This is a genomic window from Arthrobacter sp. Leaf141, from assembly GCF_001424565.1.
Lineage (GTDB): Bacteria > Actinomycetota > Actinomycetes > Actinomycetales > Micrococcaceae > Arthrobacter.
In genome coordinates this window covers 791,843-847,234 of the sequence record NZ_LMOL01000005.1, presented here as the reverse complement: position 1 = coordinate 847,234, position 55,392 = coordinate 791,843, and the positions used below count along the sequence as shown (strand labels likewise).

Genomic DNA, 55,392 nt, shown 5'->3' with positions numbered 1-55,392 from the left:
CCCGGCGGCAGGCCGGCCGCACTCGCCGTGGTTTACATCCGGTCCGCGCACGGCCCTGCAGTTGTAGGCGAAGCGCTCGCGGCCAGTGCGGCCCGGATCGAGGCCCTGCTGGCGTGACCGGGTAGAGCCGGTCCAGGCTGCACCCGGTCAGGATGCCAACCGCTGCGGCGCGCCGCGGCCGTCGAGTTGGGCGGTGCCACCGGCGGGTGGATTGATCCCGGCCCAAACCTCGTCCAGCGAAAGGCCCAGCACGTCAGCGATCGCGGCGATGGTGGGAAAAGCAGGCGTGGCAACCCGGCCGGTCTCGATTTTGCGGAGCGTTTCCGGTGAAACCCGTGCTGCGAGGGCCGTTTCCAACATGGAACGCTGTCCGCGGGCTCGGCGGAGGAGGGCGCCGAGGCGTTCTCCGCGCTCGACTTCTTCGGGTGTGAGGGGCAACCTGACCATGGCACCAACTATAGTACCGGGATAATATGGCCGGTATAGTTATTGGAAAATGATGCCTGGAGGCGCTGCATGATCGAAATCCTGAACCCCGCCGAGCTGACCCGTGCAAAGGTCACCGGGACCCTGGTGGCAGACATCCTGCACACCCTCAAGGCCCGCAGCACGGTGGGCACCAACCTGCTGGACATCGACAGGTGGGCCAAGGCCATGATCCTCGAGGCCGGGGCCACGTCCTGTTACGTGGACTATGCTCCCTCGTTTGGCCGCGGGCCCTTTGGGCACTACATCTGCACTGCCGTGAACGACGCCGTGCTGCACGGGTTGCCTCACAATTACACCCTTGCCGACGGCGATCTGCTGACCCTTGACCTGGCTGTCATCAAGGATGGGGTCGCGGCTGATTCCGCCATCACCTTCCTGGTGGGCGCGGCCCGCCCGGCAGCCAGCGTTGCCATGATCAACGCCACGGAGCGCGCCCTGGCAGCCGGGATCGCCGTTGCCCGTCCGGGGGCCCGGATCGGCGATTTGTCCCACGCCATCGGCACGGTCCTCACCAACGCCGGCTACCCGGTCAACACGGAGTTCGGCGGCCACGGCATCGGCTCCACGATGCACCAGGACCCCCATATCGCCAACACCGGCCGGCCCGGACGCGGCTACAAACTGCGTCCGGGCCTGCTGCTGGCGCTTGAGCCCTGGGTCATGGCTGACACTGCCCAACTGGTCACGGACCCGGACGGGTGGACCCTGCGCAGCGCCACCGGCTGCCGGACCGCCCACAGTGAGCACACCATTGCCATCACGGCCGACGGAGCCGAGATCCTTACGCTGCCTTCCGCGGCGCGTCAGTAGCGCCCGGGTCTTTCGGGCGGAGTCCGACGGCGGCTGCCGCACCCAGGAGGGCCAGCGCCAAAGCAGCCGCCACGGGGACAATGAACGCCGCTGCATACCCGCTGGTCTGCGCCAGCTGGCCGCCGATGGAGGAGCCCAGGGCCGTGCCGGCCACGATGCCGCTGGCCAGGGCCGTCATAACGGTGCCCAGTCGCCGGGCCGGGGCCACCATGCCGCCCACGGAGAAGACGGTGACCATCACCGGTCCCACGGGAAGGCCCAGGACCAGCAGGACGGCTACCATGGCGCCGAGTGACGTGGGCAGCAGCAGCAGGACGGCGAGCGCGGCCATGGCGAAGGCGGACACCATCCACCGCAGCGGAAGGCTGAACCGGCGCGGCCAGTAGGCCACCGAGAGTGCGGCGGCGGCGGAGCTCAGGCCCATGGCGGCGTACAGCAGGCCGGCCAGCTCCGAGCCGCCGAACCCTGCCGAGAAGGCGCTGAGTGCGGCCTGGGTGGAGCCGAAGAAGGTGCCCATGCAGACCATTGCCACCACCGGCAGGATCACGGCCGGCGGCAGTTTTTTGGCTGCAGGTTCCTGCGCTGCGGAGCCTGATCCTGCGCTGCGGCGGCTGACCGGCACCGAGCGGTGCGTCGGGTGCGAGGCGAACGCCGGGACCAGCGTGATGGTCATGGCCGCGGCGAGGGCAAGCGGCAGCCACGGCGCCAGCAGGCTGGCGAGGATGCCCACCAGGGCAGGCCCCAGGACGAAGGTCACTTCGTCTGCCGTGCTTTCGTACGAGAGTGCCGTGTCAAGGTCGCGGTTGTTATCCGCCGGCACTCCGCGGGAGGCCAGGGCCATCCAGCGGACCCGGGCCAGCGGCCCCACCTGCGGGCAGCTGGCGCCGGCCAGGAACGCCGTCGCCAGGACAAATACGGGGAACCCACCAGCCTGGCCCATGGTGGTGGCGGCGACGATCAGCGACACAACGGCGAGGGTATTGAGGACAGCGGCCACCAGCAGGACAGGGCGTTGGCCGCGCCGGTCTGCCAGCGCACCGAGTATCGGCGCGCCAAGGGCCGAACCGATGCCTACGGCCCCGGCAGCGGTTCCGCCAATGGCGTAGGAGCTGCTGACGGAGGTGACCAGGGTCAGTGTGCCAACCGTGAGCATGGCCAGCGGCAGCCGGGCGAAGAGGCCCAGAGGCAGGAAACTGCGGCCGGCCAGCTGTGGAAGGCGGGCGAAGCGGCCCACCGGGGCAGCGGTGGCGGGGCCGGCCTCAAGGGTGTTGTTGGTTGCAGCGGGAGAAGGTTGTGGCGTCATTTCCGGGCTCGTTTACTCTCTGCGCACCGTCCCTCCTCCCGATGCGCGAAACCCGGTAACTGTTCCAGTATATCGGCGCCGCTACCCGGGCAGGTCCAGGGCGTCGGTAATGCGCAGCGTGGACCCGGTCCTGGTCTTGATGACCTGGAGCTGGGTCCCAATCCGCTGCTTCATCTCCCCCACATGGCTGACCAGGCCTACCACCCTGCCGCCATCCCGCAGGCCTTCCAGAGCGTCCATGACCTGTTCCAGTGACTGCTCGTCGAGGCTGCCAAAACCTTCGTCCACAAAAAGTGTCTCAATTTCCACGCCGCCGGCTTCCTGCTGGACCACGTCCGCCAGCCCGAGGGCCAGCGACAACGAGGCCATAAAGGATTCACCGCCGGACAGGGTGGAGGTGTCCCGGCGGAATCCCGTCCACTGGTCCACAACCTCCAGGCCCAGGCCGGACTTGGCGCCGCGGGCAGCCTTGGCGTCGGTGTGCTGGAGCAGGTACCGGCCATCACTCATGGCCACCAGCCGTTCCGACGCGGCCAGGGCCACCTGTTCCAGCCGGGCGGCCAGGACATAGCTGTTCAGGCTCATGCGGTAAGTATTCTCGCCCCGGCCGGCTGCGGCGTCCGCCAGGCCGGCCAGCATCTGAGCACGCTCGGCGGGCCCCCGGGCCGCCCCCGTCAGGTCAGCGTATTCGGTGCCCATTGCCTGCAGCGCGGCGAGGCAACGCCCGGCCAGACCGGCGGCGAGGTCCGCCTGCCTCGCTTCCTCGCGGGCAGCGGCAGCGGCCCCGCGAAGGGCCAGGAGTCCATCGGTGCCGGCTCCGGGCCCGGCGGCCTGTTCCTCCCGGGCCTGGACCAGGTCCGGGGAGGCAAACAGTTCAGCCACACGCGCGGCTTCGTCCTGCGCGGCCCGGACCTGTGCCTGGAGCGAGGCTGCCTCCGCGCCGGCCAGCAACCGCTCCCGGGCTTCGTCGGGGCTGCTGAATCCTGCCCCCGGCAATGCCTGCTCCAGCTGTTCCGCCGCCTCAGCGGCCGCTGCCCGTGCCCGCTCCAGCCGTTCCTGTCCGTCCAGGGCCTTGGCGAGGACTGCCGCCGATTTTTCCAGGGCCCGCAGGCGCTGCGGCAGGCTCCGATGCCCGTTGCGGAGCTCAAGCAACGCCTGGTCCAGGGTTTCGGTCTGTTCCGCCAGGCCGGCAAGCTCCGTGGCGGCCTGCGCCAGTTCCGCTTCCGTGGCAGCGCGGGCTTTGGCCGTGGCGGCAATGGCATCATCCGTCTTCGCCAGCTCTTCCCGCTTTGTGGCGAGTTCGGCCGCGGCGTCCCTGGCGGCGCGGGCCGCCTCCCGGGCATCGTGTGCGTCCTGGCGTGCCTGCTCCTCCGGGGTGTCGCCACCCTGGCTGACCAGGACGGCGATCTTCTGGTCTGCGTCCGACAGTTCCCTGCTGACCTGCACAAATGCGGCCTCAGCCGCCTCGTGCTCCTGCTGCGCAGCCTCCTCCGCCTGGGCCAGGCCAGGGCCGCCGTGGCCGGAGGTCGCAGGAAGCGGGTGCTCGCCGCTGCCGCAGACAGGACAGGGGCTGCCGGGAAGCAGATGGGCGGCCAACTCGGCGGCGGCGTTGGCCAGCCTCGCTTCGCGCAGATCGAGCCACTCGCGTTTGGTTTCCAACCGGACTTCCCGGGCCTGTTCGTACCGGAGGTGGACAGCTGTACGGCCGGTGAGGGCCGCGGCATGGCGGCGGACCACGTCCAGCAGTTCCCCGGCAGCAGCAGCCTCCTTGCTCAACAAAGGTTCGGCCCCGGCGCGCAGCTCAAGGTCCGGCAGGCCCGCCATCAGCGCGCTGCGATCGGCACCCAGCCGGACTTCGCGGCTGTCCAGGTCCGCCAGCGCCTTGCCGGCCAGGTTGTGCCGGCCCGCAAGGGTGGTGTGCCGGGTGCGAAGTTCCCGCAGCCGGTCTTCGTCCGGCACGCGGGCTTCCACCACGGCCAGCAGCGAGCGGAGCCGTCCCAGTTCCGCCGTGGCGCCGGACAGCGGCGCCGTCCCGGAGCGCCCGGCCTGCTCCAGATCCTGCTCCTGGTCCAGCTCCAGCCGGGCCAATTCCGGGTCTTCCGCCGCCGCCAACCGGAGCAGGGTCAGTGCTGATTCGGCTGCTGAGGCTGCGCCGGCCACCTTTGCCGCTGCGGAGTCAACACCCTGAAGGTGTGCGGCCAGGACTTCCGCCTGGCGGTGGCGGTCAAGCCGTTCGAGCTGGCTGGCGACCTGCGCGGCAGAGTCGTGCACTGCCTGCGCCCGGACGTCCGAGGCTTCGAGCCTGGCACGCCGGTCCTGGCGGGCTGCTTCCGCTTCCACTTCGGCGGCGCGGGCCGTGCTGGCCGTACCCGCCGCCGAAGCGGCCTTCGTCAGCTCGCCGAGCCGGTCTTCAACAGCGTCGGTGAGCCATTCCAGCCGCTCAGCAGTCTCGGCGGCCGGGGCATCCTCAGTGGCCAACTCCAGGGCCGCGGCCTCCGATTCGGCGCGGCCAAACAAGACGCCCAGCCGGGCTGTCAGCGCGGCCACACTTTCCTTGGCGGCCTGGGCCTGGCGGGACAGTTCCTGTTCCAGGGATTCGAAGCGCTGGGTGCCAAACAGTTTCTGCAGCAGTTCCAGCCGGTCCGACGCCTTGGAACGGAGGAACGCGGCGAAATCGCCCTGCGGCAGCATCACCACCCGGGTGAACTGCTCACGGTCCATCCCCAGCAGGGCCAGAATCTCGGCGCCTGCTTCATCATTGCGGGTGGACTTTTCCTGCCAGGCGCCGCCCACCCGCTCGCGCAGGAGGGTCTTGGCCTGCTGGGTGGTGAAGCCGTTTTTGCCGCGGGCGCTGGGTTTGTCCCAGGCCGGTGACCTGGTCACTTCGAACCGCCGGCCCTGTGCGGAAAACTCGCAGGTGACAGCAGGTTCCTGGCCTGGCTCCGCATGGTCGCTGCGGAGCCGCTTGCCGTCCTGCCGGGCACCCGGAACAGAGCCGTACAGGGCGAAGCAGATGGCATCCAGGACGCTGGTCTTGCCGGCACCCGTGGGGCCGTTGAGCAGGAACAGGCCATGCGCGCTGAGCCGGTCGAAGTCGATGTCCTCCGTACCGGCGAACGGCCCGAACGCTGAAATCCGAAGTGCGTGGATCCTCATCGGGACACCTCCTGCAGGCGCACGTTCTCGATCGCTGCGGCCAGTGCTGCGGTTTCGTCCGGATCAGGTTCGCGGCCACGCACGTGGTCCAGGAATCCGCAGCAGACGGCGAGGTCGTCCGGTGCGCCGGCCAGCCTGCTGCTGTAGGTGGCGGTGCTTGCCGCTGTGGCCCCGTCCGGGTCGAAGCCCAGGACCAGGGTGTCCGGGAACCGTTGCCGCAGCTGTTCCATGGCCCGGGCGGGACGCTGCGGATCCGTGAGGGTGACCTGGCAGTAGGCGGTTTCCGCCCACGCGTGGTCCGGCGAGGCCAGAAGTTCAGCCAAATGGCCGCGGAGAACAGCGAGCTCCCGGGGCGCTTCCCAGTGGATTTCCTGGACAGCGGTGACGCCCCCTGCTTCGATGTCCACCAGCCAGCCGCCCTTACGGTGGCCCGCTTCCGAGAACGAATACGCCAGCGGGGAGCCGGAGTACCTGACCTGGGGCGACAGCTGCTGCCTGCCATGCAGGTGGCCCAGTGCGGTGTAGCTGAAGCCGTCAAACAGATCCAGCGGGACGGCCCCCACGCCGCCTATGCTGAGGTCCCGCTCGCTGTCGGAACTGATGCCGCCGGTGGCGAAGGTGTGCGCCAGGACCACCGAGTGGACGGTACCGGGACGTTCCGCCAGATCGGCGCGGATGAGCCCGGTGGCGGCCTGTGTCACTTCGAAATGGCTGGCCGGAACGCCCAGCTGGTCCGCGACGAGCCGTGGTTCCAGCCAGGGAATGCCGTAAATGGCCAGCTGGGCGGAGGCCCCGTCAGGGTCCTCCCCGAGCGGCAGGAGCAGCGGCTGGGCCAGGTGTTCCACCCGGGTCCGCAGGTGCACTCCCCCGCGTTCCAGGAGCCTGGCGGCAAAGCCCAGCCGGATGGCGGAGTCGTGGTTTCCGCTGGTGAGCACCACCATGGCACCGGCTTCGGTGATCCGCACCAGCGCATCATCCAGGAGCCGGACCACGTCCACGCCCGGCAGCGCGCGGTCGTAGACGTCGCCGGCAATCAGGACCACATCGACGTTGTGACCGCTGACGGCCGCCACCAGCTGGTCAATGAAGTCCCGTTGGGCGTCCAGCATGCCTACGCCGTGAAAGGACCGGCCCAGATGCCAGTCCGAGGTGTGTAATAACCGCATATTTCTACGCTAGCGGCTGGCACCGACAGTTTGCGCACCCGCCGCAGCGGGGCGCATCAGCCGCGCTTTCCGTCAAAGAATTCCCGGGCCTCGTCGGTACTGGCCGAAGGAGTTGCGGCGGCGCCCGCCGGGCCCTGCCGGGAAGGTTCGGATTCCGGCAGGAAACCGTCGACGGCGGACGCGTCGCCGCCGTCGGCAGCGTCCCGGAAGCCGCCGTCGTCCTGGCCGTCAACACCAGACCGGCCCCCTGCCGCGGCGACGTCATCCGCGGTATCAGCTGCGGGGTCGCCGCCGTCGATGGCTGCCACCGGCGTCGAAGCAGCGGCAGAGTCGAAAACGCGGAACAGCAGGCCCGCGATGGTGCCGCCCACCAGTGGCATCAGCAGGAAGACCCAGACCTGCTCAACCGCCCATCCTGGGCTGAAGACCGCCGAAGCAAGGGCGCGGGCGGGGTTGAAGGGAAGGTTGCCCAGAGTCTGGCCCAATTGAAGAAGCGCGGCGAAGGCCAGGCCCACGGCCACCGGGGCGGCCGCCCGGGCGGTGTTGGCACGCGATCCCGCGCCCAGGAACACGGCCACGATGATGATGGAGCCCAGCAGCTCCAAGAGCAGCACGGCACCCAGCGGCGCCTGCACAATCGAGTGCTCGGCAAAGCCGGCGGTCACCGTGGCGAATGCCGTGCGGCTGTCCTGGATGCCGGGAAGCGTACTCAGGACACCGAAGAGGGCAAGCGCGCCAACCAAGGCCCCCGCCAGTTGTGCGGCGACGTACGCTGCCGAGCGGCCGGCGCGGATCCGCCCGGCCAGGAGATGGCCCACCGTGATGGCCGGGTTGAAGTGACCGCCCGAGACGTGTCCGAAGGCGATCATGGCAGCAGTGATGGCCAGGCCCGCGGCCAAAGCCGAAGGCAGCGGACTGGTCTGCGGAATGCTGAACAGCGGAACGCCCAGGGCCACCACGGTGATGAACAGGCTGCCGAAAGCTTCGGCGGCCAGCCGGGGCAGCAGTCCGCCCTGCTGGGATTCGCCGGCAGCATCCGGCTGACGGGTATCGGACCGGGCAGGGGCAGGCGTGCGCATGGGAAACCTTAAGTCAGGGGTGGATGGCAGTGTTGCCGCTGGCAACCCCAACACTCTTCCAGTCCAGGCTGTGGGTTTGCTGGAGGTGCCCTCAAGCGGGCACTGCCGCGGGCCCGTGGCTCGGGCCGGCCACCCTGCCACGGTAAATTTGCACCATGAGCCTCGAATCCGGCCAGCCCGGCCCCGCCCTGAAGTCCCGCATCCACGGCTGCCTCCTGGGCGGTGCCCTGGGAGACGCGCTGGGCTACGCGGTGGAGTTCGATTCCATGGCAACAATCCGGTCCCGCTTCGGCAACAGCGGCCTGCAGGGCTTCGGTGCCCTCGACCGCCCAGCCCATTTCTCCGATGACACCCAAATGACCCTCTACACCGTGGACGGGCTGGTGGAGGCGCTGGAGTGGGCCAACTCGGGTGTCGGCGCAGACGCCAACGCCTGCCTGTGGCTGTCCTACCTGCGCTGGCTGGCCACGCAGGGTGTCGAGGCCGGCCCCCGGGCGCCTGCACCGCAAGCGCGCTGGATTGATTCAAACGCCGTCCTCCACCAGCAACGCCACCCCGGCAAAGCCTGTCTCTCTGGCCTTGCCACCGGAGAAATGGGCACCTCAATCCGGCCCGTCAACCCGGAGTCGAAAGGGTGCGGCACGGTGATGCGATCGGCACCGTTCGGGCTGATCCCGCACATCACGGCCGACGCCGTCTACAAACTCAGCTCCGACGCCGCCTCCCTCACGCATGGCCACCCTTCTGCCCGGCAAAGCGCCGGGGTGTTCAGCCTCCTGATCCACCACCTTGTGGCCGGCGAAACCCTGGCCGGGGCGGCAGCCACCGTGGCAGCCCATGCAGCCACCGTGAAGGACGTCGCCCCGGAACTGCCGGGGCGCCTCGACGCCGCGCTGCGGCTTGCCGGGCAGGGCGTGGTGGCACCGGAGGAACTGGTGGCGGCACTTGGCGAGGGCTGGGTGGCGGAGGAGGCGTTCGCCGTCGCGCTTTACGCTGTCCTGGCCACAATCCCCACGGACGCCGCGGACAACGGCGAGCCCCGCCCGGTCCGGCATTTCCGGGCCGCCGTCGCCTTGGCGGTCAACCACAGCGGGGACAGCGATTCCACCGGATCCATCGCGGGCAACATCCTGGGCGCGCATTACGGCACGGACTGCCTCCCGGCCGACTGGCTGGAGGCGTTGGAAGCGCCTGAGGTGATCCGCGGAATGGGCGAGCTGCTGGTGAAGGTTACGACCGGCGAAGGCTGATGTTGTTGCAGGCCTCGCACACGTCCGCCGGGATCAGGCCGCGGCGCTGCAGGAACCCGAAGATGACACAGCCGGCGCAGAAGCCCAGGACGGCCTCAAGCGAGGCGGCCACCACCAGCAGTCCCAGCACCGTCCAGGCGGCAGGTGCCGCGCCGGCCAGGAACAGCAGCAGCGCAATGGTGGAGATTGCGGCTCCGAGGCCCTGCGCAAAACGCTTCGGCGGCCCCGGCACCAGCTTGGCCTTCCCCAACCACGGCGTGATGACCTTGACGGAGAGCAGGGCCAACGGCGAAACCCTTGGACCGAAAAGCACCCGGAGCCAGAACCCTGCGGCCAGGGCAAGCAGCCCCCAGACGGAGCCTGTCACCGCCGTGGCCAGGGCAAGGACCACCACCAGTCCCGCCGTCACCCGGGCGGCGTATTCGTTGACTGGATTGGGGAACGCAAAAAGGGAGCTCATGGCCCAAGGCTAGGAGCGGAGTCCCCGGCTTGGAAGCTTTGTTGCGCCGCATGACCGGCAGCGGGATGATCAGGCGCCGGCCGCCGCGAAACTTCCCACCATCTGCAGGAATTCGCCCTCGGACAGCACCTCGATGGCCTGGCCCCGGTCGTGGAGCTCCAGGACGCGTTTGGCTTTGCCCGTGAGCCGGCCGGACCGGAGGTCTGCGGCCACAAAACCGTCGCCCACCACCAGAACGGTGGTGCGGCCCGTTACCCGGCTCTCGGGACGGGCACCAAGTTCCGCGGACCGGATTTTCGCTTCGGGCCGGCCGATGGACAGCGAACCGGTGAACACGATGGTTTGGCCATGCAACGGATGCCCCGGTGCGGCGGCCGGGTTGGGCTCCGGGTTGGCGCCCTCCTCCGGCCAGCCCGACTGGAAGGGCCGGAACAGCGCAGCGCCGTTGCCCGAGGAAAGGGCGGCCAGGCTGGGCTTGGAGAGCGGGTCGATGGCGGGGTCAAACGCCTCCTGCCGGGGCATCACCAGCCCCAGCGACAGGTACAGCTCCGCCACGCTGTTGGCGCCGTTGCGCGCAGCGATGTCGATCAGGATCCCGGCGCAGGCGCGGGCATCCTCGGCGGCGTCGTGGTGGTTCACCAGCGGCACACCGGCTTCCTCCGCGGCGAAAGGCAGCGAGTTGGAGACCAGCGAATAGCACCGCCGCGACAGCATCACCGTGCACACATAGTCGTAGGCCGGGCCGGGAAGGCCGGAGACTTCCAGGGCCGAGCGGATCACGCCGAGGTCAAAGGCCGCGTTGTGGGCGGCCAGCACATCGCCGCCGATGAAGGCGCCGATCTCCGGGAACAGGTCGCCGAACCGCGGCTGCAATGCCACGTCGGCTGAGGTGATGCCGTGGATACGGGTGTTGTGGTACTCAAAGTGGTCGTGGCGCGGGGGCGGGCGCATCAGCCAGGACGCTTCCTCCACCACACGGCCGCCGCGGACCTTGGTCAGCCCCACGGCGCAGGGGGAGCCCCTGAACCCGTTCGCCGTCTCGAAGTCAATCGCCGTAAAATCCAAACCCACGCCCACACTTTACCGCCGGGCCGGGCCGTTTCCACGTTACCGGGGCGGCCCTGTCACGGATATCACGCGGACGACGGCGGCCGACGGCTTAGGGGGTGGCCTCACCGGACGGCACATGCAGGTCAAGTACCCTTGGAAGGTGAACATCCCTCTCCTGAATGACCTTGCTGTGTCCACGCTGGGCGGTGCAGGACCGGTCCAGCCGCAGCTGGCCTCGTTCCTCCCCGACTGGCTGAACCCCCAGATCTTCCTGGCCGATCCCGCCCTGGCGCCCTGGGTGGTGCTGCTTGTGTGCGGTATCGTTTTCGCCGAAACGGGCCTGCTGGTGGGCTTCTTCCTCCCGGGCGATTCCATGCTGTTCACCGCCGGCCTGCTTGTGGCCACGGATACCATCAAGTTCAACGTGTGGCTGCTGGCCCTGCTGATCATCATTTCGGCGATCATCGGCAACCAGACGGGCTACCTCATCGGCTCCAAGGCCGGGCCCGCCATCTTCAATAAGCCCAACTCGCGGCTCTTCAAGCGTGAGAACGTCGAGAGCGCCCACGCGTTCTTCGAAAAGCATGGCGGCAAAGCACTGATCCTGGCCCGCTTTGTGCCCATTATCCGGACCTTTGTGCCGGTGATCGTGGGTGTGGCGCAGATGGATAAGCGCAAGTTCTTCCTCTACAACGTCATCGGTGCGGTGCTGTGGGGCGGCGGCGTGACGCTGCTGGGCTACCTCCTGGGCGACCGCGTGCCGTGGGTCCGGGACAACCTGGACATCATCTTTATCCTCATCGTGCTGGTCTCGGTCCTGCCCATCGGCGTCGAGGTGCTCCGTGGCCTTTCCGCCAAGCGGCAGGCCAAGGCCTACGGCACGGACCCCGTGGCCGAGTTCATCGAGGAGCACACCCCTGAGGACGAGCACAAAACGCCCCGGGACACCGGCAGCCACCGGCCCGACCAGCGCTGAGTTCTTTAGCGACAAACGCCGAAGGGCGCGCCCACCGCTGACACGTGGGCGCGCCCTTCGGCGTTAAGGCAGGTCAGGAACGTCCGACGGCGTTACTCGCCGGCTTCCTGCAGGGCGGAGATGATGGCCGGCAGCAATGCCCGGAAGGCTTTGCCGCGGTGGCTGATGGCATTCTTCTCCTCGGCAGAGAGTTCGGCGCAGCTCCGGTCGCCGCCCAGCGGCTGCAGGACGGGGTCGTAGCCGAACCCGCCGGCGCCGCGGGGAGCCCGCAGGAGCGTGCCCTCCAGTTGGCCGTATTCCACGTCTTCGCGGCCCGGCTCCTCCGGGGTGCCGGGGACGGCCAGTGCCGCGGCACAGACAAACGCAGCGCCGCGGTGGGCGTCCGGAACGTCGGCGACCTGGTTGAGCAGGAGCTCCAGGTTGGCCTGGTCGTCTCCGTGCCGGCCGGCCCAGCGCGCGGAGAAGATCCCCGGGGCGCCGCCCATCACGTCCACCGCCAGGCCTGAATCGTCCGCTATGGCCACCAGGCCGGTGGCAGCGGCCACAGCGCGTGCCTTAAGGAGCGAATTCTCGGCGAAGGTGACACCGGTTTCCACCACGTCCGGGGCACCTGCTGCCGCCGCATCCACCACCTGGGTGTCGACGTCGAGCCCGGGCACCTGGCCACGCAGCAACTCCCGGAGTTCACGCAGCTTGCCCGCGTTGTGGGTGGCGAGCACCAACCGGGGAGCGGCCGTCACAGCGTGTCTGCCAGCGTTTCGCGCTGGATGGCGGCGAGCTGCGTGGTGCCCAGGAGGGCCAGGTCCAGCAGTTGGTCCAGCTCGGCGCGGTCGAACGGGGCGCCTTCCGCGGTGCCCTGGACCTCTACGAACTTGCCGGAACCGGTAACCACCACGTTCATGTCGGTTTCGGCGCGGACATCCTCGACGTAGGGCAGGTCCAGCATGGGAACGCCGTCGATGATGCCCACGGAGACGGCGGCGATGGTGTCCACCAGGGGCTGGGCGTTGCGGGCAATCAGCTTGTTGTCGCGGGCGAAGCGGATGGCGTCGGAGAGCGCCACGTAGGCGCCGGTGATTGCGGCGGTGCGGGTGCCGCCGTCGGCCTGCAGGACGTCGCAGTCCAGCACGATGGTGTTTTCGCCCAATGCCTTGGTGTCGATGATGGAGCGCAGCGAGCGGCCGATCAGGCGGGAGATCTCGTGGGTCCGGCCGCCGATCTTGCCCTTGACGGATTCCCGGTCGGAGCGGGTGTTGGTGGCGCGGGGCAGCATGGCGTACTCGGCGGTGACCCAGCCGCGGCCTTCACCCTTGAGCCAGCGCGGAACGCCTGCGGTCAGCGAAGCGGTGCACAGGACCCTGGTGTTGCCGAACTCGATCAGTGCCGAGCCTTCGGCCTGGTTGGACCAGCCCCGGGTGATGCTGATGGGGCGGAGCTGGTCGGGGGTGCGGCCATCGGCGCGCACTACGGGCACTGCGGTTGCTTCAGAAGTCATGCCTTCAGCTTATCCATTGAAGCCCGGAGGCCGTGCCACCGGAGCCCGGTCAGCCCTGGCCGGGCTCGTGGGTCAGCAGGTCCCCCACAGTGCAATTGAGGACCCCGCACAGCGCAGTGAGGGTGGAGAACCGGATGGCTTTGGCCCTGTCGTTCTTCAGGACGGACAGGTTCACCAGGCTGACGCCCACCAGCCGGCTCAGCTCCGTCAGGCTCATGCCGCGTTCTGCCAGCAGCTCATCGAGCCTGCAGTGGATGGCCGAGTAGTCCTCAGCCGGCATCAGATGAGCCCCTCGGTGTCTTTCTGCAGGCGGCGCCCAAACTGGAAGGCGCCGGCAACCAGGACCAGCACGGTTCCCGCTATCAGTGGCGCGGCATTGAAGTCGCCGGCAAACAGCACATCGCCGGGCCGGCCCGGCGCCCCAATCAACCGGGCTGCGCCGGTGCGGGCGAGGCCGTCCAGGACCTGCGCCACGGAGCCGGCTCCGGCAAGGACCAGGCCGCAGCCGATGATGATCCAGGACGACGACGGGGTGAACAGGCTCCGGCGCTGCAGCCGGAAGGCGAGCAGGAAGAGCAGCGCCGCAACGGCGAGGAAACTGAGCTGGTTCAAGACTCCTGCCCAGGCCAACTGGGCCGCCTCCGCGGAGGGCAGCACGGGAATGGTGGCTTCGATGGCGCTGAACCGGGCGGTAGCGTCCAGCATTAGTCCCCCGGGCTGCTGGGAAGCGTCGTTCAGGGGCAGGGTGAGGGTCACCGGCCCGGTCAAGGTGGCAACGACGCCGGACACGGTCCAGACTGTGCTGGCCACGGCGGCCAGCGCCGCACCCGCCATGATGGCGAAGGCGTCCACGCGTGATACAAACTGCTTTTGTCCAGCCGACCTGCGCTGCGTTGCCATATTCATGAATCCCCCGGATTATCGATGATCGTTAATAACGAATATCGATAACATACAAGATCCGGCTCCGCTGCGCCAGCACCCTTCCGGGCTTTAGACGGTGTAATGCACCCCGGCCACGGCCACCGCCACGTCGCCGCCGAACACGGGCCTGGCCTCGGCCATCACGGTGGTGGGTGAGGTCCAGACCGGAATGTGCGTGAGCAGGAGCCGGCGCGCGCCGGCTGCGGCTCCGGCCTCCCCCGCCCGCTTGCCGGTCAAATGGACGTCCTTGATGCCGTCGTCGCGCCCTTCCTCGAAGGCCGCTTCGCAAAGGAAAAGGTCGGCATTCCTGGCAGCCTCTTCAAGGCCCGGGCAGGAATCGGTGTCCCCTGAGTAGGTGAGGACACGGGTGACCGGGTTGCCGTCCTTATCCGGCTCCACCACTTCCACGCGCAGGGCGTAGGCCTCCTCCACGGGATGGTTCACGGCGTATGGGGTCACGGTGAAAGGGCCAACAGTCACCGGCTTCCGCTCGGCCCAGTTGGTGAAGTCGAATTCCTCGTGCATCCCGGGGTCCAGGTCCAGCCCGTAGGCGGTGGCCATCCGGTCGGCGGTGGCTGCGGGACCCCAGACCGGGATCCTGCCGCCGTCCCAGCCGCCGGGCTTCCAGCGCACCGCAACGTGAAGCCCGCACAGGTCCATGCAGTGGTCCGGGTGGAGGTGCGTGAGGAAGATCGCGTCAATGTCCTCCAGGTCGGTGTACCGCTGGATGGCGCCCAGGGCGCCGCTGCCCAGGTCCATCACCACCTTCCAGGTCCGGTCACCGTCCGTGGCGGTCAGCAGGTAACAGGACGCCGGCGAGCCGGGGCCGGGAAACGAGCCGGTGCACCCGACAATGGTGAGCTTCACAGGCCAGGCCTCCCGTCACGGGCGGTCCCCGCCAGGCGGCCCCCCACGAAGTTGGAAATCCGCGGACGGTTCCGGGCGCTCTGGGCCGCAGCGATCATCTCAGGGGTGATCCGGGCCAGGCTGCCCGTGGGGTACTGGGCCGCCACGTGGTCCACGTGCCGGACGGACAGCACCTCAGGCCCCAGGAAACGCCGGGCCAGCGACTCGAACTGACCGGCGTCGCCCGTGGCAACAAAGTGGTGTTCGGGCGGTGTGGCGTCGGTGCGCTGCAGGTTGCGGGTGGCCAGGGCCCGGTACACGTCCTTGGCGGTTTCCTCGGCACTGGACACCAGGGTCACGTCGGCCCCCATCACAAAGGAAATGACGCCGGTCAGCAGCGGGTAATGGGTGCAGCCCAGGACCACGGTGTCCACATTGGCTGCCTTCAGCGGAGCCAGGTATTCCTCCGCGATGGCCAGCAGGGCCGGTCCCGTGGTGATGCCTGCTTCCACGTAGCTGACGAACTCGGGGCAGGCCACGGAGGTGATCTCCAGGTCCGGGGCGGCCGCAAAGGTGTCCTCATAAGCGCGGGAGCCCACTGTGGCGGAAGTGCCGATCACCCCCACCCGGCCGGTGCGCGTGGCGGCAACCGCCCGGCGGACGGCGGGCTGGATGACTTCGATCACCGGGATGCCGTACTTGGCGGTGTAGCGTTCCCTCGCGTCCCGGAGGACGGCGGCCGACGCCGAGTTGCAGGCAATGGTCAGCAGCTTCACACCGGAATCCACCAGTTCGTCCATCACCCCCAGCGCGTTGGCGCGGACTTCGGCGATGGGCAGCGGGCCGTACGGTCCGTGCGCGGTGTCCCCCACGTAAAGGATCGCTTCGTTGGGCAGCTGGTCGATGATGGAGCGGGCAACGGTCAGCCCGCCCACGCCGGAATCAAACACACCGATGGGGCGGGATTCCAACGCGGCGGCTGGCAGGTCGCTGGCTGCGGGCACCGGGTCAGCATCCGCTGGCGGCTCCATGCTCGGGGCTGTTGTCATGATTATTCGAGGATAGGTCTTCCCGGCAGCCTCAGCCATCATGTTGTGCCCTGGAACTCATGTCTGGTAGGTCACAGGACGGCTGGGCCGCCGCGCTCACCTGCGGGTCTCCATGGACGCCAGCATGGCCTGGACCAGGGATTCCTGCAGCCAGGTGGCGAAGTTGTACACCAGCGCCAAGTAGCTCTCCACGTCCTCGGCCTGGGACCAGTCCTGCATCAGGTGCACATGCCCGGCGTCCTCCTCGTCGCGGATGTCCAGCCGCTCGGCCAGGACCAGGCGGACGTCGTTCAGGGCCATGGACCAGTGCCGGGGGCCGTCGCCGGTGAGGACCAGTTCATCCTTGTCCAGGTCCAGGGCGGCAGCGCGGAGGGCGCCGATCTTGGTTTCCCGAAGGGAACGCTCGGTGAGCTGGCGGAACTCCAGGGACGCGTCGTCGTCATTTTTCATCACGTCCGGCAGCAACCGCAGGACCGCCCGGTCGGAGGGCGCGGCAACGTCCATGTCGAGGCCGATCAGGGCCGCCAGCGGATCCTGCCCTGCCCGCTCCTCGGGTTCAAGCATGGAGATGACGTCATCGATCAGGCTGCGCAGGAGCTCGCGTTCGGCAGGTTCGAGGTAACCGGTGATGCCCTTGAGTCCGTATTTGAATGCCTTAGCCACGTTTCCCCTTACCCTGGCCCGAGCCGCCGGACTTTCCGGACTTTCCGCCCGGACCGCCGCTGGCCTTCTCCACCGTGGCCCACAGCCCGAAGCCGTGCATGGCCACTGCGTGCCGTTCCACTTGTTCCTTGCTGCCCGACGCGACGATGGAGCGGCCCTTTTTGTGGACCTCCATCATGAGCTTGTTGGCTTTGGTCCCCGAGTACCCGAAGTAGCTCTGGAAAACGTAGCTGACATAGCTCATGAGGTTCACGGGATCGTTCCAGATCACCAGGTTCCAGGGGATATCCGGGGCCGTCAGGGAGCCTGTGGCCTCCTCTGTTCCGGTCCGGGTGCCCTCCTGGATGTCAGGGCGGGGCGCAACACTTACAGTCATCCGTCCATTCTATGGGGAGGATGGTCCTCCGCCGGATAGGCCCACAACGGCAAGGGTCCCGCAGCGAGACGTGGGAGCCGGTGGGTGGGGCCACGCCGGCGAGGGACCCGCGGCGAAGCGCAGCCAGACGTGGGAGCCGGTGGGTGGGGCCACGCCGGCGAGGGACCCGCGGCGAAGCGCAGCGAGACGTGGGAGCCGGTGGGGACTAGAGTGATTTTCGTGAGCACCTCTGCCGGCTGGGACCATCCCCGCACGTCCTTTTACACAGACCACTACGAGCTGACCATGTTGCAGGCTGCCCTGCATTCCGGCGCAGCCCACCGCAAATCGGTGTTTGAAGCCTTCGCGCGGCGTCTGCCGGATGGCCGCCGGTATGGCGTGGTTGCGGGCACGGGACGGCTGCTGGAAGGCATCGCCAACTTCCGGTTCGGCGCGGCCGAACTGGAGTTCCTGGCTGCCACCAAGGTGGTGAACCAGCAGACGCTGGACTACCTGGCCGACTACCGGTTCACCGGCGACATCTGGGGCTACGCCGAGGGCGAGGCCTACTTCCCCAACTCCCCCATCCTCATTGTTGAGGCCACGTTCGCCGAGGCCTGCATGCTGGAAACCTACGTCCTGTCGGTCCTGAACCACGACAGTGCCATCGCCTCGGCGGCCTCCCGTATGGTGGGCGCGGCCGGCGGACGGCCATGCATCGAAATGGGGTCACGGCGCACCCACGAGGAAGCCGCGTCCGCTGCTGCCCGGGCCGCTGTCATTGCCGGCTTCGACAGCACCTCCAACCTGGAAGCCGGCGTGCGCTACGGCATCAAGACCGTGGGCACCGCAGCGCATTCCTTTACGCTCCTGCACGACAATGAGCGCGACGCCTTCGAGGCCCAGATCGCGTCCCTTGGCGCCGGCACGTCGCTGCTGGTGGACACGTACGACGTCGAAACCGCCGTCCGCACGGCCGTGGACCTGGCAGGGCCCAAACTGGGCGCGGTACGGCTGGACTCGGGTGACCTTGTGGCCCAGGCGCAATGGGTCCGCCGCCTGCTGGACGATTTGGGGAACGTGAACACCAAAATTGTGGTCACCTCCGACCTCGATGAGTTTGCCATCGCTGCCCTGCAATCCGCTCCGGTGGATTCCTACGGCGTGGGCACGTCTTTGGTGACGGGCTCCGGCGCGCCGACGGCGAGCATGGTCTACAAGCTCGTCAGCCGCACTGACGACGCCGGGAACTTCGTCTCCGTCGCCAAGGCAGCCAAAAATAAGGCCAGCGTAGGCGGCCGCAAATATGCCCTGCGCAAGCTGAACGAACGCGGCACTGCCACCGCCGAGATGGTCGGGGTGGGGCACCGGCCCGAGGACGACGGCAACGACCGCCAGCTCCTGCAGCAGTTCATGAAAAACGGCGAACTGCTGCCCGGCTGGACCGGTTATGAGGGAGTGCAGCGCGCGCGGCAACGGCACGCGGATTCCATGGCCGAACTGCCCTCGGTGGTCCACCGGCTCCAGCGCGGCGACGCCGCCATCCCCACCGTTTACGAGGAGAGCTGATGTCCCGCGCCCTGATCATTGTTGATGTCCAAAACGATTTCTGCGAAGGCGGTGCACTGCCCGTCACTGGCGGGGCGGACCTGGCCGTTGCCATCAGCGAATACGTCGACGCCCACCAGGGCCAATTCGACCATGTGGTGGCCACCCAGGACTGGCATATCGATCCGGGCAACCACTTCTCCGCTGCCCCCGACTTCAAGGACAGCTGGCCGCCGCACTGCGTGGCGGGAACCCGCGGGGCGGAGCTGCACGAGGACCTGGACACCGAGTACATCGAGGCCTTCTTCCGCAAGGGCCAGTTCACGGCCGCCTACTCCGGCTTCGAAGGCCTACTTGCCCCCGAGGACGTTGTCCCCACCGGCGAGCGCCAGCCCGGGTCAATGCCCGGGGCCAACGATTCGCCGCAGTCAGCACCGGACGGGGACGCCATCGGCCTGGATGAATGGCTCCAAAGCAACGACGTGGAGGACGTGGTGGTGGTGGGGCTGGCGACCGACTACTGCGTGCGCGCCACCGCCCTCGATGCGGTCCAGGCAGGCTACGGCGTCACCGTGATCCGTTCCCTGACAGCCGGGATCGCCGAAGACCTCGACGAGGCCGTGGCGGAGATGGAACTGGGCGGCGTCGAGATCGCCTAGTCCCACGGCCTGTACCTGCGGGTCACCTCCGGACCGCCCCCGCGTCGGCCTGGCTCGAACACATGTTCGATTAGACTGGGGGGAATCGGAATGGAGGGACACCATGGCCTACCCAACGGAGCCGGCGGACAGCGCCGGACAAGGAGCAGCCGGGACCGGAGAGTCATTCCTGCCGGTGGGCTTTGCCTCTCCGGCTCAGGACTATTTTTCCGGCCGCATCGACCTCAATAAGCACCTGATCAACGACATCACCAGCACGTTCATCCTCAGGGTGGCGGGCGACGGGATGCGGGCCTCCGGCATTTTCGACGGGGACGAACTGATCGTGGACCGCTCCCTCACGGCCCGCAGCGGCTCCGTGGTGGTTGCCGTTGTGGATGGCGAGCTGATCATCCGCAGGCTCCACCTTGCCGGGGACGAGCTCACGCTCACCGCTGACGATCCCGGCCTGGCCCCCATCACGGTGACGGCCGGCGTCGACCTGGCCGTGTGGGGCGTCGCCACCCGGTGCCTGCACCGTGTCTGAAGCCGGCCCCGACCGCGCAGCAAAGTGCTTCGCCCTGGTGGACGTGAACAACTTCTACGTTTCCGCGGAGCGCGCCTTCGACCCATCGCTGGAAAACCGGCCCGTGGTGATCCTGTCCAACAATGACGGCTGTGTGATCACCCGAAGCGCCGAGGCCAAGGACCTGGGCATCGCCATGGGCGCACCCTGGTTCCAGATCTCGGCGCAGGCCAAGGCCTGGGGCCTGGTGGGCCTGTCCAGCAACTACGAACTGTACGGGGACCTCAGCGCACGGGTGATGGAGTACCTGGCCAGGCACTCGCTGGCCACCGAGATCTACAGCATCGACGAGGCCTTCCTGACCTTGCCCGGAAGCACCGCCGACCAGCACGCCGCCGGCCGGAACATCCGCCGCGGCGTGCGCCGCCACGTGGGACTGCCCGTCTGCGTGGGGCTGGCCCCCACCAAAACCCTCGCCAAACTTGCCAACCAATGGGCCAAGAACAACCCGCACTTCCAGGGCGTCTGCCACTGGGACAGCATCAGCCCCGCGGACCAGGAGCGGCTGCTGCGCAAGCTTCCGGCGCAGAAGATCTGGGGTGTGGGCGGGCGCAACAGCACCCGGCTCGCCGCGGTCGGGATTGTCACGGCCTGGGACCTGCGCAATGCCGATCCCCTGGTGATCCGCAAGCGTTTCTCGGTGGTCCTGATGCGGACGGTCCTGGAACTGCAGGGAACCCCCTGCATCACCCTGGACGAAACCCGGGGCCACAGCCAGATCCTGTTTTCCCGGTCGTTTGTGACTCCCGCCAGCAGTGTCAGGGAGGTGGGGCAGGCCCTGAGTGTCTACGCCCAGGGCGCAGCAGCCCGCCTTGCCCGGAAAAAGCTGGTCACCGGGAACCTCAACGCTTTCGCCCGGACCTCGTCCTTTAACGGCGGACCCGTCGTGGCCCACTCCGTGGACGTGGCGTTCCCCTCCCCCACCGCCGATCCCCTGGAGATCATCAGGGCGGCGCAGCGCCTGCTGCCGGACATCCGCGAAGGCACCCCCTATATGCGGGTGGGCGTCACCGTCAGGGACCTGAGTCCGGCAGGCAGCCAGGACACCCTGATGGACTTCCTGGACACGCCGGACCGGACCCTGGGCCCCATCCTGGATGGTGTTGCGGAACGGTTCGGCCGGGCCAGCATCGGGCTGGGCCACGGCGGCCTCAGGTCCGGATCGAAGTGGGCCACCAAGCGGGACAGGCTGACGCCGCGGTACACCACGCACTGGGATGACCTGCCGGTGGTCAAAGCCAAATAACGCCTCGACCCCTGGCGGTCCGCCACGCGCCTACGTGCGGCCGATAAACCAGTCCTGGAGCTTCCGCAGCCGCGACTGGAGCTGCTCCTCGTTGGCCTGGGCCACGGGAGGGCCACCGCACACCGTCCGCAGCTTGGTGTGCACCACACCGTGCGGGGTGCCGGTCCGGGCCGACCAGGCCGAGACGTTTTTGGCCAGCTCATTCCGCAGGTCCATCAGCATCCGGTGGTCCGGCATGGCCGGGGCGGCCGCCTGCACGGGCGCAGACCTGCTCTTCCGGTTCAGCTGCTCGTGCTGGCGCTGGCGCAGGAGGGTCCCCACCTGTTCCGCGTCCAGCAGGCCTGGAATGCCCAGGAAGTCCAGTTCATCGTCCGAACCCACTTCGCCGCCGGTACCGAACTCGCCGCCGTCGAACAGGACCCGGTCAAAGGACGCCTGCGAATCCAGTGCCTCGAACTTGCCTTTGGTGAGGCTGTCGGATGCCTTGTCCTCGCGGTTGGCGTCCGCCATGAGTGAGTCTTCGGGGTTGAACAGGCCGTCGGCGTCCTCTTTTTCGGGACGGTCCAGGGCATGGTCTCGTTCGGCTTCCATGGAGTTGGCCAGCGCCATCAATTGCGGCACCGACGGCAGGAACACCGACGCCGTTTCGCCGCGTTTGCGGGCACGCACAAAACGTCCCACGGCCTGGGCGAAGAACAGCGGGGTGGAGGTGGACGTGGCGTAGACGCCCACGGACAGCCGCGGGACGTCAACACCTTCGGACACCATGCGGACCGCCACCATCCAGCGTTTCTCGCTGGCGGTGAACTCGTCGATCTTGTCCGAAGCCTTGGCGTCATCCGAGAGGATAACGGTGGGCGATTCGCCGGTGATCCGCTTCAGTTGGCCGGCGTACGCGCGGGCATCCTCGTGGTCGGTGGCGATAACCAGGCCGCCGGCGTCGGGCACGGTGCGGCGCACCTCGCTGAGCCGCTTGTCCGCGCCGGCCAGGACGGCCGGGATCCACTCCCCCGTGGGGTTAAGCGCCGTACGCCAGGCCTGGGAGGTGATGTCCTTCGTGACGGCGGCCTCGCCGAGGGAGGCGGCCATTTCCTCGCCGGCGCTGGTGCGCCAGCGCATCTGGCCCGAATAGGCCATAAACATCACGGGGCGGACCACATGGTCGCGCAGGGCACTGCCGTAACCGTATGTGTAATCCGCCTTCGACCGGCGGATGCCGTCGCGGTCCTGGGCGTATTCCACAAACGGGATGGGTGAGGTGTCCGACCGGAACGGCGTACCTGTCAGGGACAGCCGCCGGATGGCAGGATCAAACGCCTCGCGCAGGCCGTCGCCCCAGGACAGGGCTTCGCCGCCGTGGTGGATCTCATCGAGGATCACCAGGGTGCGGGCGGCCTCCGTCTTGGCCCGGTGCAGCAGCGGTTTGCTGGCCACCTGGGCGTACGTGACGGCCACCCCAACGAAGCCGCGGCCGTGCTGGCCGTCGGAGTTCTTGAAGTTGGGGTCGATCGCAATGCCCACCTTGGCGGCGGCGTCGGCCCACTGCCGCTTGAGGTGGTCGGTGGGCGCCACAATGGTGACGCGGTTGACGGTGCCGGCCTCGATGAGCGTTGAGGCAACCCGCAGCGCGAAGGTGGTCTTACCGGCGCCGGGCGTTGCGACGGCCAGGAAGTCGCGGGGGGCCGCCTGCATGTATAGGTCCAGGGCCTCCTGCTGCCAGGCACGGAGTTTCGGGGCGGTTCCCCAGGCTGCGCGTTCCGGGTATGCCGGAGGCAGGGTGGGGCCACCAAAGAGGGTTTCCGTCACTATTTGTTGTTGCCCTTGTCCCCGCCGGAGCCCTTGCCACCGTCGTTGCTGGGCCGCAGACCGTCATAAACCTCTTTGCACATGGGGCAGACCGGAAACTTTTTGGGATCCCGGCCCGGCGTCCAGACCTTGCCGCACAGGGCAATAACGGGTTCGCCACTGAGGGCGGACTCCATGATTTTTTCCTTCCGCACATAGTGCGAAAAGCGCTCCCGGTCCCCGGGCTCCACTTCCTGGCGGAGTTCCTCGCGCTCAATGGTGGCCGTGGACGTTCCAGCCCCGGACAGCTCGCGCCGCGGATCGTTTTCGAGAGGGTCCGTCATGCTAGTCATGCCTTCCATCTTAGCCTTTCCGAAGGCCTGGCATTCGACGCCGGGACCTCCCGGGTGCCCGTTTGGACCAGGTGCAGCGCAGGGACAGCCGGCGCGCCCGGGCGTGTTGGAACAGGCGCCGGGGACGCCAAGGGCCGCTGCCGTGCGGCAGCGGCCCCGGTGAAAGGCATTACTTATTGACGCCCACCTGGGCCAGGAGTTCCGGCCCCCTGGCGTCAAGCCATTTTCCGCCCAGCCGGATGCCGCCGGCGAAGAGTCCAAGACCCAGCAGCAGGCCCACGGCCAGGTTGATCCAGCCCAGCATCCTGTTGCCGGTGACCAGTTCGGCAATAAGCAGTGCAACCTCGGGGATCACCAGGACCAGCAGGACGCCCATGCCGCCGAACTGGACGGCCATGGTCTGGCCCACGTTGCCCGGCGGCTTTTTGAACGGGCTGTCACCGGGCAAGGGCACGGGCGTGGTGTACCGGGCAGACACCACAGACGAAAGGCCCAGCCCGCTGAACAGGATGCCCAGCGTTAGTCCCAGCAGCCCCGGGAACGCATACCAGGTGTCGGTCAGGACGGCATATGCCACGGCGAAAACCAGTACCGTGGGAAGGGAGAACAGCAGGCAGGCCATGGCCCGGCCCAACCGGTCCGCGGTGCCCCTGACACCCGTGGCGAGGTGCAGGGCAAACGCAGTGTTGTCGTAGGAGACGTCGGCTGAGATCGACCAGGCCAGGAGGAAGGAGGATAGCGGCGCCAGGATGGCCAGGCTGCTGAAATCCCCGCTCTGGGCGCCGGTGAACACCAGCACCACCGGGAGCAGCGGGATCACCACCAGGGACCCTGAGTAGCGGGGGTCGCGCAGCCAGTAGGTCAGCGCCCGGGCCGTCACGGCGCCGGTGGGGGTTGGTGGCAGCAGGCCCAGCAGGCCCAGCTTGCCGCCCTTGCGCTTGGTGCTGCCGCCGCTGTAGGGCGGGGTCACCAGGGCCCGTTCCAGCATGGACTTCCACGCCCACGCCAGTGCGGCCAGCGTGGCGGCGGCGATCAGCAGCTTCAGCAGCGCCGGTCCCGCGTCGCCTGCCGCGACGTCCCCGGCCAGGGCCCAGGAGGCGCCCAGCGGCGTCCAGGACATGGTGCGGGCCAGTTCCGGCAGGAAGGCCGCGGAATCCGTGATGCCGCGGGTCACGCCGGCGATGATGGGTCCGAGCAGGACCAGCGGAACCATAAAAGCGATGGCGCTGACGTCCTTGAAGCGGCGGGAAGCTGCCAGGCTTGCGGTCGCCGTGGTGGTCACCTTGGAGATGACAATGCAGGTCAGGACGCCAAGGGCCGCGCCAACCACGGCCGCCAGGACCGGCAGCACCCCGCGCCACCAGGTCACGGCCGTGGACAGTCCCACCAGGGCGGTGGCGATGCCGGGGATTCCGATCAGCCCGCCCAGCGCCAGGCCCGGGAGCATCTTCCGCAGCGGGATGGCGAAGGTGGTGAAGCGGGCAGGGTCCAGGGTCATGTCCGTTCCGGAGGCCACAACCGGGATCACGGCCCAGCCGACGATGGCTGCGGCCCCGCCCAGGACCACCGCAGTGGAGGCAAGCTCCAGTGGTTCGGTCCGTAGCATCACCAGGGCGAAAATCAGCAGCCCGATGATGCCCAGGGCGTACAGGGCACCGAACGCCATGCCCACCAGCTGCCACGGACTCCGGCGGAGGCCGTTTCGCAGCAGTGTGAGTTTGAGCCTTAGGAGGTGCGCAACCATTCGAGCCCCTCCGTTGTGCTTCGGCCGCCCACCAGTTCCACGAACCGGTCCTCGAGCGAGGCTTCGCCGCGGACTTCGTCAACAGTTCCGGCGGCCAGCAGCCTGCCACCGGCCACCACTGCCACGTGGTCGCACATGCGCTGGACCAGGTCCATCACGTGGCTGGAAACGATCACCGTACCGCCGGAACCCACATAGCCGTCGAGGATGGAGCGGATGTTGGCGGCACTGACCGGGTCCACCGCTTCGAACGGTTCGTCCAGGACCAGCAGCCGCGGGGCGTGGATAAGGGCGGATGCCAACGCGATCTTCTTGGTCATGCCGGCGGAGTAGTCCACCACCAGCGTCCCGGCATCCTTGGTCAGGTCCATGGCAGCCAGCAGTTCGCGCACGCGGGTGGCCACCACGTCCCTGTCCATGCCCCGCAGCAGGCCGGCGTAGGTGATGAGCTGTTCGCCGGTGAGCCGGTCGAACAACCGGACGCCGTCAGGGAGGATCCCCATCAGTTTCTTGGCTTCCAAGGGGTTCGACCAGACATCCACGCCGTGCACGGCTGCCGTGCCGAAGTCCGGCCGCAGCAGCCCGGTGGCCATCGAGAGCGTGGTGGTCTTGCCGGCGCCGTTGGGGCCCACAACGCCGTAAAAGGAACCCGCCGGCACATCAAGGCTGATGCCGTCGACCGCGATTTTCCCGCCGAACCGTTTTGCCAGGCCATTGATGGACAGGGCGGGTGCCGTACCGGGCCGTGGCGCCTGTTCAGGTTGCAGAGCTGTCATAAAGCCAGACTAGCCTTCGACCCCCGGGCGGCGGGTCCTCCCGGAGGAGTAGTGAAATAGGCGTAGGAGCACCCCGCGCGCGCTCCCGTTGGGGCGGTCCTGTGGCCGCAGCCTGTCAGACTTGCCTCATGCACATTGCCCTGGGCCTGCTGGTCATCGTCGCCGTGGTTTGCGCCGTCAGCGCGCTGGGCAGGAAGCTTGACCTTCCCGTTCCGCTGCTGCTGGTCCTGGCGGGAGTGGCGGGATCCTTCCTGCCGTTCATCCCGGAGGTTGAGCTCAACCCCGAACTGGTCCTGGTGGGCCTGCTGCCACCCCTGCTGTATGCCGCCGCCTTCCGGTCCTCGCTGTTTGATTTCAGTTCCAACATCAGGTCCATCGGGCTGCTGTCCGTGGGCTACGTTGTGTTCGGCACCATCGCCGTGGGATTTGTGGTGTGGTGGCTGTTCCCGGAGATCCCCCTGGCTGCGGCCATTGCCCTGGGCGCCGTGGTGGCCCCGCCGGACGCCGTGGCTGCCACGTCCATCGCGCGGCGGGTGGGCATGCCCCGCCGCATCGTCAGCATCCTCGAGGGCGAGTCGCTGGTTAACGACGCCACCGCGCTGGTGTGCCTGCGCGCTGCGATCGCGGCGATCGCGGGGTCCGTTTCCGCACTGGAGGTCGCAGGCGGTTTCCTGGTGGCCGCCGGCGGTGGGCTGGCTGTGGGGTTCGCGGCCGCCTATGTCCTCACGGAGGTCCGTAAGCGGGTCAGCAACGTGGCCATCAACACGTCCACGTCCTTGATGGCCCCTTTTGTGGCGTACCTCCCCGCTGAGGCCATCCATGCCTCCGGGGTGCTGGCTGTTGTTGTGACCGGGCTGGTGATGGGCTTCAAGGCACCCTCCATGCCCAACGGCGCAGCCCGCCAGAGTGCCCGCAGCAACTGGGACACGGTGCAGTTCCTGCTGGAGAACTCGGTGTTCCTGCTGATCGGGCTGCAGGTGCGGGCCATCGTGGAGGGTGTCCAGGACGACTCGCTGGGTGCCGGCCGGGTCTGGCTGGGCTGCGCGGTGATCCTCCTGGCGGTGCTGCTGCTCCGGCCGGTCTGGGTGTTCCCGGCCACGTTCCTGCCGCGCCTGGTTCCCTCGGTCCGGAAGGCCGAGCCGGATCCACCATGGCAGGCCGCGGCGATTGTCTCCTGGGCCGGAATGCGGGGCGTGGTCACCCTGGCCGCGGTACTGACATTGCCCGCAGACCTGGAACACCGGAATGTGCTGGTCCTGGCTGCCCTGGTGGTGGTTGGCGGGACGTTGGTGCTGCAGGGTTTCACACTCCCTGTTCTGGTCAGGCTGCTGGCGGTGCAGGGTCCGGACCGGCGCGAGGACGCGCTGAACCGGGCTTCGCTGATGCAGCTGGCCACAGACGCCGGCCTGGGGCGGCTGGCGGAACTGCGCCGGGACACTGACCCGCCGGAAGTCATGGACATGCTCAAGCGCCGGACGCAGGAACGGGGCCTGGCCGCCTGGGAACGGCTGGGCCGGCCCGAGTCGGACGCCGCAACGCCCAGCCAGGGGTATGCCCGGTTGCGGATGGCCATGCTGGATGCCGAACGGACCAAGGTCCTGGACCTGCGGCGGGGTGGGCAGTTTGCGCACGAGGTGATCAGTGAGGTGCTGGAACGGCTGGACATCGAGGAGTCCATGCTGGATGCGGCCCTGGACGAGCTGGACTCCTCCGATGGCGGTGGCGGTGAAGGGATCGCCCGGCCCGGCGGAATCTGCGGGCATCTGGCAGCAGCTGCAGAGCCCGCGGTCCCGCCCGACGCTTTCTGCGCAGCGTGCCGGCGTGAAGGAACGGCCACGGTGCACCTGCGGATGTGCCTGGAATGCGGGAACGTGGGCTGTTGCGATTCCTCCGTCGGGCGCCACGCCTCGCTGCATTTCCACGAAACCAGCCACCCTGTCATGCGCAGCATCGAACCCGGGGAAGACTGGCGCTGGTGCTACGCCGATGATCTTTTGGGCTGACACGCGGGGCGGCGAGCGGGCATCCCGGCCGGGGCAGACCGGCATACTGGAGAAGAAAGCGTTTCCCCGCCGTTTGAACCGAAGGATTCCCGAATGGACTACCGCACCCTGGGCCGCACCGGGCTGACCGTCTCCACCGTCTGCGTGGGCACCAGCTCCCTGGGCAGCCACCCGGCACCCCGCGGCACCGACACCGCCGTCGACACCATCCTCAGGGCCTTTGCGGGACCCCTGAACTTCATCGATACCTCCAATGAGTACGGCGAAACCAACAGCGAGCGCCGGATCGGTGCCGCCATCGCCGCAGCCGGCGGCGTTCCGGACGGGGTGGTGGTGGCCACCAAAGTGGACCCGATCCGTGGCGTTGCCGACTATTCGGGCGCGCGGGTCCGGCAGTCCGTTGAGGAAAGCCTGGACCGGCTGGGGCTTGACCACCTGCCGCTGGTGTACCTGCACGACCCCGAAAAAATCACGTTCGAGGAGGGTACTGCTGCCGGCGGGCCGCTCGAAGCGCTCCTGGACCTGCGCAGCCAAGGTGTGATCGGACACCTGGGCGTGGCGGGTGGGCCCATCGACCTGGAACTGAAGTACCTCGCCCTGGACGTGTTCGACGTTGTGATCAGCCACAACCGCTACACGCTGGTGGACCAGAGCGCCGGGCCCCTCATCCGGGATGCGGCGGAGCGTGGTGTGGCGTTCGTGAACGCTGCCCCGTTCGGCGGCGGGATGCTGGTTAAGGGACCCGACGCCGAACCCAACTACTGCTACCGGCCCGCCTCCCCCGCGATCATCGGCCGTGTCCGGAAGATGGCTGCCCTTTGCGCCGAGTATTCCGTTCCCCTGGCCGCCGCTGCCCTGCAGTTCTCCACCAGGGACCCCCGCGTCACCTCCACCATCGTGGGTATGTCGGAACCCGACCGGGTTGCGGAGGCTGTGGATCTTGCCGGCTGGGACATCCCGGCCGAATTCTGGGACCGGATCCTGCCACTGACGGCAGCCGGCACCGGCGAACTGGGCTAAGCCGGCTACCTGGCCCGGCGGATGCGGATGGGTCCCTTGGCCGTGGACGGATCCACCACGGTCCCGCCCTGGGTGATGCTGACCTGCCCGGCGCCCACCAGCCGCCGGGCTGCCTGCCGGGCAGGCTCCATCAGGTCACGCCAGGTGTCCCCGCCCACTGCCCGGGCGGCATCCGAAGGGCAGATGGTGGACGTTGCGGCCCTGGCCGCCAGGAGTTCGAGGATTTTCGCTTCCAGCTCCTGGTCGACGGGACCCACGCCGCGGCTCCCGTCGGCCGGGTTTTTCTCCCGGGGAGCTTCATCCGGTACTTCTTCCCGGTGTGCCATGGGTGTCAGCGCCTCAGAAGGTGCGCCGCGGCACGGCGCGCTCGTACTGCGGCGCCCACGGAAGGTCATGACCCAGTTCGAAGGCGGCCCGCAGCCACCAGTGCGGATCCCGCAGGGCCGCCCGGCCCAGGAACACGGCGTCCGCCTGGCCGGTGGCGATGGCGTGTTCAGCTTGGCCGGCGGACGTCAGCAGGCCAACAGTCCCGGTGGGGACGCCTGCGTCCGCGCGGATGGCGGCGGAAAACCCTGTCTGGTAGCCGGGGCTGGGAGCAATCTGCTGCTGCGGTACAGCGCCTCCGCTGGAGACATCGATCAGGTCCACACCCTGGGCGACTGCCTGCCGGGCCAGCCGGATGGATGCGGCCAAATCCACCCCGCCCGGCGCCCAGTCCGTGGCCGAAATCCTGAGCAGCAGGGGCATGCTGTCCGGGATGACGTCGCGGACAGCATCGATCACTGCCAGCATCAGCCTGTTGCGCCCTGCCTCGCTGCCGCCCCAGGCGTCCTGGCGGCGGTTGATCAGCGGGCTCTGGAACTGGTGCAGCAGGTAGCCGTGGGCACCGTGGAGCTCTACCGTGTCGAATCCCGCCGCCACGGCCCGCACGGCGGCGGCGGCAAAGTCCGCGATGACGCCACGGATCTGGTCCTCCGTCATCTCCGCCGGAACCGCGTAGCCGTCAAAAGCGGCCGGTGACGGTCCCACGGTGTCCCAGCCGCCGTCGGCAGCGGGCACCGAGCCCTGTTCCCCGGAGAACGGCCAGTAAGTGGCGGCCTTCCGGCCGGCGTGGGCGAGCTGGACACCGATCTTAGCGTCCGCGGCGCCGTGCCGGTGCACAAAGGAGGTGATCCGCTGCCAGGCCGCCGCCTGGTCGTCGTTGTACAGCCCGGCATCCCTGGGACTGATACGGCCCTGCGCATTGACGGCCGCGGCTTCGGTGATGATCAGCGCCGCCCCGCCCGCGGCGAAGGAACCCAGGTGCATCAGGTGCCAGTCGTTGGGTACTCCGGGCGCGGCGTCGGGATCGCAGCTGTACTGGCACATGGGCGAGACCCACCCGCGGTGCCGGAGTTCGAGGGCGCGCAGGGCCAGGGGCTCGAACAGGCCCGGCACTAGAACAGCACCCGGGCCAGGGCCTGCCGTGCCTTGGCAACGCGCTCATCGGAGGCGCCAACCACTTCAAACAGTTCCAGCAGCCTGATCCGGGCAGTCTCCCGCTCGGGTCCGAAGTTCCGGCCGATGAAGGTGACCACCCGGTTCAGGGCGTCCTCCACGTGGCCGCCGGAAACGTCCAGGTCCGCCACCCCCAGCTGGGCGTCGATGTTGTCCGGCTCATCGGCGGCCAGTTTGCGCAGCGCGTCGCTGTCCGGGGCGGACAGCGGCTGCAGCCTGGCCATCAGTTCCACCTGCGAAAGCCCCGCCTTCGCCTCGTGGTCCGCAGGCATTTCCTTGAGCGCCTGGCGGTAGGCGGTGGCGGCGGCCTCGTAGTCGCCGGCCTCGATCGCATCATAGGCGGCCTGGTGAAGGGGCGGCAGGGGCGCAGGTTCCTGCTCCTCCTGCGGCCCGGCGTTCAGGCTGCCGGTCACTCCATTGGCTGCGGCCACCTTCAAAAGTTCATCCAGGATGCCACGCACCTGCTCTTCCTCTGCACCGCCCTCAAACAGCGGAACAGGCTGGCCCTTAAGGACTGCAACGGCGGTGGGCACGGCCTGCACTTGGAACGCCTGGGCCAGCTGTGGGAAGGCTTCCACGTCCGCGGCGCCCAGCACCAGCTTTCCGGCGTAGCCGGCCACCACGCGCTCGAGGGTTTCGAGCATGCCCGCGGATTCCGGGGAATACGGCGCCCACAGCGCGATCACAACCGGTACCTGCGCGGACAGCTCCACAAGCTGCTGGAAGTTGGCTTCGGTGACGTTGACGCTTAGTTCCGGGCCGCCGTCGCCCGTTGCCGGTGCACCAGGCGCCGGCGCGCCGCTGGCGGGAGCGGGAGCGGCGGGGCGCTGCTTGAGGCTGGAAAGATCGACGGCGCCACGCAGGTTAAGCAGGCTGGCAGCGGCTGGAGGGACAGGGCGGGAAGCAGGCGAACTCATGCTTTCCACTCTAGCCACTCCGGCCGCTGCCGGGGGTACTGCGGTCACCGGACTACTTGAACGAGGCCCCCACAAGGCCGCGGGTGGCGGCAACAAGTTTCATGGGATCGGTGCTGCCGGCCGGCGGCACATAAACCGCCATGGATTCCACGAAGCTCAGGACCATACCCGTTGTGGTTTCCTTGCCGCCTGCCAGGGCGGCGGCGTCGTCACCGATGGTGAGCTTGTCACCGGCCGCCTTGGGGGTGCCTTCGAACCCGAAGTTGATGCGGCCTTCCACCAACGCGCCGCCGTCAGCGGTGCGGAACACCGTGATGCTGGCCGGATCCACCTTGTGGGTGAAGGCGAAATTACCGTTCTGGCCTGACTGGACCACTTCGGCCTGGTACGAAAGGGTGTCGGCGATGTAGGGAGAGGACTCGCCCTCCACCAGTTTGTCCTTGTAGGGCGATTCCGCGTTGCCCAGGCGGTCGGCAAGTCCTGCCATGGCTTCTTCGGCCGTGTACATTAGGCCGGTCTTATCCCCGGCTGCCAGGGTTTCGGTACCCTCGCGGCTGATGTTCGGGAAGGTGGTGCCCGGCTGGAGCGGTGTGGTCTGGACCAGCTTGTAGTTGTCCCGCGGCGAGGCCTGGACCAGGGTCAAGAGCTGGGGAACCACGTTCCCGTCACCCTGGGTGACAGCCAGAACGGACCGCGGCCAGTCCCGGTTGGTGGTGACAACAGTGGTGAGCAGCTTAGTGGAGCGGACGGGCATCCGTGCCTCGTAGGAGCCTACCTGGGAGCGGATCTTGTAGTTCTGGGTGCGGACCTCCAGCTCGGTACCGCCAACGCGGGTGGCGAGCTGCGCGGCATCCTTGGCGGCATCGCCGGCATCCACCGCACTGGAGACCTGCTCCAGGACACGGCGGAACTGGGCGTCCAGGAGCACCCGCGACGGTGCTGCCTCGTCCTTGGCCGGTGCCGCAGACCCGGAGGCGTCAGGAGCCGGCGTGGCCGCCACGGCTGCGGTGCCGGAACCGGCAACCACCACGGCCGCCAGGACTGCCGCCGCCATGGCCAGCGGTGCCGAAGAGCCGTTGGCCTTCCGCTCCCGCGCGCGCTGTGCGAAGCCGCTGCCTGCACCATCGCCTTCGCCGTTGCGCTTGCGCGCGGAGAGCAGGGCCAGGGCAATGCCGGCCGCCATGATGATGGCACCCAGGACGATCAGCGGCACCGCCCACGGGGTAGCGGTGTCGTTGGGGAACGTCATGGAGACGGTGGCCGGGGCCGGCTTGGTGCCGTCGGTGGCCAGCAGCAGCGACCATTCACCGTCTGCGGGCGGGGTCCAGGTGTAATCGAGTTCGCCGCTGGCGTTCTCGGTGGTCACCCAGAGGTCGGAACCGGCCGGGTTGGGCACTGTGGCCTCACCCTCCGAGTGCTGCACTTGAAGGGACTTCTTGTCCTCGGACACGCCGTTGACAGTGTTGTGGGCGGCCCCGCCCACCCAGGCGGCGACGTCGTCCGGTCGGCCGGAGGCAAGCATGAAGTTCCCGTCGCCTTCCACGGTGATCCTGGCGGTGCCGCCATGCAGGGTGCGCAGGCCCTGGTCGAAAACGGTAACGGGTGCGTCAGTGCCATCGGCCGGCGCGGAGACGGTGAAGGTCTCGGACGGAGCCCAGATGGTCTGCTGGCCGATGCCTGCCAGGAGGGTCAGGAGGCCGAGCAGCACCAGCGCGGCTGCAGTCTTTAAACGCAAGGGATCACCTATCATCAGCGGGGGTTTACCTTCAATAGTAACCGTTTTGTTACCACGGGCGCTGTCCGGGACCCGCTCGGGCGCCGGCTGAAGCCGGTGGCGGCGGTACCGCCGCCGGTGCTGGCGGGCCGGCTGATAGTGTTTGCGATGATCATCACAACGGCCCGCAGGCGCGGTGCCACGCACGGAACAGGCCCCAAACACCAGTGACTGACAAGACGGACGCATCCTCCGCGGACACCGAAAACCCAGGCAGCACCGAGGGACAGGCGGACGCGCTGCAGGGTCAGGCACCGAAGCGGCGCAAGGGTACCGCCGCCGCAGCCCTGGGCCAGGTGGTCCGCAGGCTCCGCCAGCCCCTCCCCGGCGCCCAGCCGCGGCTCCGCTTCGAGATGCCGCCGGAGTACGCCGCCGAGGAAGGCGGGGACCGCGAGGAGAGCAAGGTGAAGGCGCAGTTCGGCCGTCCCGGTCCGCGGATGTCGCCGCAGCATCCGCTGTACATGGGCTTTATGGGGACTGTGGGCGTGGGGCTCGCCCTCCTGGTCTACTGGATCGGTTCCAACACCACGCAGCTTCTCCTCTGGATCGTTGCAGCACTCTTTATCGCCCTTGGCCTGGAGCCGGTGGTGGGCTGGCTGGAAAACCGCAAGGTCCCCCGCCCCGTGGGCATCCTGCTTGCGGTGGCGGTGCTGGCAGGCGCTGTTGTCGGATTCTTCGCCACGCTGATCCCCACCATCGTGGGTCAGGTCACCCAGATTGTGGAGCAGGCACCGGTCTGGGTCCGGGATTTCATCAACTCGGACTTTTTCGTCAACCTCGATGACCAGTTCGGGGTCCGCGACCGCATCCAGGACGAACTGGACAAGTTCGTCAACGATCCGGCAGCCGTCAGCGGGATCTTCGGGGGCGTGGTGGGCTTCGGCTCCACCGTGGCCAACGGCCTCTTCGGCGCCTTGATTGTGCTGGTCCTGAGCCTGTACTTCCTGGCCGCCCTGCCGGCCATGAAGAAGTGGGGCTACCGCCTGGCCCCCCGCTCGCGCCGGAACCGGGTGGAAGCCCTGGCTGAGGAGATCACCAAATCGGTGGGCAACTATGTGATCGGCCAGGTCTGCGTGGCCCTGCTGAATGCCACGTACGCCTTCATTGTGATGTCCATCCTGCATATTCCATTCGCCCTGCTGCTGGCGTTTGTGGTGGCACTGCTCGCGTTCATCCCCCTGGTGGGCGGGCTGATTGCCGCTGTTGTGGTGCTGCTGATCTCCCTCACGGTGGGCTGGCAGACAGCCGTCATCTACGCCATCTGCTACTTCGCCTACCTGCAGTTCGAGGCGTACTTCATCTCCCCCCGCATCATGCAGAAGGCAGTAGCGGTCCCCGGGGCCGTGGCAGTCATCTCCGTGATTGCCGGCGGCAGCCTGCTGGGCGTGCTCGGCGCGCTGATCGCCATCCCCACCGCAGCAGCTGTCCTGCTGCTGGTCCGGGAAATCTATATCGTCCGGCAGGACCAGCACTAAGCCGCATCCGGGGCAGGCTCAGGCCGGAGCGGTGGCGGCCGGACCGGCCCACTCCTGCGGCAGGCCTTCCCCGCCCAGCCCTGCCGGGCTGACAGTGGCCACAATCTCGTTGAGCACCCGTGCGGCGTGCTTCTCCCCCACCCACAGGTGTTTGGCGCCTGCCACCCCCACCACACGTGCCTGGGGCACCAGTGCGAACCGCTCGGCAGCCTCTGCCGGCTGCAGGTAGTCATCGTGTTCGGGCACCAGCACGGCCAGCGGCTTGCCGGTGTCCGCCCACTGCCGCAGATGTTGGTCCGTGGCGCGGTGCAGCGGCGGCGACAGCAGCACAGCACCTTCCACCTGGCCGGCCACGGGATCCACGGCGCCGTACATGAGGGCAAGTTCGGTGCCGAACGACCAGCCCACCAGCCAGCGGTTGGGCAGGCCGCGGTCCACCGCGAACTGGACCGCTGCCGCAACATCGTTCCGCTCACCGATGCCTTCCTCGAACGCACCGGTACTTGTCCCGCGCGGCGAGGTGGTGCCGCGGGTGTTGAACCGCAGCACCGCGATGCCTGCCAGGGCCGGCAGCCGGTAGGACGCCTTCCGGTACACGTGGGAATCCATAAAGCCGCCGTGGGTGGGCAGCGGGTGCAGGGTGATCAGCGTGGCGTGCACGGGGCCGGATTCAGGAAGGGCCAGTTCGCCCACCAGGGTGTGCCCGTCAGCCGTCAGCAGCTCCACGTTTTCCCGGCGTGCGGGCAGGACAGTGGACGCCCTGATGGGGGCCAGGCCTGTGGACTGGGTGAATGCGTACGACGCCGGATCAAAAGTCATGCCTGCCAGCTTAGCCAACGCGGGGCCCGGGCTGCCCGCAGGCTCAGCGGTAACGGTAACTGCGCGACATCCAGCAGTTGGTATGCCAGTGCCGCCGCTCTGCAAGCCCGGCCGCCGCGCCGAACAGGTGGTCGTCCTTCCAAACCACCAGGTGCGCGACTCCCGGCACCACTGCGGTGGAGCATTCGGGACAGATGTAGGTCTTCTCTGCATTCCGTGCCGTCATGGTGCGGACCATCCAGTCACCGTCCGGCGCGCTTTCCCGCCGCGCGATGCCGGCCCTGGCACGTTCGAGGTCCAGTTCCGGCACGCCGCCGCCGGCGGTCTTTTTTCCGCTGCTGCGGCCAGGTGCAGCACCCTTGCCTGACACGGGACGGCGCGGACGGTTGGAGCGGGGCATGCTTCCATTCTGCCCCAGCTTCAGCGGGGACCGGACCCTGGCACAGGGCGCCAGCCGGTAGTCTGTACGGCGTGCGACTTGTCATAGCCCGATGCTCAGTAGATTACGTTGGCCGGCTCAAGGCCCATCTCCCCCTCGCCACCAGGCTGCTCCTGGTCAAGGCGGACGGGTCGGTGCTGGTCCATTCGGATGGCGGCTCCTATAAGCCGCTGAACTGGATGAGCCCGCCGGCGAGCCTGCGGGTGACGTCCCCGGACGATGTGGACCTGGAACTTGGCGTGGTGGAGCAGTGGACCGTCCAGTCGGCGAAGACGGACGACCGGCTGATCATTAACATCCACGAGAAGTTCAGCGAAACCTCCCACGACCTGGGAGTGGACCCAGGCCTGATCAAGGACGGCGTCGAAGCGGACCTCCAGCGGCTGCTGGCCGACCAGATCGAGACCCTTGGTACCGGCTTCTCGCTCATTCGCCGGGAGTACTTCACGGCCATCGGGCCCGTGGACATCCTGGCCCGGGACGCCGACGGCGCCACGGTGGCCATTGAGCTGAAACGCCGCGGCGACATTGACGGAGTGGAACAGCTCACGCGTTACCTGGAACTACTGAACCGGGATCCGCTGCTGGCGCCGGTCCGTGGCATCTTCGCCGCCCAGCAGATCAAGCCGCAGGCGAAGGTGCTCGCCGCGGACCGCGGCATCCACTGCGTCACCCTGGACTATGACGCCATGCGGGGCGTGGACGACAGCGGGTCCCGGCTCTTCTAGGCCAGAGCGCCCCCGGCAGGCCAGGCGCTGGGCATTTCACCGTTTTGTTACCTTATTTTCTTCCTGTTGCGCATTCCAAACCGTTGACCTGCGGGAACGGACATGAAATTCTTGAAACAGTCTTTGTGTAGGTGTTATTCATGCTCGCAAGACATGTTGCGAGCGTGAAGCTCCTGCAACACCGTTCCTTTACCGGACCGGCTGCCAGGATTCTTCCGCGGAGTGACCAAGGCCGGCACGCAGTGTGCCGTTCTTAGACCCTTTCCACAATGAGGAGAAATACATGGCACAGGGAACCGTCAAGTGGTTTAACGCTGAAAAGGGCTTCGGCTTCATCACGCCGGATGACGCCGACGGCGATGTCTTCGTCCACTATTCGGAAATCCAGACGGGCGGCTTCAAGACCCTCGACGAGAACCAGCGCGTTCAGTTCGAAATCGGCCAGGGCGCCAAGGGCCCCCAGGCCACCGGCGTCACGCTGGTCTAGGCTCCGCCCCCGGCCGCAGCTGCGGCCAACGCTTTTCAAATGGTCTCCGGCTTTTGCCGGGGACCATTTGTTTGTCCACCCGGGTCCGTTGCCATTCGCGGCATGCACCGCTCATTGTTGCCAGGGCCGGAAACACGCTCCGCAATTTGTTTCACGAAACCAGTTTGCGGACCAGCCTTGCACCTTGCGAAAGGGACAACCCGGGAAGGTATGCACGCGTCAGTGCCCTGCCAATTGCGGGCAGGTGCAGCGGGTCCTGGTAATAAAGATAAAGCGACCGGTATTCGGGTTTGAAACGCGATTTAAAAGCCGCCAGGGAACGGAAGCCATAAACAGGTTCCAGGGCGTGGCCCACCAGATCAAGGATGCTCAGCAGGTTATCGGCGCCTCCTTCCGCCGCGGTTTGCGCTGCGGAAAGGCTGCCGACAGCGGCCGGCGGGTTTGCGTCGCCGGGCCTGCTGGCCAGCGGCGAGCCGGAGAGAGAAATGACTTCCACGGTGTCCCGCAGTTCAAGGACGGCGGAGGCGATCAGGAATTCCATCACCCCTGGAAACCCCTCAGGTCCCCGGCGCATCACGTCGAGCGTCCTGCTGACCAGCCGGCCGCCGTCGTAAACGGGAAGCCAGCTGGTGACCCCGTGAACCGTCCCGCCGGCGTCCACGGCGAGGCAGCACAGCACCTCGGGGTCATCCAGTTCGTCCACGCCGCCGAGGGTGAAGCCCATCTCGGGGACCGACTTGGCTGCTGCCCACCCTTCGGAAACCTCGTTCAGCCGGGACCGCAGCGGCGCGGGCAGCTCGTTGTAAGGCCCCCAGACCGCCGTCACACCCAGCTTCGCTGCGCGGTTCAATGCCGTCCGGACGTTCTGCCACTCCTTGCCCTTGAACTCGATCTCCCGGACCGCCAGCCGGGTCTCCTGCGCCACCGCGACCCGGTGGAAGCCGCGGTCCCGCAGCTCCGGCCATATCCCGTCATCGCAGGAGTACAGCGCCGGAATCAGGGCCTGGCTGCGGCAGTGCGCCAGGAACCCTTCGGTGACCGCGGGTTGGGCCGGCCCGGGCCCGAACGCCCCGCCCAGCGTCAGGGCAACAGTGCCGTGCTGCTGGTAGGCCATGGCACCGTTCCCATCAGGGCTGAACCAGTAGGTGTTTGGTTCCCACAGGGCCATCCAGGACAACGGGCCGCCGCCGCGGTGCAGCAGGTCACGGGCCCGGCTGCGGTCCTGCCTGCCGGAATCGCTGCTGTGCTGGCCGCCCACCAGGACCCACCACACCGCCACCAGGGCGATCACCCAGAAAACCGGCCCGGAGTAGGCAAAGAGCACCGCTTCGACGGTGTTGCGGTCCGTGAACAGGCGCTGGAAGTGCTGTGGAATGGGCACCGGAACGTATTGCCGGGCCAGCTCTGCGAAGAGGCCCGCCACACCGCCGTCGCGGGACAGCCCGCCGGACCCGAACCAGGCCACAGTGTAAGTCCCGGCAAGGACCAGCCACGTACCGCCCACCACAGCCGCCAGCAACCGGCGGGCTCCAGGCAGGGTCTGGACGCGGAAATGCCGCCGGTTCAGCCACAGCACCAGGGCCAGCAGCAGCGGCACCACCACCAGGGGCATTACGTGGGCAAAAGCAGTCCCCAGCGGTGCCGCCCGTGGACCCAGCGGCCGCGCCGGAAGCAAAGCGAAAAGGGCAAGATAAACGGCGGCGAGGGCGGTGACGGCCAGTTGGATGACCAGGGCAATATTCAGGGCCAGCCTGCGTCCGCGGCGCATGCCGTCCGCGCAGATCAGCAGCAGCGCAACGGGAACCACTGCAAGCGCCAGGCCAAACGGGCCGGCAAAGCCGGCCCGGCCGGCTTCGAGGCAGGATGCCTCCACCGTGGCGCCGCAGTTAAAGGCCAATTGGCCCAGCGTGGGCATCGGGTTCAGCACCACATCGCGCAGCAGCGCCAACGGACCGGTAGGCGAGCGGGCAATGCCCGTCAGGATGGGACCCACGGCAAAGACGGCCACGGTCAGGGCCAGGAGGTTCCGGGCTTCGCGGCCGGTGGAGCGGTGCCGGTGCGGTTGCCCGCCGTCGCCCTGGATCCACCATCCCGCCAGCAGGCCCAGCAACGCCCCGATCAGGCCAATGACGGTTTCCGCGTGGCCCACATACAGGACCAGCAGCAGCGAGATGGAAAGCACCGCGGTACGGAGCCGGCGCTGCCACAGGACCGGGAGCCGGGCACTGCCGGCCAGTCCGGCAGCGAGGACCGGGCCATACGGGCCGATCAGGACAACGTCCGCCATCCGGTCCAGCCACCCGTCCCCCACCGCAACGGCGAGCTGGGTCACCAACAGGAACAGCGTCACGGCGGCAAACTGGCCCAGCACAAGGAGACCGATGGCCGCCTTGGTGCCCAGCCGGCGTTCGGCCAGACCCAGCAGCACCACAATCATCAGCGAGGCAGCCAGGTAGGCCAGGGGGTTGGTGGCAAAGAAAAGGCTGGTGAACATGGACCACCAGGACCCGGCCTGCAGCCCGGGAAGGCTGACTCCTGCCACTTCGAGCAGGTGCTCCGGAGGCCCGGCCGGGAAACTTCCCGTGGCCGCCGCGGTTATCCAGAAGATGGCCAGGAGACCGAGCGTGAACGGGACCGCTGCCAGGTTACGGCCCAAACGCTGCAGCACAGGACGGGCCACAGTGGTCCAGGCCAGTCTGGCGGTGGTGTCCTGCTTGGCGGCGCTCATCCGGGGAGCCCCCACCGTCCGGCCAGGAACTGGAGCGCATCCTCGATCCGGCGGGACGAGGTGTCCCACGAATGGCCCGTATGCTCCACCCGCTGCGATTCAACGGTAAAGCCGGCGTCCCGGGCCGCGGTGGTGAGCGTATCCAGGTACGCCACGAATTCTGCGTCGTCGGCACCGGCCGTGAGATACATGGCGTGCCCGTCAAAGCGTTCGGTTGCCATGATGGCCAGTGGCGTCTGGCGGTCGAAAGCCTCCGGGTCCCCGGGGAATGCTGCATCGATGGTCTTCTGGCGCTCCTTGGCCACGGCGGGTTCGGCCTCGCTGGAAAAGCCCAGGACGGCCGGGAACAGGTCAGGATGCCGGGTGCCCATCTGCACGGCGCAGGTGGCGCCGAACGAGAACCCGCCCGCCGCCCAGCGGCTGTGGTCCGTGTCCACCGCCAAGGTGGTGCTGATCCACTGCACCACGTCCTTCGCCAGGTAGGTGTCTGCCTGGGCAATCGCGCTGTCCATGCACATGGTGTTGGCGTTCTGCGAACCATTGGGATCGGCAACCACCACCACCGGGGCAAGTCCGCCGTGGGCAGCGGCGAAGGTGTCCAGGTGGCCCCGGAGTGCTCCGCCGGTCAGCCAGTCGGCGGGCCCGCCGGGCTGTCCGGCGACAAGGACAAGCACGGGCAGGGCCGGCCGGTTGGCGGCAAAGTAGGCCGGCGGCAGGTAAATGTAGGCGTCGCGGGCTGCCAGGCCGGAAAGGGTGCCGGGAATGGCGGACCTGCGGAGCTCTCCCCCGGCCGGGAGATCACCCTGGGCTTTCCAACCTTGGAGCGTAACGCCGTCGGGGGCGCCGGACTGGCGCATCAGGGCCGGTTCCAGGGCAGGCACGCTGGCCACGGCGGTGCCCAGGAGGTCGCTGACGGTGCGGTTGAGGCCGAAGTAGGCGTTGATCTGCACAGCGGAGAGCGTCGCGACCAGCAGGACTGCCACCAGGCTGGTCCAGCGGGAACGCCAGGTGTTCCCCGGTAGCCTCAGGAAGGCCAGGAGCAGGGCGCCGACGGCGGGCACCAGCCAGATCAGGACGGCGTCCGGGATGTTTTCGGGGAAGACGGAAAGGATGTTGATCAGGGCCCAGTGCACTGCGGCCACCAGGGCGAACGCGGCGGCAGCGGCGGCCAGGACGCGGATCAGCCAGCGGAACGGGCCCGTGGCGGCCGGCGGGACTGCCAGGTGGATGGCACCGGCAAGGCCAAGGACCACTGCCATCCAATAGACCGGACCGTCAGTGAGCCGGATGTTGTAGAACCATTCCACGGCGGCTAGCGCCAGGTCCCTACGCCGATGACCGGTCCGGCTTCCAGCCACGAGGACAGGCCAGTGTAGGCATCGAACTTCATGGCGAGCCGAAGGTCCTCGCCTTCATAGCGGAGTTCAACGATCACCACATCGGGCTGGACCTTAACGGCCTCATCCTCGGTGGGTTTGCGCCGGCCCAGGAGCTCCAGGGAGCTGCGCTTGAACCGGTGCTTGGGGCGGACGCTGAGGGAAAGCAGCCGGAACCACTCCAGGTCATTGTCCTGATAACGGCAAACCCCCATCTGCCAGCTGTTTCCAGCCGTGCAAATGGAGGCGTCCACCGTGCCGAGGGCACGCCGCAGGTTGAAGCGGCGCACCCCCGAAAGGCACAGTGCAAATACCAGCAGCCCAAAAATGACTGCCATGGCGATGAACGTAATTACCGGAGCGTCCATCAGGGGCGTGCTAGCGGATCCCAGCGGTAGCCGAGCCGCCCAGCTGGGCATTGTCAGCAACGATGACGACGCGGTTGTTGTCCACGGAGAAGAATCCACCGTCAACATCCACGGCGATCCGGTCCCCGGTCACCGGCTGGATGGCCAGTTCACCTTCAGCCAGGATCGCCAGCAGGGGCGAGTGGCCGGGCAGGATTCCGATTTCACCATCGCTGGTGCGGGCCTTGACCATCTTGGCCGCTCCGGACCACACGAAGTGGTCCGCTGCGACAATCTCAACCTCAAGCTCAGCCATATTACTTGGTCTGTTCCTGGATCTTGGCCCACTGGCGCTCGACGTCATCGAGGCCGCCGACGTTGAAGAACGCCTGCTCCGCGATGTGGTCCAGATCGCCGTCGCAGATCGCCGTGAAGCCTTCGACGGTGTCCTTGATGGAAACCGTGGAGCCTTCGACGCCGGTGAACTGCTTGGCGGTGTAGGTGTTCTGGGAAAGGAACTGCTGGATGCGGCGTGCACGCGACACGACGATCTTGTCCTCTTCCGAGAGTTCGTCAACGCCGAGGATGGCGATGATGTCCTGGAGTTCCTTGTTCTTCTGCAGGATCTGCTTCACGCGGACTGCCGTGTTGTAGTGGTCCTTGCCGATGTACTGGGGATCCAGGATGCGGGAGGTCGACGTCAGCGGGTCAACGGCCGGGTACAGGCCACGGGAAGCAATTTCACGGGAAAGTTCCGTGGTTGCATCCAGGTGCGCGAAGGTCGTGGCCGGGGCCGGGTCGGTGTAGTCATCCGCGGGAACGTAGATGGCCTGCATCGAGGTGATGGAGTGGCCCTTGGTGGACGTGATGCGCTCCTGCAGGAGGCCCATCTCGTCAGCCAGGTTGGGCTGGTAGCCCACAGCGGAAGGCATGCGGCCCAGGAGGGTCGACACCTCGGAACCGGCCTGCGTGAAGCGGAAGATGTTGTCGATGAAGAGCAGCACGTCCTGGTTCTGCACATCGCGGAAGTACTCCGCCATGGTCAGTGCGGACAGGGCCACGCGGAGCCGCGTTCCCGGCGGCTCGTCCATCTGGCCGAACACAAGGGCGGTGTCCTTGAGGACGCCTGCCTCTTCCATTTCAACCCAGAGGTCGTTGCCCTCACGGGTACGCTCGCCAACACCGGCGAACACGGAGGTTCCACCGAAGTTACGGGCCACACGGGTGATCATTTCCTGGATCAGCACCGTCTTGCCCACGCCGGCGCCGCCGAACAGGCCGATCTTTCCACCCTTGATGTAAGGGGTGAGAAGGTCGATGACCTTGATGCCGGTCTCGAGCATCTCCGTGGAGCCCTCGAGGGTGGCGAACGCCGGAGCCTTGCGGTGGATGGGCCACCGTTCGGTGGTCTCCAGCTCTGCTTCGGTGACATCCAGGGGCTGGCCCAGGACGTTGAAGATGTGGCCCTTGACGCCGTCACCAACCGGAACGGAGATGGGGGCGCCGCTGTCCACCACGGACGTGCCGCGGACGAGTCCGTCGGTTGCCTGCAGGGAGATGGCGCGGATGAGGTTGTCGCCCAGGTGCTGGGAGGTCTCAAACGTGATGGTTTTGGTCTCACCGTTGAGAGTAATCTCGGTGGTGAGGGCATTGTAGATCGACGGGATTGCGTCAGCCGGGAATTCGACGTCGACAACCGGGCCGATAACGCGCGCAATGCGGCCGGTGGCACCGGACGTTGCGGCTACGTGTTCGGTAGCAGTGGCAGTCATCTCTCTCACTTCACTCAGTAGATGGCGTGGGGTTAAGTTTATCTGTTGTGGTGCAGGTCCCGCGGGAACCGGTACCGGGCCGGACTAGGACGCGAGGGCGTCCGCGCCGGCAACGATCTCGGAAAGCTCCTGCGTGATTTCGGCCTGACGGGCCGTGTTGCGCAGACGCGTGTACTTCTTGATCAGGTCCGTTGCGTTGTCGCCTGCCGACTTCATGGCGCGCTGGCGGGCGGCGAGCTCGGAAGCTGCTGCCTGCAGCATTGCTGCGAAGAGGCGGGATTCGATGTACCGCGGCAGCAGCGCGTCCAGGACGCGTTCCGTTTCCGGTTCGAACTCGTAAAGCGGCAACAGCTCCGACTCCGATGCAGCTTCCTCTTCCACTACCTCAAGGGGCAGAAGACGGATGACCGTCGGTTCCTGGGTGACCATCGACTTGAAGCGGGTGTAAACGACGTGGATCTCGTCAACGCCGCCGTCCTCGTAGTCGGCTGCGAACTCGGCGAGCAGTGCTGCACCGATTTCACGGGCCGTGGCGAACTCCGGCGCGTCGGTTCCTCCGGTCCAGACCCGTTCATAGGGCCGGTTCCGGAAGTCGAAGTAGGCCTGGGCCTTACGTCCGACGAGGTAGGTCTTGACTTCCTTGCCTTCGGCGTGGAGCAGCTCGTTGAGACCTTCCGCCTGCTTGAGGACGCTGGCCGAGTAAGAACCTGCCAATCCGCGGTCCGAGGTGATTACCAGGACTGCGGCGCGGCGGATCTGCTCCGGCTCAGTGGTCAGCGGGTGGTCGATTTCGCTTTGGCTGGCGACAGCAGAAACGGCGCGCGTGATCGCGTTCGCGTAAGGCAGTGAAGCTGCTACGCGCGCACGGGCCTTGCCGATGCGCGAGGTAGCGATCAGTTCCATCGCCTTGAAGATCTTGCGCATCGACGTGGTCGAGCTGATCTTCTGGCGGTAGACCCGAATCTGGGCTCCCATACTTATCCTTTCCTAACATTTCCCTAAACCGGTGTGCCGGACCCTGTGGGCCCGGCACACCTGTCCAGTGGAATTAGCGCTTCTGCTTGACGATTTTTTCCTGGTCAACGTCGCCACCGGAGATGGCGTCGTGTGCCTCGTGGCCTGCGCCCACCAGGTGGTTGTCGCCTTCGCCGAAGAAGCCCTTCTTGAAGTCGATGATGGACGACTTCAAGGCTGCTGCGGTGTCATCGTCCATCACGTTGGTCTGGGCCAGCGTGGTGAGGATGGAGGACTTGTGCTTGAGGTGTTCCAGGAACTCGGTCTCGAACCGGTTCACATCCTCAACGGGAACGTCATCCAGGTGGCCGTTGGTGCCGGCCCAGATGGAGACAACCTGGTCCTCGACCGGGAACGGCGAGTACTGGCCCTGCTTGAGCAGTTCCATCAGGCGGGCACCACGGGTCAGCTGCTGGCGGGAAGCCGCATCCAGGTCCGAGGCGAACATGGCAAATGCCTGCATGTCCCGGTACTGGGCGAGCTCCAGCTTCAACGTGCCGGAAACCTTCTTCATGGACTTGACCTGCGCGGCGCCACCAACGCGGGACACCGAAACGCCCACGTCGACTGCGGGTCGCTGGTTGGCGTTGAAGAGGTCCGACTGGAGGAAGATCTGCCCGTCAGTGATGGAGATGACGTTGGTCGGGATGTAGGCGGAAACGTCGTTCGCCTTGGTCTCGATCAGCGGCAGGCCCGTCATGGAACCGGCACCGAGCTCGTCGGAGAGCTTGGCACAACGCTCCAGCAGGCGGGAGTGCAAGTAGAAAACGTCGCCCGGGTAGGCTTCGCGTCCCGGCGGACGGCGCAGCAGCAGTGACACTGCGCGGTAGGCCTCAGCCTGCTTGGAAAGGTCATCAAACACGATGAGGACGTGCTTGCCGCCGTACATCCAGTGCTGGCCGATCGCCGAACCGGCGTAGGGGGCCAGGTACTTGAAGCCTGCGGGGTCGGATGCGGGAGACGCCACAATGGTGGTGTATTCCAGCGCGCCGTTGTCCTCGAGGGTCTGGCGGACAGCGGCAATGGTGGATGCCTTCTGGCCGATCGCCACGTAGATGCAGCGGACCTGCTTGGTCACGTCACCGGAAGCCCAGTTGGCCTTCTGGTTGATGATGGTGTCGATCGCGATTGCGGACTTGCCGGTCTGGCGGTCACCGATGATCAGCTGGCGCTGGCCGCGGCCGATCGGGATCATGGCGTCGATGGCCTTGAGTCCGGTCTGCATGGGCTCGTGCACAGACTTGCGCTGGGTCACACCGGGAGCCTGGAGTTCCAGGGCACGGGTGGTCTCAGCCTTGATTTCGCCGAGGTCATCGATGGGCACGCCCAGCGGGTCCACAACGCGGCCCAGGAATGCGTCGCCCACGGGGACGGACAGAACCTGTCCGGTGCGGTGGACTTCCTGGCCTTCTTCGATGCCGGTGAAGTCACCGAGTACGATCACGCCGATTTCGCGGACGTCAAGGTTCTGGGCCAGGCCCAGCGTGCCGTCCTCGAAGCGAAGCAGCTCGTTCGCCATGACCGAGGGAAGGCCCTCAACACGGGCGATGCCGTCACTTGCGGTGGTTACGCGGCCGACCTCTACGCGTTCTGCGTTTCCGGGTTCGTAGGACGCCGCGAACTCGTTCAGCGCATTACGGACGTCGTCGGCGTTGATGGTCAATTCGGCCATCTGCAGTCCCTGCTCTCCTGTTTTCGTGATCATCGTTGCTCACGATGACCGGGGTTTGTATCAGTGTGGTTGTGCTTGTCCGGCTAGCCGGCCAGCTGGCGTTGCAGTGAACCCAGGCGGGTGAGGACGGAAGCGTCGAGCACTTCATCCCCCACCTGGACACGGATGCCGCCAATCAGTGCGGGGACAACGGTGAGGTTGACCTTCAGTTCGCGTCCGTACATGGCATTCAGGCCCGCCTGGAGGCGGTCCAGCTGCGTGTGGGACAGCGGCTGTGTGACGCTGACGGTGGCAATCCAGCGCTGCTGTCGCTTGGCGGCCAGTTCAGCGAACCGCCCTACCAGCCGCGACGGCTTGACGCCGCGGGGCTGCGTGACAGCCTGCTTGATGAGGATTTTTGCTTCCTCACTTGCGCCGGGCACCAGCCGCTCAACGAGGGTGGCTTTAGCAGCAGCACTTGCCTGCGGCTCGGACAAGGCACGCTGTACCTCGTGGTTGGAGGCAACAGTCTGGTTGAAGGAGAACAGATCGTTCTCCAGCTCTTCCAGGCCGGAGATTCCGGAGGCAGAAACGGCGGACTTGTTTTCAGCAACGGAAATGACCACCGTTGCGGCAAGGGTCTCGAGTGCATCGCCGATGTCGCGTGCGGCTGCCCAGCGTGAGCTGGCCAATCCGGCTGCGACGTCAGCAGCATCAGCGGAGACTTTCCCGCCAACAAGCTGCCTGACCAGCGCCGACTTCTCGTCACCTGAGCGGGACGGGTCAGTCAAGGCGCGGCGCAAGCCAGCCGAGCTGTCCACCGTTCCCAGAATTCCGAAGAGTTCCTTTGCCAACTGAAGCGACGCCGTCGGAAGTTTTGCTTCCAGACCTGCCAGCGCTGTTGCCAGCGATTCGCTCGATACGCCTGCCATTACTTCGCAGCACCCGCGTTCTGGTTCTCCAGATCTGCCAGGAAGCGGTCAACAACGCGGGCTGAACGCTCGTCATCGTTGAGTGCTTCGCCGACAATGCGTCCTGCCAGCGTGGTGGCAAGCGTGCCCACCTCTGCACGCAGGGACACGACGGCGGCCTGGCGCTCGGACTCGATCTGGGCGTGGGCCTGAGCGGTGATGCGGGCAGACTCTGCGCCCGCCTTCTCCTTCAGGTCAGCCAGGATCTGTGCGCCTTCGGCACGTGCTTCCTCACGGATGCGGTTGGCTTCGGCGCGGGCGTCCGTCAGCTGCTGCTTGTACTCTTCGAGTGCAGCAGAGGCCTCGGCCTGGGCCTTCTCAGCCTTGGCGATGCCGCCTTCAATGGCTTCGGCGCGCTCGGCGAAGGTCTTCTCGAACATCGGGACAACAAACTTGACCACGATGAACATAAGAATGACGAAGCCAACCAGGACAACGCCCATTTCCCAAACGTTGGGAACGAGGGGGTTAACCTCTTCGCCTTCAGTGGCGGCTGAGATGATCAGCTGATTCATGTTTCACCCGTCCTTATCTACTCGGTTCTAATGTCCGCTTCGGTTCTCAGGAGAGAACGAAGGCGAAGACCAGGCCGAGGATGGCGAGGGCTTCAGTCAGCGCGAGGCCGAGGAATGCGATCGGCTGCAGGACGCGCTGGGCTTCCGGCTGGCGTGCCACACCGTTGATGTACGCGGCGAACACGAGACCAACACCGATACCACCGCCGATTGCGGAGAGACCGTAACCGATGAGGTTGATTGAGCCGTTGATGGAGCCTTCCATTTTTCTTCCTTTCAAGATGCCACCCATGTGGCAGGTTGTTTGGGTTGCTTCATCCCCGCGAGGGGAAGTCTTTTGGGTGCCTTCAGGCCGTGCGCCGTGCGGCGCTGCGGCTAGTGGCTGTCGGCGTGAAGTGCGCCTTCAATGTAGATCGCGGTCAGCAGGGTAAAGACATAGGCCTGCAGGACCATGATCAGGGCTTCAAGCATGTACATGGCGATGGCGCCTGCCAGGACCAGGACCGAGGTGCCCTGCAGCAGGATGTTCTCCTGCGACACAAGGAACTCGATGCCGTAGCCGGCGATCATCACAATCAGGTGTCCTGCGAGCATGGTGGCGAACAGACGGAGGCTGTGCGTCACCGGGCGGACAATGAAGTTCGAGATGATCTCGATCGGGATAACGATCGGCAGGATGTACCACGGAACCCCGGAAGGAACGGTTGCCAGTTTGAAGTAGCGGATGCCGTTCTTCTTGAGGCCGATGATCAGCCAGGTGAAGTAGACGATCCCCGCCAGAACGTAAGCGCCGCCGACGTGCGAGAACGTGGGGAGCTGGAAGAACGGAATGGCGCCGTAGATGTTGTTCACCAGGATGAAGAAGAACAGGCTGAACAGCAGCGGGACGTACTTGATGAAGTCCTTGCCGCCGATGATGTCCTTGGCGATTCCGTTGCGGACGAAGCCGTAGGCGGCCTCTCCGGCGAACTGGAGCTTGCCGGGTACCAGCTGTCCCTTGCGTGCGGCAAGCACGAAGAAGACGGCGATAAAGACGACGGAGAGGAGGACCAGCAGCATCTGCTTGGAGAATCCCTCTGCGGCACCCCACGGCAGGATTGCCGGCAAATGCATTTCGTTAATACCAGGAGGAGTAAACTCTCCTGAATCTTGGGCCGGGAGCGCAAGCGCGATCAACGCGTTTCCTCTCTGCAGTGTCCATCATTGGGCGTTGGGCGGGGACCGGCGGCCTGATGGCCTGCTGCTCCCCCTGTGAAATTATTTGGCATTAGTGTTGCCGTCCTTGGACGGCCCGCTGGCAGCACGGTGATCCCCAGCTTTTTCTCGGGAACTGGTGAGACCATGCATGTGGGAAAGGTAAAAACCTCCGAGGGCTCCAAGCAGAGCGCCTGCGAGCACAATCCAGCGCGTTCCCCACAGATTATCCAGTCCCCACCCTATCAAACTCCAGACGATGATTCCGCCAATGATGTAGCTGAATACGGCGATTCCAGCGTTGTAACCGCCGTCCCTGCCGTTCTCTGATACACCGGGTGCGGAGACACCGCGGCCGCGGGTGCGGAGGCGTCCGCTGCGGGCGTTGTTCGGGTCACGCATCGGCTGGTCCCTTGCTTTCGGGGTCGTTGTAGATCTGGAGGCGGGCTTTGCTGAAACCGTAGATTTCGGCGGCCTGCCACAGGACCACGGTGGCCACGGCGCTGATGACGAACCACCGGCCGTCAAGCCACTCGGGGGCTCCGACGATGAAAAGGACCGCGGCGAAGCCCACCACCTTGATGAAATAGGTGGCGACAAAAACGCCGATTGCTCCGGCTGGATTGTTACGTCCCACGAAGTGGCCCACCAGCAGGCTGATGCCGAAGAACAGCATCACCAGCACTCCCCCGTACAGGCTGGACAGCCCTCCGTGGGGACCCACGAAGAGGATGGCCACCAGGGAGCAGCTGACGACGGCGGCCGAACCGGCCAGCGCGCTGAGCTTAAGAAGGTGCAGCCACAGTGATTTCGTGGGACCCGAAGCGCCAACGGGTGAGTTGCCGGACGCGGGTCCGGACTCGGCGTTGGAGGTCATTAGATCCCAATCGTCGGCGCCTGATGGCTGGTGTGGAGGGCAGCTCAAGGCTGCCCCTAAATTCTACACGAGATAGAAATAATTCCTGACCCGCTTTATGCCCGCGTGCTTTCGCCACGTCGGGTCAGGTAAGGCCATGCTGTCACCAGCGCCATGGCCAGCGTGGCGAAGATGTCCACGGTCAGGACAATCTGCCAGGGGAAAACGGCGAACGCCAGGCCCCCGAAGGACAGCACGGCGGTCCAAAGGTAGAGCAGGATTACTGCCGTGCGGTGCGAGTAGCCGATGTCCAGGAGTTTGTGGTGCAGGTGGCCGCGGTCCGCGGTCCACGGCGAACGCCCACGTGCGGTCCTTCGGATGACTGCCAGCCCGAGGTCAAGCAGCGGCAGGAACAGCACCGCAAACGGCAGCAGGATGGGGATGACGGTTGAGATGCCGTTGACCCTGTCATAGAGCCCGGACGTGATCTGGCCCGTGGACACAACACCGGCCGAAGCCATCAGCAGGCCGATCAGCATGGCACCGGAGTCGCCCATGAAGATCTTCGACGGGAACCAGTTGTGCGGCAGGAACCCCAGGCAACTGCCCACCAGGACCGCAGTGAGCAGCGTGGCAAGGTCGGAATAGTCCAGCAGGACGGCGTTCCGGTGCACCCAGTAGGCAGTGAAGAAGAACGCAGCTCCGCCTATGACGGCGACACCTGCAGCCAGGCCATCCAGCCCGTCGATGAAGTTGAAGGCGTTCATACTGACCACTATCAGCCCCGCCGTGAGCACCACCCTGAGCGTGTTGTTCTCCAGGTAGATGGGTTCGGGAATCCAGGGGACGATTGTCATCTGGACACCCCAGACTGCCACCACCAGGCCGGCCACGCTTTGGCCGATCAGCTTGACCCACCAGCGGATATCGAGCAGGTCGTCCGCCACCCCGATCAGGACGATGATTGCCGCGCCGGCCAGGACACCCCAGGGCTGGAAGTTGTTCCGGTAGATGTCCTTAACGAAGAACGACTGGCTGGCCACCACCAGGGCCACAAGCACGCCAAGGAAGATGGCAACCCCGCCCAGGCGTGAGACCGGAATGGAGTGCATGTCACGGCTGCGGATGGGCAGGTGAAGTTCGAGCCGGTGGCCCACGATCCTGGCGCCCCACGTGGCCGCGTAGGAAACGACGGCTGCCGTCAGGCCCATCAGCAGGTACATGATCATGGGGAGGCGGCCGTTTCGACAGATGGCATAATGGCCCCCCGCAGCGGCTGCGGCTGGTTGTTCCCGCGTGGGCTCACTGGCCGGAAATCTGTTCTTCGATAAATGAAACTCTCCGTCGCCGGGCGCGCAGCAGGCAGTTCTTGGTGCCTTACACGGCTGTATTACAGTGGACTCTAGTCAAAGATACTAGCGCCAACAGCTTCATGGCTTCGCGCCACACTGGCGCACAGCGAACGGGGACATCCCTGGCAGCCATGCTGAAAGGACCCCCATGACCCCCCGCGTGGCAGTTGCCGCCGTAACTTTCGACAGGCCCAAAGAGCTTGCCGTGCTCTTGTCCGCCATCAATGCCCAGACCGCCGCTGTGGACACCATCTGCCTCGTGGACAGCGGCACAACGCCGGCCCGCAGCATTGCCGCCGGCCATGCCAATGTGGACTATGTCCGCTCCGAAGCCAATCTCGGTGGCGCCGGCGGTTTTGCCCTCGCCGCCCTGAAAGCGGTGGCCAGTGGCGCCCGCTGGATCTGGATGATGGACGACGACGCCGAGCCCGCAGATCCCGAATGCCTTGCCACCCTGCTCCGCGAGGCAGAAGCCCGCGACCTCGAAGCAGTGGTCCCCTTGGTGACAGCGCCCGGCAAACCCGACCGGTTGTCGTTTTTCTTCCGGCTGGACGGCAAGGTCACCCATGACCGTGCAGAGGTGGAGCAGTTGGGGTTCCTGCCCAACGACGGGCATTTCTTCAACGGTGCCCTGATCCGCTCGGATGTCTTCTTCAAGGTCGGACTCCCCGATATGCGGCTGTTCATCCGGGGCGACGAAGTGGACTTCACCCTGCGGCTGCGGCAGGCCGGCATCAGGTTCGGCACCGTCACCACCACCTCGATCACGCACCCGCACGCCTTTGAAGAAACGCAGCACGTTTTTGGCGCCCGGTGGCACGTCATCGTTCCGGAGTCGGCGTTCAAGCGCTACTACTACTACCGGAACCGCGGGTACCTGATCAGGCGCTATTTCCGGGTCAAGTCCCTCGTGGCGGACGTGGGCGGCTACCTGGGCTACTTCCTGCAGCGCCGGGACCTCCCCGGGCTGATGTCCTGGGCCAAGGCGTTCAGCGCAGGGCTCCGCGGCAAGGGCTTCGCCCCGTTGGAGGACCAGAAGTTCTAGGCGCCCGCCCCTACGGCCGGCGCTCCAAGCGGCGGCCGGCCAGCAGCCACAGCAGGACCCACGGTTCAACCAGCACCCGGTAAGCCACCCGGCGGGGATGCAACACCAGCCGCCAGGCCCATTCGAGGCCCAGCCGGCCAAGCCAGCGGGGAGCAAGCTTCTGCGTCCCGGCAAGCTGGTCAATGGCTCCGCCTACCGCGCAGTACACGGCCGGCGGCAGGTCGGCGAGCCTGCGCTGCAGCACTTCTTCCTGCAACGGCATGCCCAGACCCAGCAGGACCAGTTGGGGCGCCTCACGCTGCAGCCACGTGACAGCTTCATCTTCCCGGGCGGTGTCCCAGCCTGCTCCTGGGAAACCGGTCACGCGGGCACCGGGCACGATCGACTCGAGCATGGTGACTGCCCCGGCATTGGCATCGGCCCCGGCACCCACCACGGCGATCCGTTGCAGGCCGGCCACGCCGCCCAGGGCCGGGAGCCAGTCAGTGGATCCCAGCCTGTAGTCCATGACAGGTCCCTGGGCCTTGCCGGTCCGGCCCCACAGCCACAGCACTGGCGCGCCGTCCAGCAGCACCACGTCACTGCGCTCGTACAGCGCGCGGAAACCATTGTCCTGCAGCGTCAGCGTCACACTGTGCAGGTTGTGGCCCAGGATGGTCCTGGTGGACCCCTCGCTGATGAATCCGCCCAGGACATCCACCAGGTCAGGAACCCGCAAGGGAGTGGCATCGACTCCCAGGCCGGGAACCCTTTGGCGGTCCGGCAACATCAGGATCCGGACGTCCGCTCCGGCGCGTCGGCCGGCGGGACGTCGGCGGTCACTGCTGCGGCCGCTGTTCCATTGCCCGTTTCATCAACGGCGCCGTCGGCCGGTTCGTCAACAGTTTCAGTCGCCGGTTCGTCAATTTCGGCCATGGGGATCTCGCCCAGGCCCAGGACACCCGGCACGTGCTCCCGGAGCCGGTCGAGGCTCACGGCGCCGTTACGGACCACCCGAAGCAGCGGCCCCGTGGCGTCAACGATTGTCGATGCCACCGCGGCGTCCCCAGCCAGGGGCCGGAAGCCGCCTTCCAGGTAAACCTCCACGGACTCTGCCAGCTGCTCGCGGGCATCCGCCGCCGTCTGGGCTGGTGCGTGGCCGGTCCGGTTGGCCGAAGACACCGCCAACGGGCCCGTCAGTGTGAGGAGTTCCTGCGCAATGTCGTCGGCAGGCATCCGCAGCGCCACAGTTCCCTTGGTCTCCCCCAGGTCCCAGTCCAGAGACGGCTGGGCGTGCAGGATCAGGGTGAGCCCGCCGGGCCAGAAAGCCTCGGCAAGCTTGCGGGCATCCGCGGAGACGTCCGTGGCCAGCCCGTCCAAAGCGTTGATGCGGGGTATCAGCACGGGCGGCGGCATGGCCCGGCTGCGTCCCTTGGACGCCAGGAGCATGGTGACGGCCTGGGCCGAAAACGCGTCAGCAGCGATCCCGTAGACGGTGTCCGTAGGGAACACCACCACTTTCTTCTCGCTGATGGCACGCTGGGCGTGCTCCAGGCCGGCCGCGCGCTGATCGTCCGTGGTGCAGTTATAGGTTGTGGTCACTGGCCTATTCTTTCATTCCAAACTGGGAGGATCCGCCAAAAAGGCGGTGGTGGCGCGGTCCTTGCCGTTCAGGTCCTGATGGGACGTGATGCCGGTCCAGGACCCCTGCCGGGCCAGCATGGCGGCAATCCACCCTGACTGGACCTCTGCATGCTCCATCACAAAGTAGCCGCCCGGCCGCAGCAGCCGGGCAGCGGAGGCAGCGGCCGCCGTCGGAAGCTCCATGCCGTCCGCGCCGCCGCCGTACAGCGCTTCCGGCGGATCGTGCAACGCCACTTCGGGTTCGTTCGGGACGGCTTCCGCCGGAATATAGGGCGGGTTGGAGACCACCACGTCAAACGTGCCGTTCAGCTCCGGGAGGGCCGTGCGCAGGTCGCCCTGCACCAGGTTCACTCCCAGGGGCTCGAGGTTCCTTGCTGCCCACGCGTGGGCAAATGCGCTGTATTCCACGGCGTGGACTTCGGCAGCGGGGACTTCCGCGGCGATGGATCCCGCGATCGCACCGGAGCCCGTGCCCAGGTCCACCACACGAGGATGAGCGACGTCCCGGATGTGGTCAATCACCAACTGGACCACGGATTCGGTTTCGGGGCGCGGAATGAACACGCCGGGACCAACCGCCAGTTCCAGGTAGCGGAAGTAAGCCACTCCCGTGATGTGCTGCAGGGGAACCCGGGAGGCACGCTCCGCGATCAGCGCCGCATAGCCATCAGGCGCCGGGGTGTCGCCCAACAGCAAGGCCCGCAGCCGGCCCAGGCCGACGTTGAGGAGGTGGTCGGCGAGGAGTTCTGCGTCCACGCGGGGGCTGGGGACGCCAGCCGCCGCCAGTATCCGGGTGGCCTCACTGACGGCGGCGGCGAGCGTTTGGTCGGGCCCGATGGTCATCGCGGAAGTGGACTAGTCGCCGATGGCGTCCAGGCGCGCCTGTTCGTCCATCTCGATGGCGGACTGAATCACAGACTCCAGGTCACCGTTCATCACCTGGTCAAGGTTGTAGGCCTTGTAGCCCGTTCGGTGGTCGGCGATCCGGTTTTCCGGGTAGTTGTAGGTGCGGATGCGCTCCGATCGGTCCATGGTGCGGATCTGCGATTTGCGCTGCGCGGAGTTCTCGGCGTCGATGATCTCCTGCTGGTGGGCCAGGATCCGGGCGCGGAGCACACGCATGCCTGCCTCGCGGTTCTGCAGCTGGGACTTTTCGTTCTGCATGGCCACCACAATGCCGGTGGGCAGGTGGGTAATGCGGACAGCGGAGTCCGTGGTGTTAACGGACTGTCCACCGGGGCCCGACGACCGGTACACGTCGATTTTTAGGTCGTTCTGGTTGATGTCCAGTTCCTCGGGCTCGTCCACTTCGGGAAGGACCAGCACACCGGCTGCGGACGTGTGGATCCGGCCCTGGGACTCCGTGACGGGAACCCGCTGGACGCGGTGGACGCCGCCCTCGAACTTCAGCCGGGCGAAGACGCCTTCAGCGGGATCATTGGAGCTGCCCTTGACGGCAACCTGGACATCCTTGTAACCGCCCAGGTCCGACTCGGTGGCGGAGATGATCTCCGTCTTCCAGCCGCGGGACTCGGCGTAGCGGGTGTACATCCGCAGCAGGTCCGCTGCGAACAGGGCAGCCTCGTCGCCACCCTCGCCACCCTTGACTTCAAGGATCACGTTGCGTGCGTCGTCCGGGTCACGCGGGATCAGCAGCCGCGTGAGCTTGGCGGCCGCAACTTCCAGCGCAGCCTCCAGCTCGGGTACCTCGGCGGCAAACTCAGGGTCCTCGGCGGCCATTTCCCGGGCTGCGGAAAGGTCATCGCTGATGCCCTCCCACCGGTGGTAAGCCTCCACGATGCCGTTAAGCTGCGCGGACCGCCGCCCCAGCTTCCGGGCCAGCCGCTGGTCAGCATAAACAGCGGGATCCCCAAGCTGCGCCTGGATGGCATCATGCTCATCAAGCAGGCCCTGTACGGACTCAAACATTTTCAAAACCTCTTTCGACTCTCACAAGTCTAGTAACGACACCATTAACTTGACCGCTGCTGGCGACTTAACGACGAAGCCGCACGGATTTTCCGCCCCGGGAGTGGCATCGG

The 55,392-nt window shown here is 66.9% G+C and carries 57 protein-coding genes (1 of these 57 running past the window's edge); 14 read left to right on the top strand and 43 right to left on the bottom strand.

Annotated elements, in window-relative coordinates:
- A protein-coding gene (locus ASF72_RS06435) for an IclR family transcriptional regulator (RefSeq protein WP_056597298.1) crosses the window boundary here: on the top strand, window positions 1–117 show its final stretch. 618 nt of this gene lie to the left of the window's left edge; only the last 117 of its 735 coding nucleotides appear in the window; its start codon lies beyond the left edge, outside the window; it ends in the stop codon at window positions 115–117.
- A gap of 30 nt (window positions 118–147) precedes the next feature.
- Here the strand turns inward: ASF72_RS06435 and ASF72_RS06430 are convergent, their stop codons facing one another.
- Window positions 148–447 carry a helix-turn-helix domain-containing protein gene (locus ASF72_RS06430; protein WP_056597296.1) on the bottom strand — a complete coding sequence of 100 codons (300 nt, stop codon included), beginning with the start codon at window positions 445–447 and terminating at the stop codon, window positions 148–150.
- Between the two features lie 69 nt (window positions 448–516).
- On the opposite strand from ASF72_RS06430, the gene map reads away from it, so the two are divergent.
- On the top strand, window positions 517–1,299 hold the full coding sequence (gene map / locus ASF72_RS06425) for a type I methionyl aminopeptidase (protein WP_056597295.1): 783 nt from the start codon (window positions 517–519) through the stop codon (window positions 1,297–1,299).
- Here the strand turns inward: map and ASF72_RS06420 are convergent.
- From ASF72_RS06420 to ASF72_RS06405, 4 genes are all read right to left on the bottom strand, one after another.
- Window positions 1,271–2,602: an MFS transporter gene (locus tag ASF72_RS06420; RefSeq protein ID WP_056597293.1), complete on the bottom strand. Its 1,332-nt coding sequence runs from the start codon at window positions 2,600–2,602 to the stop codon at window positions 1,271–1,273. The two genes, map and ASF72_RS06420, sit on opposite strands and share 29 nt — an antisense overlap.
- A gap of 81 nt (window positions 2,603–2,683) precedes the next feature.
- The gene (locus tag ASF72_RS06415; RefSeq protein ID WP_056597291.1) at window positions 2,684–5,758 is read right to left on the bottom strand and encodes an AAA family ATPase; all 3,075 of its coding nucleotides are present in this window, start codon (window positions 5,756–5,758) and stop codon (window positions 2,684–2,686) included.
- The gene (locus ASF72_RS06410) at window positions 5,755–6,924 is read right to left on the bottom strand and encodes an exonuclease SbcCD subunit D (protein ID WP_056597289.1); all 1,170 of its coding nucleotides are present in this window, start codon (window positions 6,922–6,924) and stop codon (window positions 5,755–5,757) included. The genes ASF72_RS06415 and ASF72_RS06410 overlap by 4 nt, the downstream gene beginning before the upstream one ends.
- A 56-nt stretch (window positions 6,925–6,980) precedes the next feature.
- Window positions 6,981–8,003: an MIP/aquaporin family protein gene (locus ASF72_RS06405; protein WP_050685520.1), complete on the bottom strand. Its 1,023-nt coding sequence runs from the start codon at window positions 8,001–8,003 to the stop codon at window positions 6,981–6,983.
- A 155-nt stretch (window positions 8,004–8,158) separates the two neighbouring features.
- Here ASF72_RS06405 and ASF72_RS06400 point away from each other — a divergent pair, with 155 nt between their 5' ends.
- On the top strand, window positions 8,159–9,253 hold the full coding sequence (locus ASF72_RS06400) for an ADP-ribosylglycohydrolase family protein (RefSeq protein ID WP_056597288.1): 1,095 nt from the start codon (window positions 8,159–8,161) through the stop codon (window positions 9,251–9,253).
- Here the strand turns inward: ASF72_RS06400 and ASF72_RS06395 are convergent.
- Both ASF72_RS06395 and ASF72_RS06390 read right to left on the bottom strand, forming a co-directional pair.
- On the bottom strand, window positions 9,234–9,713 hold the full coding sequence (locus ASF72_RS06395) for a DUF4395 domain-containing protein (protein WP_056597286.1): 480 nt from the start codon (window positions 9,711–9,713) through the stop codon (window positions 9,234–9,236). The two genes, ASF72_RS06400 and ASF72_RS06395, sit on opposite strands and share 20 nt — an antisense overlap.
- 69 nt (window positions 9,714–9,782) lie before the next feature.
- Window positions 9,783–10,784 carry an exonuclease domain-containing protein gene (locus tag ASF72_RS06390; RefSeq protein WP_056597488.1) on the bottom strand — a complete coding sequence of 334 codons (1,002 nt, stop codon included), beginning with the start codon at window positions 10,782–10,784 and terminating at the stop codon, window positions 9,783–9,785.
- A 154-nt stretch (window positions 10,785–10,938) separates the two neighbouring features.
- Between ASF72_RS06390 and ASF72_RS06385 the strand changes: the two genes are divergently transcribed.
- Entirely contained in the window at window positions 10,939–11,739 is an 801-nt protein-coding gene (locus ASF72_RS06385) for a DedA family protein (protein WP_050685534.1), read from the top strand.
- 92 nt (window positions 11,740–11,831) lie between these two features.
- Here the strand turns inward: ASF72_RS06385 and rdgB are convergent, their stop codons facing one another.
- The 8 genes from rdgB to clpS all read right to left on the bottom strand — a co-directional run bounded on the left by rdgB (window position 11,832) and on the right by clpS (window position 17,092).
- Window positions 11,832–12,479 (bottom strand): RdgB/HAM1 family non-canonical purine NTP pyrophosphatase, encoded by a 648-nt coding sequence (gene rdgB, locus ASF72_RS06380; protein ID WP_056597284.1) that lies wholly within the window; start codon window positions 12,477–12,479, stop codon window positions 11,832–11,834.
- Window positions 12,476–13,234, bottom strand: coding sequence for a ribonuclease PH (gene rph / locus ASF72_RS06375; protein WP_056597282.1), 759 nt, complete (start codon window positions 13,232–13,234; stop codon window positions 12,476–12,478). Before rph ends, rdgB begins: the two co-directional genes overlap by 4 nt.
- A gap of 49 nt (window positions 13,235–13,283) precedes the next feature.
- Window positions 13,284–13,514, bottom strand: coding sequence for a helix-turn-helix domain-containing protein (locus ASF72_RS06370; protein WP_050685525.1), 231 nt, complete (start codon window positions 13,512–13,514; stop codon window positions 13,284–13,286).
- Window positions 13,514–14,134 (bottom strand): hypothetical protein, encoded by a 621-nt coding sequence (locus ASF72_RS06365; RefSeq protein ID WP_235504664.1) that lies wholly within the window; start codon window positions 14,132–14,134, stop codon window positions 13,514–13,516. The genes ASF72_RS06370 and ASF72_RS06365 overlap by 1 nt, the downstream gene beginning before the upstream one ends.
- 93 nt (window positions 14,135–14,227) lie before the next feature.
- Window positions 14,228–15,025 carry an MBL fold metallo-hydrolase gene (locus ASF72_RS06360; protein WP_056597278.1) on the bottom strand — a complete coding sequence of 266 codons (798 nt, stop codon included), beginning with the start codon at window positions 15,023–15,025 and terminating at the stop codon, window positions 14,228–14,230.
- Window positions 15,022–16,035 (bottom strand): glutamate racemase, encoded by a 1,014-nt coding sequence (gene murI / locus ASF72_RS06355; protein ID WP_056597276.1) that lies wholly within the window; start codon window positions 16,033–16,035, stop codon window positions 15,022–15,024. Before murI ends, ASF72_RS06360 begins: the two co-directional genes overlap by 4 nt.
- Window positions 16,036–16,149: 114 nt before the next feature.
- On the bottom strand, window positions 16,150–16,716 hold the full coding sequence (locus tag ASF72_RS06350) for a DUF2017 domain-containing protein (protein ID WP_056597275.1): 567 nt from the start codon (window positions 16,714–16,716) through the stop codon (window positions 16,150–16,152).
- The gene (gene clpS, locus ASF72_RS06345) at window positions 16,709–17,092 is read right to left on the bottom strand and encodes an ATP-dependent Clp protease adapter ClpS (protein WP_050685530.1); all 384 of its coding nucleotides are present in this window, start codon (window positions 17,090–17,092) and stop codon (window positions 16,709–16,711) included. The genes ASF72_RS06350 and clpS overlap by 8 nt, the downstream gene beginning before the upstream one ends.
- 219 nt (window positions 17,093–17,311) lie before the next feature.
- Between clpS and ASF72_RS06340 the strand changes: the two genes are divergently transcribed.
- The 4 genes from ASF72_RS06340 (at window position 17,312) to ASF72_RS06325 (ending at window position 21,089) form a co-directional block, all read left to right on the top strand.
- Window positions 17,312–18,640, top strand: a complete 1,329-nt coding sequence (locus ASF72_RS06340) for a nicotinate phosphoribosyltransferase (protein ID WP_050687927.1) — start codon at window positions 17,312–17,314, stop codon at window positions 18,638–18,640.
- Window positions 18,640–19,278: an isochorismatase family protein gene (locus ASF72_RS06335; protein ID WP_056597272.1), complete on the top strand. Its 639-nt coding sequence runs from the start codon at window positions 18,640–18,642 to the stop codon at window positions 19,276–19,278. The genes ASF72_RS06340 and ASF72_RS06335 overlap by 1 nt, the downstream gene beginning before the upstream one ends.
- Before the next feature lie 103 nt (window positions 19,279–19,381).
- On the top strand, window positions 19,382–19,804 hold the full coding sequence (locus ASF72_RS06330; protein WP_056597270.1) for a LexA family protein: 423 nt from the start codon (window positions 19,382–19,384) through the stop codon (window positions 19,802–19,804).
- Window positions 19,797–21,089, top strand: a complete 1,293-nt coding sequence (locus ASF72_RS06325; protein WP_056597268.1) for a Y-family DNA polymerase — start codon at window positions 19,797–19,799, stop codon at window positions 21,087–21,089. Before ASF72_RS06330 ends, ASF72_RS06325 begins: the two co-directional genes overlap by 8 nt.
- Window positions 21,090–21,119: 30 nt before the next feature.
- Here ASF72_RS06325 and ASF72_RS06320 read toward each other — a convergent pair whose 3' ends face one another.
- From ASF72_RS06320 to ASF72_RS06305, 4 genes are all read right to left on the bottom strand, one after another.
- On the bottom strand, window positions 21,120–22,895 hold the full coding sequence (locus ASF72_RS06320; protein ID WP_050687921.1) for a DEAD/DEAH box helicase: 1,776 nt from the start codon (window positions 22,893–22,895) through the stop codon (window positions 21,120–21,122).
- On the bottom strand, window positions 22,895–23,236 hold the full coding sequence (locus tag ASF72_RS06315) for a DUF3039 domain-containing protein (protein WP_050687920.1): 342 nt from the start codon (window positions 23,234–23,236) through the stop codon (window positions 22,895–22,897). Before ASF72_RS06315 ends, ASF72_RS06320 begins: the two co-directional genes overlap by 1 nt.
- A 160-nt stretch (window positions 23,237–23,396) precedes the next feature.
- A complete protein-coding gene (locus tag ASF72_RS06310) occupies window positions 23,397–24,971 on the bottom strand; it encodes a hypothetical protein (protein WP_056597266.1) in 1,575 nt (524 codons plus the stop codon).
- On the bottom strand, window positions 24,953–25,747 hold the full coding sequence (locus ASF72_RS06305; protein WP_056597264.1) for an ABC transporter ATP-binding protein: 795 nt from the start codon (window positions 25,745–25,747) through the stop codon (window positions 24,953–24,955). The genes ASF72_RS06310 and ASF72_RS06305 overlap by 19 nt, the downstream gene beginning before the upstream one ends.
- A gap of 128 nt (window positions 25,748–25,875) precedes the next feature.
- Here ASF72_RS06305 and ASF72_RS06300 point away from each other — a divergent pair, with 128 nt between their 5' ends.
- Together ASF72_RS06300 and ASF72_RS06295 are read left to right on the top strand one after the other, a co-directional pair.
- Window positions 25,876–27,750 carry a Na+/H+ antiporter gene (locus ASF72_RS06300; RefSeq protein WP_056597262.1) on the top strand — a complete coding sequence of 625 codons (1,875 nt, stop codon included), beginning with the start codon at window positions 25,876–25,878 and terminating at the stop codon, window positions 27,748–27,750.
- Window positions 27,751–27,843: 93 nt separating this feature from the next.
- Window positions 27,844–28,770, top strand: coding sequence for an aldo/keto reductase (locus ASF72_RS06295; protein ID WP_050687916.1), 927 nt, complete (start codon window positions 27,844–27,846; stop codon window positions 28,768–28,770).
- Between the two features lie 5 nt (window positions 28,771–28,775).
- On the opposite strand, the gene ASF72_RS06290 is transcribed toward ASF72_RS06295, so the two are convergent.
- Genes ASF72_RS06290 through ASF72_RS06275 form a run of 4 tightly spaced genes read right to left on the bottom strand, consistent with a single transcriptional unit; the run spans window position 28,776 to window position 32,934 of the window.
- Window positions 28,776–29,096, bottom strand: coding sequence for a DUF3253 domain-containing protein (locus tag ASF72_RS06290; protein WP_082484057.1), 321 nt, complete (start codon window positions 29,094–29,096; stop codon window positions 28,776–28,778).
- Window positions 29,097–29,109: 13 nt separating this feature from the next.
- Window positions 29,110–30,207, bottom strand: coding sequence for an NADH:flavin oxidoreductase/NADH oxidase (locus tag ASF72_RS06285; protein WP_050687915.1), 1,098 nt, complete (start codon window positions 30,205–30,207; stop codon window positions 29,110–29,112).
- Complete coding sequence (locus ASF72_RS06280) at window positions 30,207–31,184, bottom strand: tetratricopeptide repeat protein (protein ID WP_056597260.1); 978 nt, start codon at window positions 31,182–31,184, stop codon at window positions 30,207–30,209. Before ASF72_RS06280 ends, ASF72_RS06285 begins: the two co-directional genes overlap by 1 nt.
- 52 nt (window positions 31,185–31,236) lie before the next feature.
- The gene (locus tag ASF72_RS06275) at window positions 31,237–32,934 is read right to left on the bottom strand and encodes a hypothetical protein (protein ID WP_056597259.1); all 1,698 of its coding nucleotides are present in this window, start codon (window positions 32,932–32,934) and stop codon (window positions 31,237–31,239) included.
- A gap of 263 nt (window positions 32,935–33,197) precedes the next feature.
- On the opposite strand from ASF72_RS06275, the gene ASF72_RS06270 reads away from it, so the two are divergent.
- The gene (locus tag ASF72_RS06270) at window positions 33,198–34,433 is read left to right on the top strand and encodes an AI-2E family transporter (protein WP_050687925.1); all 1,236 of its coding nucleotides are present in this window, start codon (window positions 33,198–33,200) and stop codon (window positions 34,431–34,433) included.
- A gap of 18 nt (window positions 34,434–34,451) precedes the next feature.
- Here the strand turns inward: ASF72_RS06270 and ASF72_RS06265 are convergent, their stop codons facing one another.
- Both ASF72_RS06265 and ASF72_RS06260 read right to left on the bottom strand, forming a co-directional pair.
- Window positions 34,452–35,252 (bottom strand): alpha/beta hydrolase, encoded by an 801-nt coding sequence (locus tag ASF72_RS06265; RefSeq protein ID WP_056597257.1) that lies wholly within the window; start codon window positions 35,250–35,252, stop codon window positions 34,452–34,454.
- Window positions 35,253–35,295: 43 nt separating this feature from the next.
- The gene (locus ASF72_RS06260; protein ID WP_056597255.1) at window positions 35,296–35,652 is read right to left on the bottom strand and encodes a hypothetical protein; all 357 of its coding nucleotides are present in this window, start codon (window positions 35,650–35,652) and stop codon (window positions 35,296–35,298) included.
- A 71-nt stretch (window positions 35,653–35,723) separates the two neighbouring features.
- Here ASF72_RS06260 and nucS point away from each other — a divergent pair, with 71 nt between their 5' ends.
- Window positions 35,724–36,419: an endonuclease NucS gene (nucS, locus tag ASF72_RS06255; RefSeq protein WP_050687910.1), complete on the top strand. Its 696-nt coding sequence runs from the start codon at window positions 35,724–35,726 to the stop codon at window positions 36,417–36,419.
- A 283-nt stretch (window positions 36,420–36,702) separates the two neighbouring features.
- On the top strand, window positions 36,703–36,906 hold the full coding sequence (locus tag ASF72_RS06250; RefSeq protein WP_050687909.1) for a cold-shock protein: 204 nt from the start codon (window positions 36,703–36,705) through the stop codon (window positions 36,904–36,906).
- A gap of 151 nt (window positions 36,907–37,057) precedes the next feature.
- On the opposite strand, the gene ASF72_RS06245 is transcribed toward ASF72_RS06250, so the two are convergent.
- From ASF72_RS06245 to ASF72_RS06185, 14 genes are all read right to left on the bottom strand, one after another.
- Window positions 37,058–39,634: a bifunctional lysylphosphatidylglycerol flippase/synthetase MprF gene (locus ASF72_RS06245; RefSeq protein ID WP_056597253.1), complete on the bottom strand. Its 2,577-nt coding sequence runs from the start codon at window positions 39,632–39,634 to the stop codon at window positions 37,058–37,060.
- A complete protein-coding gene (locus tag ASF72_RS06240) occupies window positions 39,631–40,941 on the bottom strand; it encodes an alpha/beta hydrolase (protein ID WP_056597251.1) in 1,311 nt (436 codons plus the stop codon). Before ASF72_RS06240 ends, ASF72_RS06245 begins: the two co-directional genes overlap by 4 nt.
- A gap of 5 nt (window positions 40,942–40,946) precedes the next feature.
- Entirely contained in the window at window positions 40,947–41,378 is a 432-nt protein-coding gene (locus ASF72_RS06235; protein ID WP_050686787.1) for a DUF2550 domain-containing protein, read from the bottom strand.
- A gap of 10 nt (window positions 41,379–41,388) precedes the next feature.
- Window positions 41,389–41,673 carry a F0F1 ATP synthase subunit epsilon gene (locus tag ASF72_RS06230; protein WP_050686789.1) on the bottom strand — a complete coding sequence of 95 codons (285 nt, stop codon included), beginning with the start codon at window positions 41,671–41,673 and terminating at the stop codon, window positions 41,389–41,391.
- Window position 41,674: 1 nt separating this feature from the next.
- The gene (gene atpD / locus ASF72_RS06225; RefSeq protein ID WP_050686791.1) at window positions 41,675–43,129 is read right to left on the bottom strand and encodes a F0F1 ATP synthase subunit beta; all 1,455 of its coding nucleotides are present in this window, start codon (window positions 43,127–43,129) and stop codon (window positions 41,675–41,677) included.
- 84 nt (window positions 43,130–43,213) lie between these two features.
- Window positions 43,214–44,104, bottom strand: a complete 891-nt coding sequence (locus tag ASF72_RS06220; protein WP_050686793.1) for a F0F1 ATP synthase subunit gamma — start codon at window positions 44,102–44,104, stop codon at window positions 43,214–43,216.
- Window positions 44,105–44,177: 73 nt separating this feature from the next.
- A complete protein-coding gene (atpA, locus tag ASF72_RS06215) occupies window positions 44,178–45,815 on the bottom strand; it encodes a F0F1 ATP synthase subunit alpha (RefSeq protein WP_050686795.1) in 1,638 nt (545 codons plus the stop codon).
- A gap of 83 nt (window positions 45,816–45,898) precedes the next feature.
- Complete coding sequence (locus tag ASF72_RS06210) at window positions 45,899–46,726, bottom strand: F0F1 ATP synthase subunit delta (RefSeq protein ID WP_050686798.1); 828 nt, start codon at window positions 46,724–46,726, stop codon at window positions 45,899–45,901.
- On the bottom strand, window positions 46,726–47,280 hold the full coding sequence (locus ASF72_RS06205; protein WP_050686799.1) for a F0F1 ATP synthase subunit B: 555 nt from the start codon (window positions 47,278–47,280) through the stop codon (window positions 46,726–46,728). Before ASF72_RS06205 ends, ASF72_RS06210 begins: the two co-directional genes overlap by 1 nt.
- A 46-nt stretch (window positions 47,281–47,326) precedes the next feature.
- Complete coding sequence (atpE, locus tag ASF72_RS06200; protein ID WP_050686800.1) at window positions 47,327–47,545, bottom strand: ATP synthase F0 subunit C; 219 nt, start codon at window positions 47,543–47,545, stop codon at window positions 47,327–47,329.
- A gap of 110 nt (window positions 47,546–47,655) precedes the next feature.
- Window positions 47,656–48,456, bottom strand: a complete 801-nt coding sequence (gene atpB / locus ASF72_RS06195) for a F0F1 ATP synthase subunit A (RefSeq protein ID WP_050686801.1) — start codon at window positions 48,454–48,456, stop codon at window positions 47,656–47,658.
- An 81-nt stretch (window positions 48,457–48,537) separates the two neighbouring features.
- The gene (locus ASF72_RS20945; RefSeq protein ID WP_082484055.1) at window positions 48,538–48,876 is read right to left on the bottom strand and encodes a hypothetical protein; all 339 of its coding nucleotides are present in this window, start codon (window positions 48,874–48,876) and stop codon (window positions 48,538–48,540) included.
- Window positions 48,869–49,351 (bottom strand): hypothetical protein, encoded by a 483-nt coding sequence (locus ASF72_RS06190; RefSeq protein ID WP_056597249.1) that lies wholly within the window; start codon window positions 49,349–49,351, stop codon window positions 48,869–48,871. The genes ASF72_RS20945 and ASF72_RS06190 overlap by 8 nt, the downstream gene beginning before the upstream one ends.
- Before the next feature lie 95 nt (window positions 49,352–49,446).
- Window positions 49,447–50,559, bottom strand: a complete 1,113-nt coding sequence (locus tag ASF72_RS06185; protein ID WP_050686803.1) for an MraY family glycosyltransferase — start codon at window positions 50,557–50,559, stop codon at window positions 49,447–49,449.
- Between the two features lie 271 nt (window positions 50,560–50,830).
- On the opposite strand from ASF72_RS06185, the gene ASF72_RS06180 reads away from it, so the two are divergent.
- Window positions 50,831–51,727, top strand: coding sequence for a glycosyltransferase (locus tag ASF72_RS06180; protein ID WP_056597247.1), 897 nt, complete (start codon window positions 50,831–50,833; stop codon window positions 51,725–51,727).
- A 10-nt stretch (window positions 51,728–51,737) separates the two neighbouring features.
- On the opposite strand, the gene ASF72_RS06175 is transcribed toward ASF72_RS06180, so the two are convergent.
- From ASF72_RS06175 to prfA, 4 genes are read right to left on the bottom strand one after another with little or no spacing between them, the layout of a single operon-like run.
- Complete coding sequence (locus ASF72_RS06175; protein WP_050686805.1) at window positions 51,738–52,496, bottom strand: WecB/TagA/CpsF family glycosyltransferase; 759 nt, start codon at window positions 52,494–52,496, stop codon at window positions 51,738–51,740.
- Window positions 52,496–53,308 (bottom strand): L-threonylcarbamoyladenylate synthase, encoded by an 813-nt coding sequence (locus tag ASF72_RS06170; RefSeq protein WP_050686806.1) that lies wholly within the window; start codon window positions 53,306–53,308, stop codon window positions 52,496–52,498. The genes ASF72_RS06175 and ASF72_RS06170 overlap by 1 nt, the downstream gene beginning before the upstream one ends.
- 12 nt (window positions 53,309–53,320) lie before the next feature.
- Entirely contained in the window at window positions 53,321–54,193 is an 873-nt protein-coding gene (gene prmC / locus ASF72_RS06165; protein WP_050686807.1) for a peptide chain release factor N(5)-glutamine methyltransferase, read from the bottom strand.
- A 12-nt stretch (window positions 54,194–54,205) separates the two neighbouring features.
- Entirely contained in the window at window positions 54,206–55,279 is a 1,074-nt protein-coding gene (gene prfA / locus ASF72_RS06160) for a peptide chain release factor 1 (protein WP_050686808.1), read from the bottom strand.
- Between the last annotated feature and the right edge of the window lie 113 nt (window positions 55,280–55,392).

Bases quoted from the DNA above. Each gene is read 5' to 3' on its own strand.
- ASF72_RS06310 (WP_056597266.1), bottom strand. From the start codon at position 24,971: ATGGTTGCGCACCTCCTAAGGCTCAAACTCACACTGCTGCGAAACGGC.
- ASF72_RS06235 (WP_050686787.1), bottom strand. From the start codon at position 41,378: ATGGACGCTCCGGTAATTACGTTCATCGCCATGGCAGTCATTTTTGGG.
- ASF72_RS06175 (WP_050686805.1), bottom strand. From the start codon at position 52,496: ATGTTGCCGGACCGCCAAAGGGTTCCCGGCCTGGGAGTCGATGCCACT.
- atpE (WP_050686800.1), bottom strand. From the start codon at position 47,545: ATGGAAGGCTCCATCAACGGCTCAATCAACCTCATCGGTTACGGTCTC.
- ASF72_RS06185 (WP_050686803.1), bottom strand. From the start codon at position 50,559: ATGATCATGTACCTGCTGATGGGCCTGACGGCAGCCGTCGTTTCCTAC.
- ASF72_RS06330 (WP_056597270.1), top strand. From the start codon at position 19,382: ATGGCCTACCCAACGGAGCCGGCGGACAGCGCCGGACAAGGAGCAGCC.
- ASF72_RS06260 (WP_056597255.1), bottom strand. From the start codon at position 35,652: ATGCCCCGCTCCAACCGTCCGCGCCGTCCCGTGTCAGGCAAGGGTGCT.
- ASF72_RS06400 (WP_056597288.1), top strand. From the start codon at position 8,159: ATGAGCCTCGAATCCGGCCAGCCCGGCCCCGCCCTGAAGTCCCGCATC.
- ASF72_RS06300 (WP_056597262.1), top strand. From the start codon at position 25,876: ATGCACATTGCCCTGGGCCTGCTGGTCATCGTCGCCGTGGTTTGCGCC.
- ASF72_RS06415 (WP_056597291.1), bottom strand. From the start codon at position 5,758: ATGAGGATCCACGCACTTCGGATTTCAGCGTTCGGGCCGTTCGCCGGT.
- ASF72_RS06265 (WP_056597257.1), bottom strand. From the start codon at position 35,252: ATGACTTTTGATCCGGCGTCGTACGCATTCACCCAGTCCACAGGCCTG.
- prmC (WP_050686807.1), bottom strand. From the start codon at position 54,193: ATGACCATCGGGCCCGACCAAACGCTCGCCGCCGCCGTCAGTGAGGCC.
- ASF72_RS06315 (WP_050687920.1), bottom strand. From the start codon at position 23,236: ATGGAAGGCATGACTAGCATGACGGACCCTCTCGAAAACGATCCGCGG.
- ASF72_RS06220 (WP_050686793.1), bottom strand. From the start codon at position 44,104: ATGGGAGCCCAGATTCGGGTCTACCGCCAGAAGATCAGCTCGACCACG.
- ASF72_RS06290 (WP_082484057.1), bottom strand. From the start codon at position 29,096: ATGGCACACCGGGAAGAAGTACCGGATGAAGCTCCCCGGGAGAAAAAC.
- ASF72_RS06305 (WP_056597264.1), bottom strand. From the start codon at position 25,747: ATGACAGCTCTGCAACCTGAACAGGCGCCACGGCCCGGTACGGCACCC.
- ASF72_RS06405 (WP_050685520.1), bottom strand. From the start codon at position 8,003: ATGCGCACGCCTGCCCCTGCCCGGTCCGATACCCGTCAGCCGGATGCT.
- ASF72_RS06410 (WP_056597289.1), bottom strand. From the start codon at position 6,924: ATGCGGTTATTACACACCTCGGACTGGCATCTGGGCCGGTCCTTTCAC.
- ASF72_RS06210 (WP_050686798.1), bottom strand. From the start codon at position 46,726: ATGGCAGGCGTATCGAGCGAATCGCTGGCAACAGCGCTGGCAGGTCTG.
- atpD (WP_050686791.1), bottom strand. From the start codon at position 43,129: ATGACTGCCACTGCTACCGAACACGTAGCCGCAACGTCCGGTGCCACC.
- ASF72_RS20945 (WP_082484055.1), bottom strand. From the start codon at position 48,876: ATGCGTGACCCGAACAACGCCCGCAGCGGACGCCTCCGCACCCGCGGC.
- ASF72_RS06245 (WP_056597253.1), bottom strand. From the start codon at position 39,634: ATGAGCGCCGCCAAGCAGGACACCACCGCCAGACTGGCCTGGACCACT.
- ASF72_RS06180 (WP_056597247.1), top strand. From the start codon at position 50,831: ATGACCCCCCGCGTGGCAGTTGCCGCCGTAACTTTCGACAGGCCCAAA.
- ASF72_RS06395 (WP_056597286.1), bottom strand. From the start codon at position 9,713: ATGAGCTCCCTTTTTGCGTTCCCCAATCCAGTCAACGAATACGCCGCC.
- ASF72_RS06335 (WP_056597272.1), top strand. From the start codon at position 18,640: ATGTCCCGCGCCCTGATCATTGTTGATGTCCAAAACGATTTCTGCGAA.
- atpA (WP_050686795.1), bottom strand. From the start codon at position 45,815: ATGGCCGAATTGACCATCAACGCCGACGACGTCCGTAATGCGCTGAAC.
- ASF72_RS06205 (WP_050686799.1), bottom strand. From the start codon at position 47,280: ATGAATCAGCTGATCATCTCAGCCGCCACTGAAGGCGAAGAGGTTAAC.
- ASF72_RS06295 (WP_050687916.1), top strand. From the start codon at position 27,844: ATGGACTACCGCACCCTGGGCCGCACCGGGCTGACCGTCTCCACCGTC.
- ASF72_RS06280 (WP_056597260.1), bottom strand. From the start codon at position 31,184: ATGAGTTCGCCTGCTTCCCGCCCTGTCCCTCCAGCCGCTGCCAGCCTG.
- ASF72_RS06370 (WP_050685525.1), bottom strand. From the start codon at position 13,514: ATGCCGGCTGAGGACTACTCGGCCATCCACTGCAGGCTCGATGAGCTG.
- prfA (WP_050686808.1), bottom strand. From the start codon at position 55,279: ATGTTTGAGTCCGTACAGGGCCTGCTTGATGAGCATGATGCCATCCAG.
- ASF72_RS06190 (WP_056597249.1), bottom strand. From the start codon at position 49,351: ATGACCTCCAACGCCGAGTCCGGACCCGCGTCCGGCAACTCACCCGTT.
- rph (WP_056597282.1), bottom strand. From the start codon at position 13,234: ATGACTTCTGAAGCAACCGCAGTGCCCGTAGTGCGCGCCGATGGCCGC.
- ASF72_RS06420 (WP_056597293.1), bottom strand. From the start codon at position 2,602: ATGACGCCACAACCTTCTCCCGCTGCAACCAACAACACCCTTGAGGCC.
- clpS (WP_050685530.1), bottom strand. From the start codon at position 17,092: ATGACTGTAAGTGTTGCGCCCCGCCCTGACATCCAGGAGGGCACCCGG.
- ASF72_RS06365 (WP_235504664.1), bottom strand. From the start codon at position 14,134: ATGGCAACGCAGCGCAGGTCGGCTGGACAAAAGCAGTTTGTATCACGC.
- ASF72_RS06275 (WP_056597259.1), bottom strand. From the start codon at position 32,934: ATGATAGGTGATCCCTTGCGTTTAAAGACTGCAGCCGCGCTGGTGCTG.
- map (WP_056597295.1), top strand. From the start codon at position 517: ATGATCGAAATCCTGAACCCCGCCGAGCTGACCCGTGCAAAGGTCACC.
- ASF72_RS06250 (WP_050687909.1), top strand. From the start codon at position 36,703: ATGGCACAGGGAACCGTCAAGTGGTTTAACGCTGAAAAGGGCTTCGGC.
- ASF72_RS06230 (WP_050686789.1), bottom strand. From the start codon at position 41,673: ATGGCTGAGCTTGAGGTTGAGATTGTCGCAGCGGACCACTTCGTGTGG.
- murI (WP_056597276.1), bottom strand. From the start codon at position 16,035: ATGGAGCCGCCAGCGGATGCTGACCCGGTGCCCGCAGCCAGCGACCTG.
- ASF72_RS06430 (WP_056597296.1), bottom strand. From the start codon at position 447: ATGGTCAGGTTGCCCCTCACACCCGAAGAAGTCGAGCGCGGAGAACGC.